The sequence below is a fragment of the Curtobacterium sp. BNK-1 genome (genome assembly GCF_048685235.1).
Lineage (GTDB): Bacteria > Pseudomonadota > Gammaproteobacteria > Enterobacterales > Enterobacteriaceae > Pantoea > Pantoea agglomerans.
Genome location: NZ_JBLQTJ010000001.1, coordinates 2,807,476 through 2,865,146, shown reverse-complemented (window position 1 = coordinate 2,865,146; position 57,671 = coordinate 2,807,476). Strand labels below are relative to the sequence as shown.

Below are 57,671 nucleotides of genomic sequence, written 5' to 3'. Positions count from 1 at the left end.
CAGAAAAAACCTCTACAGGCTTGTAGCTCAGGTGGTTAGAGCGCACCCCTGATAAGGGTGAGGTCGGTGGTTCAAGTCCACTCAGGCCTACCAAATTCGCACTCACGCTGCGTTATGTCTCCGGCTCGCATAGTTCACTATGCTTCGCGGAAACATGCCTTGCCTGAGCACGAATTACATTTCTCACGAAGTGTACTCGGTTGAGTGGTAGTAGTGGTCTCTGCAGTAACTGTATGGGGCTATAGCTCAGCTGGGAGAGCGCCTGCCTTGCACGCAGGAGGTCAGCGGTTCGATCCCGCTTAGCTCCACCATACCGTTTATCTGTTTTTTTCTGAAATACCTCAGAGCATACCGGCGACGGTGTGCTGCGACGTATTATGCTCTTTAACAATCCGGAACAAGCTGAAAATTGAAACGACGCAGCGCGTCATTCCTCCGTAATAAGGGATGACAATGCGATGCGTTCGAGTCTCTCAAATGCTTGCAATTCGCAGCGTTGTAAAACGCCTGTGGGTTGTGAGGTTAAGCGACTAAGCGTACACGGTGGATGCCCAGGCAGTCAGAGGCGATGAAGGACGTGCTAATCTGCGTAAAGCGACGGTAAGGTGATATGAACCGCTACAGCCGTCGATGTCCGAATGGGGAAACCCGGTGCACTCTGTGCATCATTGCAGCATGAATACATAGTGCTGCAAGGCGAACCGGGGGAACTGAAACATCTAAGTACCCCGAGGAAAAGAAATCAACCGAGATTCCCCCAGTAGCGGCGAGCGAACGGGGAGCAGCCCAGAGCCTGAATCAGTTTGTGTGTTAGTGGAAGCGTCTGGAAAGTCGCAGGGTACAGGGTGATACTCCCGTACACAAAAGCACACAAGCTGTGAGCTCGATGAGTAAGGCGGGACACGTGGTATCCTGTCTGAATATGGGGGGACCATCCTCCAAGGCTAAATACTCCTGACTGACCGATAGTGAACCAGTACCGTGAGGGAAAGGCGAAAAGAACCCCGGCGAGGGGAGTGAAACAGAACCTGAAACCGTGTACGTACAAGCAGTGGGAGCCTTCTTTATGGGGGTGACTGCGTACCTTTTGTATAATGGGTCAGCGACTTATATTCTGTAGCAAGGTTAACCGTATAGGGGAGCCGCAGGGAAACCGAGTCTTAACTGGGCGTTAAGTTGCAGGGTATAGACCCGAAACCCGGTGATCTAGCCATGGGCAGGTTGAAGGTTGGGTAACACTAACTGGAGGACCGAACCGACTAATGTTGAAAAATTAGCGGATGACCTGTGGCTGGGGGTGAAAGGCCAATCAAACCGGGAGATAGCTGGTTCTCCCCGAAAGCTATTTAGGTAGCGCCTCGTGAACTCATCTTCGGGGGTAGAGCACTGTTTCGGCTAGGGGGCCATCCCGGCTTACCAACCCGATGCAAACTGCGAATACCGAAGAATGTTATCACGGGAGACACACGGCGGGTGCTAACGTCCGTCGTGAAGAGGGAAACAACCCAGACCGCCAGCTAAGGTCCCAAAGTCATGGTTAAGTGGGAAACGATGTGGGAAGGCACAGACAGCCAGGATGTTGGCTTAGAAGCAGCCATCATTTAAAGAAAGCGTAATAGCTCACTGGTCGAGTCGGCCTGCGCGGAAGATGTAACGGGGCTAAACCATGCACCGAAGCTGCGGCAGCGACGCTTAGGCGTTGTTGGGTAGGGGAGCGTTCTGTAAGCCGTCGAAGGTGTGCTGTGAGGCATGCTGGAGGTATCAGAAGTGCGAATGCTGACATAAGTAACGATAAAGCGGGTGAAAAGCCCGCTCGCCGGAAGACCAAGGGTTCCTGTTCAACGTTAATCGGAGCAGGGTGAGTCGACCCCTAAGGCGAGGCCGAAAGGCGTAGTCGATGGGAAACAGGTTAATATTCCTGTACTCGGTGTTACTGCGAAGGGGGGACGGAGAAGGCTATATCGGCCGGGCGACGGTTGTCCCGGTTTAAGCGTGTAGGCGGAGGGTCCAGGTAAATCCGGTCCCTTATTAACGCTGAGGCGTGACGACGAGGCACTACGGTGCTGAAGTGATAAATGCCCAGCTTCCAGGAAAAGCCTCTAAGCATCAGGTAACACAGAATCGTACCCCAAACCGACACAGGTGGTCAGGTAGAGAATACCAAGGCGCTTGAGAGAACTCGGGTGAAGGAACTAGGCAAAATGGTGCCGTAACTTCGGGAGAAGGCACGCTGGCGCGTAGGTGGAGGGACCTGCTCCCCGAGCCGAAGCCAGTCGAAGATACCAGCTGGCTGCAACTGTTTATTAAAAACACAGCACTGTGCAAACACGAAAGTGGACGTATACGGTGTGACGCCTGCCCGGTGCCGGAAGGTTAATTGATGGGGTTATCCGCAAGGAGAAGCTCTTGATCGAAGCCCCGGTAAACGGCGGCCGTAACTATAACGGTCCTAAGGTAGCGAAATTCCTTGTCGGGTAAGTTCCGACCTGCACGAATGGCGTAATGATGGCCAGGCTGTCTCCACCCGAGACTCAGTGAAATTGAACTCGCTGTGAAGATGCAGTGTACCCGCGGCAAGACGGAAAGACCCCGTGAACCTTTACTACAGCTTGACACTGAACATTGAGCCTTGATGTGTAGGATAGGTGGGAGGCTTTGAAGCGCGGACGCCAGTCTGCGTGGAGCCAACCTTGAAATACCACCCTTTAATGTTTGATGTTCTAACGTAGGCCCGTAATCCGGGCTGCGGACAGTGTCTGGTGGGTAGTTTGACTGGGGCGGTCTCCTCCTAAAGAGTAACGGAGGAGCACGAAGGTCAGCTAATCACGGTCGGACATCGTGAGGTTAGTGCAATGGCATAAGCTGGCTTGACTGCGAGAGTGACGGCTCGAGCAGGTGCGAAAGCAGGTCATAGTGATCCGGTGGTTCTGAATGGAAGGGCCATCGCTCAACGGATAAAAGGTACTCCGGGGATAACAGGCTGATACCGCCCAAGAGTTCATATCGACGGCGGTGTTTGGCACCTCGATGTCGGCTCATCACATCCTGGGGCTGAAGTAGGTCCCAAGGGTACGGCTGTTCGCCGTTTAAAGTGGTACGCGAGCTGGGTTTAGAACGTCGTGAGACAGTTCGGTCCCTATCTGCCGTGGGCGCTGGAGAATTGAGGGGGGTTGCTCCTAGTACGAGAGGACCGGAGTGAACGCACCACTGGTGTTCGGGTTGTCATGCCAATGGCATTGCCCGGTAGCTAAGTGCGGAAAAGATAAGTGCTGAAAGCATCTAAGCACGAAACTTGCCCCGAGATGAGTTCTCCCTGACTCCTTGAGAGTCCTGAAGGGACGTTGAAGACTACGACGTTGATAGGCCGGGTGTGTAAGCGCAGCGATGCGTTGAGCTAACCGGTACTAATGACCCGTGAGGCTTAACCTTACAACGCCAGAGGCGTTTTTGAGAGACACGATTTTCAGCCTGTACCGGATAAAAATTAGCGGAAACGAAAGATTTTGCGGCGTGACGAGGCGCAGAGCGAGGACGTCAGCGGGAGCATACTGAAGTATGTGACCGGTGTGGCCGAGCGATGGCAACGCGGTCATGGCGTGAAAGATTCGTTTCGTGCACCAAGATTTGCCTGGCGGCTTTAGCGCGGTGGTCCCACCTGACCCCATGCCGAACTCAGAAGTGAAACGCCGTAGCGCCGATGGTAGTGTGGGGTCTCCCCATGCGAGAGTAGGGAACTGCCAGGCATTAAATAAGTGAAGAAGCCCCGCACGGAAGTGCGGGGCTTTTTTACGTCTGCACTTTGCCACGTTAAGCTGAATACATGATCTGCAGGCACGCGGTATGTCACTCTTAACTCCCCATTCTCCACTTCTGAATGACCAGCAACCCGCTGATTTTTCGATAATTAGCGACATGGCTCACAATAATAATCTCGGATTACGCCGCCTTTACCTTCAGTAGACTTAAATGCTTTACTCACTCCTTTAAACGCTGTTGATCAGCAAGGAACAGAGGTAAGGCATGGCACCCACAAATAATAAAACTCAGACGGATGATACAAGGAAACGCATCTGGGCTATCGTCGGCGCGTCATCGGGTAACCTGGTTGAGTGGTTCGACTTCTACGTTTACTCCTTCTTCTCACTCTATTTTGCCCACATTTTCTTTCCGCAGGGCGATACCACGACTCAGTTGTTACAGACAGCGGGCGTTTTTGCGGCAGGATTTTTAATGCGTCCGATTGGCGGCTGGCTGTTTGGCTATATCGGCGACAAACATGGCCGAAAAAATTCGATGCTGGTTTCGGTCTGCATGATGTGTTTTGGTTCGCTGGTGATCGCCTGCTTACCCGGTTACGCAACGATCGGCGTGGCTGCGCCCGTCATTCTGCTGCTGGCGCGTATGTTTCAGGGATTATCGGTGGGCGGAGAATATGGGACCAGCGCAACCTACATGAGCGAAGTGGCTCTGGAAGGACGTAAAGGATTCTACGCCTCATTCCAGTATGTCACGCTGATTGGTGGCCAGTTAGCGGCGGTACTCACCGTCGTGGTCCTGCAATTTCTGCTGACGGATGCAGAACTGCGAAGCTGGGGCTGGCGTATTCCGTTCTTCCTCGGCGCACTCCTCGCCGTTGTCGCATTATGGTTAAGACGCTCACTGGAGGAGACCTCAGATAAGACGAGCCGCGAACATCGCGATGCGGGTAGCGTAATCGGGTTACTGCGTAATCATACTCGTCCCTTCCTGATGGTGCTGGGTTTCACCGCAGGCGGCTCCCTGAGTTTTTACACCTTCACCACCTACATGCAGAAGTATCTGGTTAATACGTCAGGTATGGATCCTAAAACCGCCAGCGGCCTGATGACCGGTGCGCTGCTGGTCTTTATGCTGATTCAGCCGATTATCGGTGCCCTGTCAGATAAAATCGGTCGTCGCACCTCAATGATGATTTTTGGCGCGGGCGCGGCCATCTGTACGGTCCCCATTCTGACGCTGTTGCAAAACGTGCAAAGTCCCGGTGTGGCTTTCCTGTTAATCATGCTGGCGCTGCTGATTACCAGCTTCTACACCGCCATCAGTGGCATTCTTAAAGCAGAAATGTTTCCGCCACAGGTGCGCGCACTGGGTGTAGGGCTATCTTACGCAGTAGCGAATGCGATCTTTGGTGGGTCGGCAGAGTATGTTGCGTTGCTGATGAAGCAGCAGGGGATTGAGACGACTTTCTTCTGGTATGTTTCAGCGATGGGCGCGGTGGCATTTCTGGTGTCGCTGTTGCTGCACAAGCGCGGTAAGGGGATTAAGCTTTAACAGAGAAAGCTACTGACTCAGATTCCACAGGGCAATGCCGCTGGCAGCACCGGCGGCATCCGAGGCGAAATCTTTCCAGCTCCAGCCGCTGCCATTCGGGCGGCTGTCATACCACTCTTTTCCCGCCCCAGCGTTAATGAAAACAGTCTGGCTTTGCCGGTCAGAATGGTGCTGACGCTGCCCATATTCACTACCGGCAGCGGCCAGAACGGCAGAGGCGACAAAATGCTCCGCTTTATCTCGTCCGGTCCACTGATCTTCCGCCATATGGGCGCATCCACTACACAACAGCCCAGCAAGCAGCACACTTCGCATAGCAGATGCCTTATTGACCGTAGTGATTAAAGAATCCGGCTGATCAGGCGATCGATACGTATCCGGCGCAGACGACGAATCAGCTTGCGTACCTTGGCCGGGTAATCAGCAATACTCTCAAGCTCACGGAAATGCGTCACTACCGTCGTGTTCTGCCGGATTAACGTCAGTTCCTTCTCACGCTGAGCCGCTAACTCCTGATGAGGATCGTGGATCAGCACCGCATTTTCCAGATCGAGCCGCCAGGCACGTGGATTGAGGTTATTACCGGTAATCAGCTGCCATTCGTCATCAACCCACATTCCTTTAAGGTGATAACTGTTCTCGCCATCCTTCCATAGTCTCACGACCAGCTGATCGGTCGTAACGTAGTAGTGCAAACGACTCATAAAGCGACGCAGATTGATTTCATACAGGTAAGGCAGCGCACCGATGATTTTGAACGGCTGATCGGGCGCAATATAAAAGTCATTGGCTGTTTTATCGCCGACAATGATCTCAACCTGTTTTCCCTGACGCAGAAGATGAATGATATTACGTACCAGCAAGGCGGGCATGTTGAAGTAGGGGGTACAGATGATCAGCTTCTGTTCCGCACAGGGCATCAGGTGGAAAATGGTTTTATTGAGCAGGCTATGCTTACCCAGACCGACCAGCGGCGTGACCGTCAGTTCATCGTTGCCGGCATTCCCTTCAAACTGATAATTGAAACCGCGCAGGTCCTGACGGAACTGGCGTGTCTCATTTTTAATTTCAGGACTTGAGGGGCGCTCAGCAAAATCGAGTCGGTTTACCGCTTCCGCTGACTTCAGATTGAGCGTAATCCAGTCATACATAGTATTGGTCAGCTGGGAATTACGGATAACCTGATAACGGTCATAGCGATACTTATCATGCTGATGCAGGTAGACATCATTGATGCTGGCGCCGCTGTAGAGCAGCATATCATCAATAATGAACCCTTTAAGGTGGAGCACGCCCAGCGCTTCACGGGTATTGACCGGGATACCATAAACCGGGATGGCAATATCCGGATAACGTGTCGCCATTTCGCAATACCAGTCGGCATTGGTTACGCCTCGCGCTGCGCCAATTCGCCCACGCTGCGCACGGTGCCAGTCAACCAGAATCGAGATATCCAGCTCCGGCCGCGCCTGCTTCGCACTATAAAGCGCATCCATGACGGCACGTCCGGCGTCATCATTTTCCAGATAGAGCGCAACAATACAGATGCGAGTCTGCGCTGCCGCAATTTTCTCCAGCAACGTCTGGCGAAATTCGGCAGGTGAGTAAAGTGTCGACACATCCGCAACGGATTGTGACAGTTTCGGCAGCTGTGCGAGGTGTTGTTGGTGTTTGTTACGTTTAAATTTAGACAACATCGCAGTGCACTTCTTCTCTGTTCATTGCATGGCCTTTTGCCATCAAATCAGGGTTATAACCACAAATAATAACATCAACTTCGCCGATTCGAACGTTTTTTACCTTTCTCTACAAGGTTAGTTGATCTCATTCTGTAAAGACAATTTCAGGCTGACAATACCGTCATCCAGTTGAATATCAACATGAAAGTTGAGCTTTCGTGCCAGCGTAATCATGCCGCGGTTATGGGGCATGGTGATACCGTTCAATTGTTGCAAGCCGTGATGCCGGGTATAGCGGATCATCTTTTCCAGCAGACGACGGCCCATGCCTAAGCCTTTCAGGTCGGAACGGACCAGCACCGAAAACTCCGCATCGATGTTATCTGCATCAGAGATAGCGCGGGTGACGCCGATGATCTCGGGGCGTCCCTGATGCTGACGTACCGCCACAATCGCCATCTCGCGGTCATAATCGATCTGGGTCATGTTGGCGAGATCATCATGAGTAAACTCACTGATTTCACTGAAGTAGCGGTAGTAGAGATCTTCTTTGGTGACCTGACTGATGAAATCGCGCAGCAGGGGCTCATCCTCTGGCAGAATGGGCCGGAACAGGCAGAATTGCCCATCCTTTAACTCCACCTGCTCTTCCAGATGCTGAGGATAAGGACGTATTGCCAGCCGTGCTTCGTTATCGCCGTGGAACGGAGCCAGCGTCAGGGTGACATCCAGCAGGGTAAAATCATTGCCCGCCGCCAGCAGCGGATGAATATCCAGTCGCTGGATCTCCGGGCAATCCACCACCAGGTTAGAGACCTGCACCAGCAGCTGGCTTAAACCGGGGATATCCAGCGGATTCAGCGCGCTGCGGCTGCGGATCTTTCCGCTCTTGATCGCCTGAATCACCAGATAGCGTGCCAGCGTCATATTCAGCGGGGGAAGGGCAACGGCAGCCTGTTTATCGGCCTGCCATTCAACGCCGCCTTCCCCCAGCATAATGATCGGGCCAAACAGGGCATCCTGTTCGACCACGACCCGCAGCTCCTGTGCGCCTGCACGACTCGCCATGCTCTGAACCAGCAGCCCTTCGATACGTGCCTGCGGCAGCGTCTGTTTTACCCGATCAAAAATGGCCTCAGCGGCATGCTCCACTTCGCTGGCATTACGCAGGTAGAGCATCACGCCCTGCACCTCCGATTTATGCGCGATATCGGGTGAACGCAGTTTCAGCGCCACCGGATAGCCAATCTGATCGGCAATCGCCACTGCCGCCTTACTGTCGCTGGCGATCCAGGTCGGCAGCGTGGCCAGGCCGTAAGCCTGCAACACCGGCTGCACTTCGTGGGTATCCAGCGCGGTAACACCGCGCTCCAGCGCCTGTGACAGCAGCTGGTGTGCATGGGCGCTGTCCAGGTTCAGGGTGGCGGGCAGGGCAGGGGTTTCGCGCAGCTGCTTCTGGTTACGGCGGTACTCAACCTGATGCATAAAGGCGGTCACCGTTCCCTCTGGCGTGCGCCAGGTCGGTATCCCCGCCTGCGTAAAGGCTCGGCGCGCGGCTTGTGAAGAGAACTCGCCGCTCCAGTTGGTCAGCAGCGTCACCAGCTTACCGCGCGGGTGACGGGCGATGGTGTCGATCAGATGTCCGGCCGTTTCAGTCGCGGGCGCGACCGCGCTTGGCGCATGAATAATCATCAATGCATCAAGTTCATGGCTGTCGAGCAGGATCTCTGTGCAGGCGGCATAACGTTCTGCTGTGGCGTCATCTTTTAAATCCAGCGGGTTGCCGCGGCCTGCGCCAGCGGGCAACAGCGCCTCGAGCTGCTGAATCGTCTGCTCGCTGAGCTGCGCCAGTTTCCCGTTGCGGGCATAGAGCTCATCCAGCGCCAGCGCGGCGGGGGCGGCACCATTACTGATGATCATCAGCCTGTCGCCACGCAGCGGCCGCATATGACTCAGCGACTCAACGGCGGAGAAGAGCTCATGGGTATCCTGCACCCGCAGTAACCCGGCACGCTGAATGGCTGCATCCCAGGCGGCGTCCAGACCGCTGTGGGTGCCCAGCAGCGCCTGTGCTTCCCGGCTGCGACCACTCTTGATCACCAGAATCGGTTTATTACGGGAGGCGCTGCGTGAGGCAGAAACAAAACGACGCGCATCGCTGAGGTGCTCAAGATAGAGCAGGATAGCGCTGGTTTTACCGTCGCGAGCCAGGAAGTCGAGCAGATCATCGACATCGGTATCCAGACTGTCACCCAGCGCGATAAACCAGGAGAATCCGAGATTACGCTGCTGCGCCCAGTCGAGAATGGTGTTGGATACGGCGGCGGACTGGGAGATAAATGCGATACGGCCTTTCTCTATCGGCACTGGCGAGAAGCTGGCATTCAATCCCTGCCAGGGGGCCAGCAGGCCAAGACTGTTCGGTCCCAGCAGACGTATCTGCCACTGACTGGCGCAGGCTTTGAGTTCGGCAGACTGGCTGGCGGGTGCAGAGAGAATAATGCAGGCCTTGCAGCCTTTCTCCCCGAGCTGTTGCAGCAGTTCGAGGTTACGTTTTGAATGGGTGCAGATCACTGCCAGGTCTGGCGCGAAAGGTAAGCTGTCGATAGTGGGCCAGGCCAGTACGCCGCTGACCGCTTTATATTTCGGCGTCACCGGCAACACCGGGCCGCTAAAACCGCCCGCCAGCAGGTTACGCATCATAAAGTATCCGGCGCGCCCTGGCGTGACCGAGGCACCAATCACCGCAATTGATTTAGGTCGTAACAGCGCTTCCAGTCCGCGTTGGCTCATCTCGCTCTCCAGAGTTCGGGATTTGCGTGATTGTAAACGCTTTTTGCTGGCAGTGCTTCCGGGCAGATCGCAGGCTGCGCATTCCGATTTTAATCTCTGTCACCGCAGGGACGCTCCCGCCAGGAGGTGACTGGGCGATTAAACCTGTCCGGCGTGGTGCGGTTTCCCTGCCAGGTAGGCCGCGCGGAACTGATCAAAATGGTGAGATAACGCCTCAGCCGCCAGCCGATCGCCCGCCTGCGCCAGCAGCGCCGCGGCCACTTCAGCAGTGCAGTGCTGACCTGCGCCGTGGGCTTCACGCAGCGTATAGCGTGACGGGGTGCTGACATCCAGCGACATCACCGGCAGGGCGTCGAGCCAGGGGCTTTTACGGAACATTTTGCGGGCTTCGGTCCAGGTGCCGTCCAGCATAATAAACAGCGGCGGCTTGCCACTGACGGGCGGCGTTGTCAGCACTTCGCGACCGGGGTCGGCATAAGCGGCCGGGAAAACCACCAGCGGCTGATAATCGGGATTGCGCACCGCCGCCAGCAGCAGCGGATCCGGCTCGGTGCGTGACCAGCCAAAAGCCTGGGTATCCGGCAGAATATCGGCAATCAGCCGGCCGGTGTTGCTCGGCTTCATCGGCTCGGTATCGAACATCACCAGGCAGAAGCGGCTACGGGCGGACTGCGGTACGATCTGACTGCAGAGACAGTTGACTTCTGGCAGCAGGCAGCCCTGACAGCGGATGACCCGATTCCCGCGCGCGAGGAAAGGACGGGTGGATCGGGCCAGGCGTTGGGTGCGCAAGCGCAAAACAGCATTATCAGACATGAGTATTCAGGGCAGGAAAAACGTCAGTGTAATCGAAGCGCAGGCGAAAAGGAAAAGGCCAGCCAGGCTGGCCTCTGAAGATTAAAGTGACTCATCCAGCCATTCATTGAAAGGCGCTTTAGGCATCGCGCCATTCAGCATGTCGACCCGCTCGCCGTTCTTAAACAGCATGATGGTCGGGATGCTGCGAATGTTGAAACGGGCGCTCAGGGCCGGCTCCGCTTCGGTGTTCACTTTAATAAAGCGGACTTTACCGCTGCGTTCACTGGCGACATCTTTAAACACCGGCGCAAAATTGACACAGGGACCACACCAGGGCGCCCAGAAATCGATCACCACCGGCAGATCGTCCTGCAGATATTTGTCAAAGTTAGCGCTGGTGGCATTCACCACTTCGCCATCAAATAACGCATTTCCACAGCGACCACATTTCGCCACGTCGGCAAGGCGTTCTTCAGGAACGCGATTGGTTGCCTGACAGGAAGCGCATACCGTATTCATAGGAACCTCTGATGTTGAAAAGTGTCAGTCTGATAAATATTGTTCATTATGAAAGGGGACGGATTCCCTCTCAATCTGGATTGCTCTATAGGTTCAATAGTTGATAGCTAAGCGCCAGCACATCAGGTAATCTGCGCGCTCTCAATGCAGGAGGAAGACATGAACGACGAATTTAAAGGCAAGAGCGGTAAGGTTAAGGTGATGTACGTGCGTGGCGAGGACGATAAAAGCGCGCGCGCGCCTAATCCTCGTACAGGCAAAGGTGGTCACGCTGCTGCCCGTTCGGATGATAATCGTCGTTCGTCTGGCCCCCGTACTGAACGCAGTCAGGAAGGTGGTCGCTCCGCTGGCCGTCGCAGCGACGACACCGGTCGCAGCAGTTCACCGCGTCGTGATGAAGGCGGACGTGGCGCTCCACGCCGTTCAGACGATGGCGCAGGCCGCCGCAACGATCGTGGCGATGATAATCGCGGCGCCTATGGCAGCAGCGATTCCCCGTGGCGCACCGTGTCACGCGCGCCATCAGCAGATCGTCCGGCAACCGAAAGCGATAAGCCGGATCACGGCGGCATCAGCGGCAAGAGCTTCGTCGATCCCGAGCAGATCCGTCGTCAGCGTAACGAAGAGACGCGCGTCTATGGTGAGAACGCCTGTCAGGCGCTGTTCCAGAGCCGTCCTGAAGCGATTGTTCGCGCCTGGTTCGTGCAGGAAGTGACACCGCGTTTCCGCGAAGCGCTGCGCTGGCTGGCGGCTAACCGCAAAGCCTATCACGTCGTGGAAGATGCAGAGATTACCAAAGCGTCAGGCACTGAGCATCATGGTGGCGTCTGCTTCCTGATCAAAAAGCGCATGGGTATGGCGGTTTCTGAATGGCTGAGCCAGGCGAATACCAAAGATTGCGTGCTGGCACTGGAAGATGTCAGCAACCCGCATAACCTCGGCGCGATTATGCGCAGCTGCGCGCACTTTGGCGTAAAAGGTTTGCTGGTGAACGACGCCTCACTGCTGGAGTCCGGCGCAGCGGTACGTACCGCAGAAGGCGGTGCTGAGCATGTGCAGGCCATCAGCGGCGCAACCTTCAGTGAAGGTCTGGAAGCGTTCCGTAAAGCGGGTTACACCATCGTCACCACCTCCAGCCATCAGGGCACGCCGCTGGCGCAGGCTCAGCTGCCCGAGAAAATGGTGCTGGTGTTAGGGCAGGAGCGTGAAGGTCTCTCTGATACCGCGTTCAAACAGGGTGACATGAGCCTGTCGATTGGCGGCACCGGCAACGTAGAAAGCCTTAACGTCTCGGTCGCAACCGGCGTACTGCTCGCCGAATGGTGGCGTCAGAACGCATAAAAAAACGGGCCGAAAGGCCCGTTTTGCTTTGTCACATCAGTGCGCACCACCGCCACCGCCGCCTGCGCTAAACGGCGGACGGGCAAACCAGATCAGCACCAGCAGAATCAAAAAGACCCCCGCCGACGCCCAGAAAATTTCATTCGCTGAAATAATCAGTCCCTGGTTAGTAATCTGCTGCGCGATCCAGGCCGACGCCTGCTGCTGCGTCATCCCCATGCTCTCCAGCTGGCTATACATCTGCTGCGAATTGACGTTGTAAGGGGTAATCGACTCCGTCAGGTAGCTATGATGCATCGACTCGCGGTTACTCCACATAGTGGTGGTAATCGACGTTCCCACCGAGCCTGCAAAGGTACGCATAAAGTTCGACAGGCTGGAGGCTGCGGCCATGCGCTCCGGCGGCAATCCCGACAGCGTAATGGTGGTCAGCGGCATAAAGAAGCAGGCCACGGCAAAGCCCTGAATAAACTGCGGCCAGGCTGAGGCACCAAAGTCCATTCCCGGTTCAAACGTATACGCGCGCCAGTAGAAGCAGACGGCATACATAATGAAGCTGAACGTGACCAGCCGTCGCATGTCGAGCTTATGGGCAAAGCGTCCGATGATCGGCGACAGGATCACCGGCAAAATGCCCACCGGCGCAGACGCCAGACCGGCCCAGGTTGCGGTGTAGCCGTAGACCTCCTGCAGCAGCTGCGGCAACAGAACAATCGAGCCGAAGTAGAGCATATAAGCCAGACTGATCGACAGGCAGCCAATGGTGAAGTTGCGCGACTTAAACAGCGACAGGTCAATGATCGGGTGATCGTCAGTCAGCTCCCATACCAGCAGGACTGACAGCGCAATCACGGCCACTACCCCGAGCACGATGATCTCGGACGAGTTAAACCAGTCGAGCTCCTTTCCGCGATCCAGCATCACCTGCAAACAGCCGATCCCCACCACCAGCAGCACCAGCCCGACCATATCGATCCGCCGGATTTCGGTTTTGGTTTCCCGGCCACGCAGGGTTTGCAGCGTCAGTATCACCACCGCCACACCAATGGGCACGTTGATAAAGAAGATCCAGCCCCAGTGATAGTTATCGCTGATCCAGCCGCCCAGTATCGGACCACAGATCGGTGCGACGATCACCGTCATCGCCCACAGCGACAGCGCAACACTGCGCTTGGCGGGCGGATAGTTGTTGAGCAGCAGACTTTGCGACAGCGGGATCAAGGGACCCGCGACGATCCCCTGAATGACGCGGAAGAATATCAGCATCTCCAGGCTGTCTGACATGCCGCACGCCCAGGAGGCGATAGCAAAAAGAATGGTCGACCAGGTAAAGAGCTTCACTTCACCGATGCGTTTTGCCAGCCAGCCGGTCAGCGGGATCGAGATCGCATTAGCCACACCAAACGAGGTGATCACCCAGGTTCCCTGGGAGTTCGACGCCCCCAGATTACCGGCAATCGTGGGGATAGCCACGTTGGCGATGGTCGAGTCCAGAACCTGCATGAACGTCGCCAGCGATAGCGCAATGGTCATCAGGACCAGCGGCATTCCTTCAAGCGGTTTTTGTGCCATTACAGCCTCCGCGTCATCATCCGGCGTTGGCGCGGACGATATCGGTGATCAGCTGATTGACCGGCGCAAGGTCAATCGCCAGTGCGTTGCTGCTGTAAGCGGCTTGCTGACGGGCGCTGGTGGCCAGCGCGCTGCCCTCTTTGCTGGTGGTATCGATTTTAACCAGCGTTGAGAGGCCAATACGCAGCGGATGTCTGGCGATATCTTCCTGATTCAGTTCGATACGAACTGGCAGGCGCTGAACCACTTTGATCCAGTTACCGGTGGCATTCTGTGCCGGCAACAGTGAGAAGGCGCTGCCGGTGCCCATATCCAGTCCTGCAACTTTGCCCTGATAAACCACTTCGTCACCGTAGATGTCGGCAACCACGGTGACAGGCTGACCAATACGAACGCCAGCCAGCTGGGTCTCTTTAAAGTTGGCATCGACCCACAGATTCGTTGCAGGCACGACGGCGAGCAGCGGGGTGCTGGTGGAGATTTGCGAACCGACCTGCACGCTGCGACGGGAGACAAAACCATCCATCGGGCTACGGATTTCGGTGCGCTGCAGCGCCAGCCAGGCGTCACGCAGCTCAGCCGCGCTCTGTTGCACGGCAGGCTGATTTTCCAGTGAGGTGTTGAGGATCATCGCCTGATTCGCATTGTATTGCTGAATCGCCACGTCCAGTTGTGCTTTGGCCGTCGCGACGGCATCGCGGGCGTGCTGCAACTCTTCACGGCCAATCAGATTAGCCGCGCCTAACGGCTCACGGCGTTTCAGGTCGGCCTGTGCCTGCGCCAGAGCGGTCTGTTGCAATGTAATGCTGGCCTGATACTGTTTGCCATTAATCATCAGCTGATGCGTCTGACGCACGCTGGTGGCGAGTGCCGTCTGCGCTTTTTCAAACGCCTGCTCCGCATCCGTCTTATCCAGTGAAACCAGCACATCGCCTTTTTTGACGAAATCGGTATCTTCAAACCAGACTTTATTCACGCTACCGGAGACCTGTGCCATCACCTGCACCTGGTTACCCGCAACGTAGGCGTCATCCGTTTCCTGAAAATGGCGCAGGACCAGGAACCAGTAAACTCCCCAGGCAATACCAATCAGCACAAAGATCAACGCCAGCACGATGAGCACACTTTTGCGCTTCTTCTTTTTGTTGGCTGACGGTTGCGGGCTTTGTGCTTCTGCCGTTGCACTCATGTCTTTCTCCACGTTTTCCATTTAGTCGGGCGGCAGAAATTCCTTTTCGCCAGCGCCCGAGTCGAAAAAGCCAGCGACTGAGCGCTGGCCAGATAAAAAAGGAAATTAAAATAACGATTTCGACAGGTGATTGTGTCGCACTTATTGCTATTAGCGGGACAGTGAGGCGATCAGCTGATCTTCATCCATTTTATCAAGACGATTAAGTAGCTTACGGGTGATGCCTTCCAGCTGTGACTTCTCATCGACGGAGAGCGAAGACCAGAGGTATTGCAGGCTCTGATGCTGAGGTGGCAGCAACTGACGCAGGAACTCCATCCCTTTATCGGTCAGATGCAGGTGCAGGCAGCGACGGTCGTGATCGCTTTCGCGACGCTCAATCCAGCCGCGCTTTTCCAGCTCATCAGCAATGCGCGTGGCATTGGTGCGTGAAGAGCCAAGGGCAGAGCTGAGCTCAGAGGGCTGAATACTATGGTTTTCCTGTGCATCCAGCGTAATCAACGCCATGAACAGGGTTTCATTAATACCCTGTGCTTTCAGCATCTTATTGCGGTTGTCCAGCAGTTTACCCTGCATATGCATACAGAGACGCGTCAGAATAATTTCCTGTAACGGAAAATCCTTATGGCGATTGGCACGGATGTTTAGCATCTGCTCAATGGGAGTAAACGAACTTTCCATTAAAAAAAACCTCACTAATTGCAACTTGTATAATAACTATGGTGACAGGATAAGCGTAGTCACTTTTTGGCAGGTGATCGCTGACAGAATCACTATTCACCATCAAAGGTATTCCAGGCCATTCCCTGGCCCTGGGTCAAAAACCCGTACGTCCGGCGGCAGCCGCTGTGCCGGAACGTGATCAAAAAGGGGGCAAATTTAATAATATCGCGGGGAAAAATAACTGAAGTGAATAGGTTTGCTACTAACCATAACAAACCTAACCATTTGTGACCAGACGCAATGCGCTGTCCGGCCAGGCTTCAGTTGATTTTTTCCGGCTCAAAGCGCGATCCGGCTGCCCAAATCAGCAGATTAACCACAGTCAGCAGCGCGCCAGCGCCACAGACGCCATACCAGCCCCAAAGATGGTAAGCGGTCGCGGAGAGCAGTGAGCCGGCCGCGCCACCCATAAAGTAGCTGGTCATGTAACCGGCATTAAGACGGTTCCGCGCCTCCGGCATCTGCGCGTAGATCACGCTTTGATTGGTGATATGGACGGCCTGTACCGCCAGATCCAGCAGCAGGATGCCGACGATCAGCGGCGCAAGCTGCTCCGCGCCCCACGCAATGGCAGCCCACGACAGCAGCATAAGCAGCAGGCCCAGTTGGGTGGTCAGCTTCGCTTTACCCTTGTCAGCCAGCGCGCCCGCCTGACGTGCGGCCAGCGCACCCGCGGCACCGACCAGCCCCAGCAAGCCAATCTCGCCCTCTGAGAAGTGATAGGGCGCCCCGGCGAGCAGAAAGGCCATTGAGGTCCACAGCAGGCTGAAATTGGCAAAGGAGAGGCAGCCGGTCCAGGCGCGGGTGCGGAGCACCCGATTACCGGCATACAGGCGAAAGATGGAGGCCAGCAGTTGCGGATAGCTCATGGGCACGGACTGTTTTACGCGCGGCAGCGATCGCCACAGCGCCAGGGCCATCACCACCATCAGCAGGCTGGCAGTCCAGTAGACGGTACGCCAGCCGCCAAGCTGCGCCAGGCCGCCTGCCACGGTGCGCGCCAGCAGAATCCCCAGCAGCAAACCGCTCATTACCGTCCCCACTATTTTGCCGCGCCGCTCCGGCTCTGCCAGCGTGGCGGCCAGCGGCACCAGGATTTGTGCGGCGACCGAGAACAGGCCGGTCATCACCGTGCCCAGCAGTAAAAAGAGAAAGGAGTGCGAAAGGGCGATAATCACCATGCCCGCAGCAGCCAGCAGGATCATCGTAACAATCAGGCTGCGTCGTTCAAACCGATCGCCAAGCGGCACCAGCAGCAGCAGACCGCAGGCGTAGCCCAGCTGCGCCGTGGTGACAATAAATCCGGCGAGGCTGACAGAGAGATCAAACTGTTGGGCGATGGTATTCAGTAGTGGCTGAACGTAGTAATTACTGGCTACGCAGAGGCCGGTTGCTACTGACATCAGCATTACTAAAGCAGGCGTCAGACCCTGGCGAGTCGCATTCATAAACAGCATCGGTCGCTAATAATCATTTGAGGTTAATAGTAACTCAAAAAACTATTTCACACGCATGTTTATTAACAGGCCATACCAGTCGGGAAAGCAGCCATAAAAAAAAGGGCAGAAAAATTTCTGCCCTCAGATAACTGCCCGACTAAAAGCGTATGCTCACTGAGCCAGCACTTTTATCAACCGCCCTGGGGCGGAAATGTTTTCAGGTTATTGCGCGGCGGCCTGCGCCTCGCTGATCCATTTATCGAACTCAGCCTGATGCGCCTTAATCCAGCCATCCACATGACGGTTAATCGCCTCTTCTGAGTTTTGTCCGGCATGCATTGCTGAGTTTTCAGCATTGATATCGGTAATGGGTAGCTTCATGACCGCAAACAGACGGGCAGCCGCCGGGTTTTTCGCCGCCCAGGCTTTGTTGGCGACGATGTGCATGGTGTTAACCGGGAAACCGTAGTTCGCACCGTTTGGCAGCTTAGTATCCACATCCTTCTGTTCGCCAGGCAGCGAAGAGAACGGCACCTGCAGCCAGACCACATCGCGGCCCGGCTTCAGCACATCGCTCAGCCAGTAGGGCGTCCAGGTGTAATAAAGGATCGGTTTACCCTGTTTGTAGCGCGCCAGCGTATCCGCCACCATCGCCGAATAGTTACCCATATTGGCGGTCACGGTATCACTGAGACCGAAGGCGCTGTTCTGATGATTAATCACCGCTTCACAGCCCCAGCCTGGCGTACAGCCGGTCATATCCGCTTTGCCATCGCCGTTGGCGTCAAACAGGCTGGCGATCTTAGGATCTTTCAGCTGTTCGATATTGGTGATGTGATATTTCTCGGCGGTCTTCTTATCAATCAGATAACCCTGGGCGGCACCGGTAACGTAGGTGCCCTGACGATAGAGCTTCTGATCGCCACCGGCGGCTTTGTACATGTCGTCATGCAGCGGCTGCCAGTTCACCGCGGTAAAGGTGGCGTCGCCAGCGGCGATAGAGGTGTAGCCAACGTTGTAATCCACTTCACTTGGCTTGCTGACCTGATAGCCGAGTTTTTCCAGCGCGCGGCTGACAATCAGGGTCTGAAAAGTCTCTTCAGCGATAGTGCTCTGTATGGGTTGTACCGTAATACCTTTGCCCGGCAGATCGGCAGCGGAGACGTGTGAAACGGCCAGCGTGGTTACCACGGCGGCGAGCAGAGAGGCTCTGTTGCGCATAGTCATTCCTTATTTCAGATGTCGCGTCAGGATGGGCGGCGCGCAGGCACCGCCCGACAGATTATTTTTTACGCGAAGGAGAGAAGATCAGGCCCAGCGGGCCGGTGTGATACCAGTGACGATTACCGCGGCTGCGGCTATCGCGACCAAACGATTGGGTCAGACGGTCAAGGATAATGGCAAGGATCACAATCCCCACACCACCCACCGTAGCCAGCCCCATGTCGAGACGGCCAATACCGCGCAGCACCATCTGACCGAGTCCGCCCACGGCGATCATCGAGGCGATCACCACCATCGACAGCGCCAGCATCAGGGTCTGATTGACGCCCGCCATAATGGTGGGCATCGCCAGCGGCAACTGCACTTTGAATAGCAGCTGACGCGGACTGGCACCAAAGGATTCGCTCGCTTCGATCAGATCGGCGGGCACCTGCTTAATGCCGAGAATAGTCAGACGCACAATCGGTGGCAGGGCGAAGATAATCGTGACCACCACGCCTGGCACGTTGCCGATACCAAACAGCATCACAATCGGCACCAGATAGACAAAGGCGGGTGTCGTCTGCATCGCATCCAGCAAGGGGCGTACGATACGCGCTGCCCGTTCACTACGGGCCAGCCAGATCCCCAGCGGCAGGCCGATGAGAATGCAGAACATCAGCGCGGTAAGCACCAGCGCCAGCGTGACCATCGCCTGCGACCAGGCGCCAATTGCGCCAATCAAGATCAGCGATACCAGCGTGGCGATGCCCATGGCGGGCGTCGCGATCTGCCAGGCGATTAGCGCAAACACCAGAATCGCTACCGGCGCGGGCATTCCCAGCAACAGCTGCTGAAAGGCGCTGAGAATATAGTCAACCGGTACCCGGATACCCTGAAACAGCGGGCGGAAATGGTTGACCACCCAGTCGATGCCGGTAGTCACCCAGTGATCAAGCGGGATCCAGGTTTTGTGGAACGGATCCATGATATTGAAATGTTCCGGCGCGGGCGCAGGGGCGCTGTTGAGCCAGTCACTGCTGCTGGCTGCATCGGGTGTCGCGCTGCCATCGGGCGTGCCCCAGGCATCGGCACCGCCGCTGCTGGTGGGCGCAGCCTGACTGCTGGCGGCAGTGCCGCTATCCCACGGATTGGTGGTTTCCTGACTCATGGCTGGGCTCCTTCACGATCTAACGCGCGCAATAGCGTGCTTTTGGAAATGATACCGACATACTGATTCTCCTCGCCGACCACTGGCACCGCACAGGGCGCCTGAGCGACGTGCGAGAGCAGATCGCTCAGTGAGGTATCGGCGGGCACCGCGGCTGGCGAGTCGAGGAGGGCGCTATCGAGTCCCAGACCTGCTGCCAGCGCGGCTTTCAGCGAGTCGGTGGAGACCACGCCAAGAAACTTCTGTTTTTCCAGCACGTAACCGTAGTCGCGGTCTTCATCCTGCAGCAGCTTAATGGCGGAGCGCGGGCCGAAACCTGGCGCTTTGCGGATCAACGCTCCCGCGCTACGACGGGCGATATCTTTGGCGCTGAATACGTGACTGATATCGACGCCACGGAAAAAGGTGCGGACATAGTCATTGGCCGGGTTATTCAGGATCTCATCCGGCGTACCAACCTGTATCACTTCGCCGCCCTGCATAATGGCAATACGGTCGCCAATACGCATCGCTTCATCAAGATCGTGGGAAATAAAGACGATGGTGCGCTGATGCCTGGCTTGTAAATTAACCAGCTCATCCTGCATTTCAGTACGAATCAACGGATCCAGAGCGGAGAAGGCCTCATCCATTAATAAGATGTCGGGATTGATGGCCAGTGCACGGGCTAATCCGACGCGCTGCCGCATCCCTCCGGAAAGTTCATCCGGGTAAGCGTGCGCATAATTCTCCAGCCCGACCTGACGTAACGCTTCAAGTGCTTTTTCCTGGCGTTCAGCCAGTGCGACTCCCGCTAATTCCATACCAAATGCCGTATTATTTAATACATTCATGTGCGGCATCAAAGCAAATGACTGGAATACCATGCTGATTTTATTTCTGCGCACGTCACGCAGTTCGCTGGCTGATATTTTGGCAATATCGACACCGTCAATAATCACCTGGCCGCGCGTCGGCTCTATCAGACGATTGAGAAGGCGAACCATGGTCGATTTTCCTGAACCGGATAACCCCATGATGACGAATATCTCGCCTTCTTCAATGGCCAGACTGGCGTTCTTTACACCAAGAGAGAGCCCTGTCTTCTCAAGAATGACATCTTTGGTCGCACCCTTTTCAATATATTTAAAGGCGCGATCCGGATTGTCGCCAAATATCTTATAGAGATTTTTTACTTCGAGCTTAATAGCCATGCAGTCATTAAATCCTGGTTGAAATATCTAATATTATCCTGTCGTTCCCGCTGAAATTTAAGCAGGCCATACCGTAGCACACTGACGTTATCTGACAACCCTGAAGTGGAATATTGGCCGGCCGCGGGACATTCAGATGCCGATTATCTTCAGTGCTCACAAGGGATAAGCGTGGATTAATTTTTTGTGAAATCATTGGCGGGTTTTTGGCATTTCAGCCTATTTGCCGCGTGAAAGGGAGAAAAACAAGTGTCACCGACGTGAAATATTACGGAAATAATGAATTCCGATGCAGGGAAATAATCACGCCTGAAACGATCATATTGAGTGGAATAATCGGCCGTAAAAAAAGGAAATGCGGGATGGGTGAAAATCAATAAACGGTGAAATAGTCAGGCTGTGTTGCAGTGATAATTTTTTCTTATGATTAGTCGGGGTGGCGCGGCTGGCGCGGCACTGCCAGTGAAAACCGGATGCTGAAAAAACAGCACCCGGTAACCCTCAGAAATTCCAGTCTTCGTCTTCGGTTTCGACCGCTTTTCCCATCACATAAGAGGAGCCTGAACCGGAGAAGAAGTCGTGGTTTTCGTCGGCGTTGGGCGACAGAGCCGACAGAATGGCCGGATTCACCGCTGTCAGCTCCGCCGGGAACAGCGCCTCATAGCCCAGATTCATCAACGCTTTGTTGGCGTTGTAGTGCAGGAAGGTTTTCACCTCCTCTACCCAGCCAACATCGGCATAGAGCGCCTCGGTATAAGCCACTTCGTTCTCATACAGCGCCAGCAGCAGATCATAGGCGAACTGCTGCAGCTCTTCGCGGCGCAGATCGTCAGCGGCAGCCAGCGCCTGCTGATATTTGTAACCGATGTAGTAACCGTGCACCGCCTCATCGCGAATAATCAGGCGAATCAGGTCAGCGGTGTTGGTCAGCTTGCCACGGCTCGACCAGTACATCGGCAGCCAGAAGCCGGAATAGAACAAAAACGACTCCAGGAAAACGCTGGCGATCTTCTTCTTCAGCGGATCATCGGCCTGGTAGTGTTCCAGGATGATGCGCGCCTTGTTCTGCAGCGGCGCATTCTCTTCGCTCCACTGATAAGCGGCATCAACATCCTGGGTGTTACACAGGGTTGAGAAGATCGAACTGTAGGAGCGGGCATGCACCGCTTCCATAAAGCTGATATTCGACAGCACCGCCTCTTCGTGCGGGGTAATGGCATCTTCCATCAGCCCCGGCGCGCCGATCACGTTCTGGATAGTGTCGAGCAGCGTCAGGCCGGTGAACACCCGGATGGTCAGCTGCTGCTGTTGTTTATCCAGCGTCTGCCAGCCGGGCAGATCGTTGGAGAGAGGCACTTTCTCGGGCAGCCAGAAGTTGCTGGTGAGACGATTCCACACCTCAAGATCTTTGTCATCCTGAATGCGGTTCCAGTTAATTGCCTGAATCTGTTTTAATTTCATCGTTTTCATCACAGGGAGCATGAGACGCAACCCTGAACCTCCGTGCCCTGAAGCGCCATCTGGCGCAGTCGAATGTAATAGAGCGTTTTGATGCCTTTTTTCCACGCGTAAATCTGCGCTTTGTTGATGTCACGGGTTGAGACGTCATCGCGGAAGAACAGCGTCAGCGACAGGCCCTGATCGACATGCTGCGTCGCTTCTGCGTAGGTATCAATAATCGCTTCCGGCCCAATCTGATACGCATCCTGATAGAGATGGAGATTCTCATTGGTCATAAACGGCGCGGGATAGTAGACGCGGCCGGTTTTGCCCTCTTTGCGGATCTCGATAGGGGAGACAATCGGATGGATGCTGGAGGTGGCATGGTTGATGTAAGAGATTGAACCGGTTGGCGGGATCGCCTGCAGGTTCTGATTAAACAGCCCGTGCTGCATCACCGCGTCGCGCAGCGCCTGCCAGTCCGCCTGTGTCGGCAGCGTCAGTCCGGCGTCGGCAAACAGCGTCGCTACCCGTTCCGTGCGCGGCAGCCATTCGCGCTGCAGATACTTATCGAAGTATGCGCCGCTGGCGTACTGCGATTCCGCAAAGCCATCGAAGGTCTGCTGACGCTCCTGTGCCAGCTGATTAGAGGTGCGCAGCGCATAATAGGTGATGCAGTAGAAGTAGAGATTAGTGAAATCCAGCGCTTCCGGTGAACCGTAGGCGATGCCTTCCCGCGCCAGATAGCCGTGCAGGTTCATCTGACCCAGGCCAATGGCGTGCGAACGGCGATTGCCTTCGGCGACCGAGGGCACCGAGCCAATTTCGCTCATCATCGACACCGAGGTCAGAGCGCGGATCGCCACATCCACGGTACGCGACAGATCGCGTGAATCCATCGCGTGCGCAATGTTCAGTGAGCCGAGATTACAGGAGATATCTTTGCCGATCCGGCGATAGCTGAGATCGTCATTGTACTCGCTGGCGCTGTTCACCTGCAGGATCTCAGAGCAGAGGTTGCTCATGTTAATGCGACCGGCAATCGGATTACTGCGGTTCACGCTGTCCTCATACATGATGTAGGGATAGCCCGACTCAAACTGAATCTCGGCCAGCGTCTGGAAGAAGTCGCGTGGCTGAATATAGGTTTTACGGATGCGGTCGTCGGCCAGCATCTCGTCATATTTCTCGCTGATGCTGATATCGCCAAAGGCCTGACCGTAGATCCGTTCAACGTCGTAGGGCGAGAACAGCGCCATCGGTTTGTTCTCTTTTGCCAGCTGGAAGGTGATATCGGGGATCACCACGCCCAGCGACAGGGTTTTGATGCGGATCTTCTCATCGGCGTTTTCGCGCTTGGTATCAAGGAAGCGGAAAATATCGGGATGGTGCGCATTGAGCCACACCGCGCCAGCGCCCTGACGCGCGCCGAGCTGATTCGCATAAGAGAAGGCATCCTCCAGCATTTTCATCACCGGGATAACGCCCGACGACTGATTTTCAATACGTTTGATTGGCGCACCGGACTCACGCAGGTTCGACAGCAAAAAGGCGACGCCGCCGCCGCGCTTTGAGAGCTGCAGTGCCGAATTCACGGCGCGACCAATTGACTCCATATTGTCTTCGATGCGCAGCAGGAAGCAGGAGACCAGCTCACCGCGTTGCTGTTTGCCGCAGTTCAGGAAGGTTGGCGTGGCGGGCTGGAAACGGCCGCTGAGGATCTCCTCCAGCAGGGCCCGCGCAAGCTTTTCATCGCCCTGAGCCAGCGTCAGCGCCACCATGCAGGCGCGCTGTTCGAAGGTTTCCAGATAGCGTTTGCCGTCGAAGGTCTTCAGGGTGTAGCTGGTGTAGTACTTCCAGGCACCGAGAAAGGTTTTGAACTCAAATCCCCAGTTCTCCGCCACCTCATGCAGCGCAAGCAGGAACGAAAAATCGTACTGGTTCAGCACTTCCGCTTCGTAATAGCTCTCTGCTACCAGATAGCGTAAACGCTCAGCGCAGCTATTGAAGGGGACGGTATTGGGTTGCACATGCTGCAGATAAAACTGACGTGTCGCTTCGCGATCCTTGTCGAACTGGATGCGGCCCTCGGCGTCGTAGAGATTGAGCATGGCATTAAGGGCGTGATAATCGAGCGTCACGCCGTTGAGGGTGTCTGTTGTTGCCAAAATTGGGTTACTCCCGCTTTAACTTTCGCGATATCGTCAGGCGTTCCCATCAGCTCGAAGCGGTAGAGGCAGGGAACCTGACATTTTTTTGCAATGATGCTGCCCGCCAGGCAGTAACCGGCACCGAAGTTACGGTTGCCTGCTGCGATTACGCCACGAATACCGCGTCGGTTCGCCTCATCATTAAGAAACTGAATCACCTGACCGGGCACCGCACCGCGACTGCTGCCACCGCCATAGCTGGGCACCACCAGAATATAGGGCTGGTCGATATGCAGTTGTTGCCGGGCATCAAGCGGGATGCGCCGGGCGGGCAGGCCGAGGCGCGTCACAAACCGGTGGGTGTTTTCCGACTGGCTGGAAAAATAGACCAGCGGGAACATGTGTTTATCCTCCGACAGCAGAAAGCGTGCGCAGCGTGGCGATTTTGTCCGGGCGGAAACCGCTCCAGTGATCGTTATCTGCCATCACAACCGGTACCTGGCGGTAACCCAGTGATTTCAGGTTGTCGATCGCCTCGGGCTGGCTGTCGAGATTGATAAGCTGATAGGCGAGACCCTGACGGTCCATCGCATTTTTGGTTGCCGTGCACTGGACACAGTTATCTTTAGTGTAAATAATAATGCGCATGATTCGTATTTCCCTCTATATGCGGTTCTGATGCCCGAAAACAAAGCAGACGCGGCAAGTTGCGGGCCTCATTCTGCCGGACATCTGGTGTCGTGCTGATGAGATAAATACTAGATGTAGTGGTTTTGTGGGTCAAGCCCACCAGATATAGGGTTTTATGATTTGCATTTGCGCAACAGCGGCAAAGCCAGCAGGGATGCGCCCTGCAGCCTGGAAAAATCTTTTGTAAATGTCATCGGCCAGAAAAAGGGCATAAAAAAGCCCCGCACAGGGCAGGGCTCAGGAGATTTTTTAGAGTTGAGCTTAGCGGCGTGAAGCCAGCAGCACACCCACTACGATACCGAAAGCGGCACCGATACCAACACCGTGCCATGGCTTGTCATGGACATAGGTGTCAACCTGTGCACTGGCATCACGGGCAACCTGTGAGACACGGTTACTGCCGCCGTTCAGTCTGGAGCGGGTCTGTTTCAGCAGCTTTTCTGCCTGACTGCGTGCAGAATCCACTTCGTCTTTGGCGTCACTGCCGTAAGATTTCAGCAGCGCTTCCAGTGAATCGGCCAGTTCGTTAACATCCTGATTAATATCAATGTCATCGTTTTTTACAGTGCGATTAAACATTTTTTAGCTCCCTTTGATTTAAAAACGTAATACTAGTGTAGACGACCTTGAGATAAACGAGACGCGGGAGTGTTCTTTAGGGAAAATTCCGAATGCCCACTCTGTCATGCTGTTGTAAGGTTGCGAAGCTTTTGAAAGAGGAGAGGATCGAGCATGTATTTACGACCAGATGAGGTAGCGCGCGTACTGGAAAAAGCGGGTTTCGAAGTCGATGAAATTACCCCACGGGCCTATGGTTATCGCCGTGGAGAGAACTATGTTTATGTGAATCGCGAAGCGCGCATGGGGCGCATGGCACTCGTCATTCACCCGACACTGAAAGAGAAGAGCCAGCCGTTCGCTGAACCTGCTTCAGAAATGAAGACCTGCGATCACTACACCCAATTCCCTCTCTACCTGGCGGGTGATTCACAGGAACACTACGGCATCCCGCACGGATTTAGTTCCCGCATGGCGCTGGAACGTTATATTCAGAGCGTTTTCGGCTAACGCATCAGGCCCCGCCGCGACGGGGCACTGAACTGCCTTTACCTCCTCCCTGTTTCCCTGCCGTTGCAATTACCGGCTGTGACGCGTATAAAACTGTCCATTATAGATGTTTAGACGTCCATACGGATAAAAGTGATGAGCGAACAGCCAACTCCCTCGCAGGAACAATTTAAACGCACCATGAAAGTGCGCCATCTGGTGATGTTATCGCTGGGCGGCGTAATCGGCACCGGCCTGTTTTTTAACACCGGCTACATCATTTCAACCACCGGGGCGGCGGGGACGCTGCTCGCCTATCTGATTGGCGCGCTGGTGGTCTGGCTGGTGATGGTCTGTCTGGGCGAACTCTCCGTGGCGATGCCGGAAACCGGCGCGTTCCACGTCTATGCCGCACGCTATCTCAGCCCGGCAACCGGCTACACCGTGGCCTGGCTCTACTGGCTCACCTGGACCGTCGCCCTTGGCTCCAGCCTGACGGCGGCGGGCTTCTGTATGCAGTACTGGTTCCCGCAGATCCCGGTGTGGATCTGGTGCCTGGTCTTCTGCTGCGCCATCTATCTGCTGAACGTCATCTCAACCCGCTTCTTCGCCGAAGGGGAGTTCTGGTTCTCGCTGATTAAGGTGGTAACGATCGTCGCCTTTATCGTGCTCGGGGGTGCGGCGATGTTTGGGTTTATCCCGATGAAGGATGGCACGCCCGCACCGGGCCTGAGCAATCTGACGGCGCACGGCTGGCTGCCCAACGGCGTACTGCCGATTCTGATGACCATGGTGGCAGTCAACTTCGCCTTTTCCGGCACCGAGCTGATCGGTATTGCGGCCGGTGAAACCCAGCAGCCGGAGAAAGTGCTGCCGCTGGCGATCCGTACTACCGTGGCCCGGCTGATTATCTTCTTCATCGGCACGGTATTTGTGCTGGCGGCGCTGATTCCTATGGATCAGGCGGGTATCGTGAAAAGCCCGTTCGTGCTGGTCTTCGAAAAGATCGGCATCCCGTGGGCGGCTGACATTATTAACTTTGTGATTCTGACCGCTATCCTGTCTGCGGCCAACTCCGGACTCTATGCCTCCGGGCGGATGCTCTGGTCGCTGGCCAATGAAAATACGCTGCCGCGCGCCTTTGCCCGGGTGAACAAGCGCGGCGTGCCGATGCTGGCGATCACCGTCAGCATGGTGGGTGGTCTGCTGGCACTGGTCTCCAGCGTGGTCGCGCCCGACACGGTGTTTGTGGCGCTGTCGGCCATCTCCGGCTTTGCGGTGGTAGCCGTCTGGCTCAGCATCTGCGCTTCGCATTTTGTTTTCCGTCGTCGTCATCTTCAGCAGGGCAAATCGCTGGCCGATCTGGCCTACCGTGCGCCGCTCTATCCGCTGACGCCGGTGCTGGGTTTCCTGCTCTGCCTGCTGGCCTGTGTCGGTCTGGCGTTTGATCCGACTCAGCGTATCGCGCTGTGGTGTGGCATCCCGTTTGTGCTGTTCTGCTATGCCGCTTACCATCTGACCCACAAATCATCCCCGAAGCCTGAGGAGGCCAATGATGTCGTATAACCCTGTCGCGCAGGCTTTAACGGAGTCGCCACTGCTGATTCTGGATGGTGCCCTGGCCACCGAGCTGGAAGCCCGCGGCTGTCATCTGGCCGATGCGTTATGGTCAGCTAAGGTGCTGATGGAAAATCCTGAGCTGATCTATCAGGTGCACTACGACTATTTTGTCGCTGGCGCGCGCTGTGCCATTACCGCCAGCTACCAGGCCACGCCGCAGGGCTTTGCCACACGTGGCCTTGATGAGGCGGAGTCACTGGCGTTGATCGCTCAGAGCGTCGAGCTGGCGCGACGCGCCCGTCACGATTATCTGGCGGTCCGGCCCGACGCAAAAACGCTGCTGGTAGCGGGATCGGTCGGTCCCTATGGCGCCTTCCTGGCGGATGGTTCGGAATATCGCGGCGACTATGCGTTGCCGGAAGCGGAGATGATGGCGTTTCATCGCCCACGCGTACAGGCGCTGCTGGCGGCGGGTGCCGATCTGCTGGCCTGCGAAACCCTGCCTTCGTTTGCCGAAGCGCAGGCGCTGGTGAAGCTACTGGCTGAATTTCCTGAAGGCCGCGCCTGGTTCTCGTTTACCCTGCGTGACGCCGGACACATCAGCGACGGCACGCCGCTGTCAGACGTCGTGAGCTGGCTGAATCAGCAGCCACAGGTGGTAGCGGTGGGAATCAACTGTGTGGCACTTGAGAGCGTGACGCCTGCGCTGCAGCAGTTGCAGAAGCTGACCGACAAGCCGCTGGTGGTCTATCCCAACTCTGGCGAGCAGTATGATGCCAGCAGCAAAACCTGGCACTCAGCGCCATCAGGCTGCACGTTGCATGACAAACTGGCAGAGTGGCAGCAGGCGGGCGCGAAGCTGATTGGCGGCTGCTGTCGCACCTCACCCAACGACATCGCGGCTATCGCCCGCGCTTGTCAACCGCAATAAGCTGGCTGAATCGGGCGATGATAGCCCGATTGAGGCGGAGAGGGCGGTCTACACTCTGATCACTGATCACTCTGTGGACCCCTTCATGAAACAGCGAATTCTGGCCCTGGCCGCCGCGCTGCTGCTTAGCGGCTGTGCCACCATTGTCGGCAATGAAACCCAACTGGTGCGCATCGACTCCTTGCCGCAGGGCGCGCGCTTTACCGTGCAGGATGAGCGTGGCTATGCGGTTGCGCAGGGTTTCACGCCGCAGACCGTTGAACTGGAAAAATCTACCGGCCGCTACTTCGGCAAAAAGCACTATCTGCTGATGCTGGAAAGCCCGGGCTACGTGCCGGTCACGGTGCCTATCGAGGCTCGCGCTAACCTGTGGTATCTGCTGGGCAATATCCCGCTGGGTGGATTCCCCGGCTGGCTGCTGGTCGATCCCTTCTATGGCGGCATGTACGACCTTAAGCCTGAACACCCGCGTCCCTTTATGAACCCGGTTGGCGCGCGCGGCTGATTACTGCGCGGTCGGCTTCACCATTCCGCCTGGCGTTTTATGGCGTTCCAGATACTGATGCTGGAAAATGCACATGCGGATGGTGTTGCGGTACTCCCCGTTGATGAAAAACTCATGTTTAAGCACGCCTTCGATCTCAAAGCCGAGCTTGGTGTAGATGTGGATCGCTTTTTCGTTCTCCTGATCGACAATCAGGTAGAGCTTGTAGAGATTCAGCACCGAAAAGCCGTAATCCATCGCCAGTTTTGCCGCCTGGGTTGCCAGTCCTTTGCCCTGATGGGCCGGATCGATAATGATCTGAAACTCGGCTCGGCGGTGCACATGGTTGATTTCCACCAGTTCCACTAATCCCGCTTTCTGCCCGCTGTGCTCCACCACAAAGCGACGTTCGGTCTGATCGTGAATGTGCTTGTTGTAGAGATCGGACAGCTCCACAAACGCCTCATACGGCTCCTCAAACCAGTAACGCATCACGCTGGCGTTGTTATCCAGCTGATGGACAAAGTGCAGATCTTCCCGTTCCAGCGGACGCAGTTTTACCGTCATTGCCTTTTCCTCTCATGAAATAATGGTCGCGAGTATACCGCATCAGCCAGCCGCTGCGTTTTGCGCTGTCGCATTCGCGTGCCTGCTTCAGTCTGTAAAGGTTTACAGCGTTGCGTGGCAATCAAATGTCTCAGAGGAAGAGAACAGCGCGCCGTTCTGGCAATAGAGAGGATGAGACTGAAGGTGGAAGAAGGGGATGTTACAGAAAGGCGAGGCGGATGCAGCAGCGCCGGACGGCAGGTGAACGCCGTCCGGCCTGATTTCAGGCAGAGATCTGTTCGATGATGCGACCCTGCGACATGTGCACGGCGCGATCGCACATGTGATCGATCACGTCGGGATCGTGGCTCACCAGCACCATGGTCAGGCCATCCTGCTGTTTCAGATCGTTGAGCAGATTGAGGATCTCCGCCTGCACTGACATATCCAGCGCCGACGTCGGCTCATCCAGCAGCAGGATCTTCGGCTGCAGCAGCAGGGCGCGCACGATGGCGACGCGCTGACGCTGACCGCCGGAGAGCTGATGCGGATAGCGATCCGCCAGGGCGGGATCGAGTCCGACATGACGGAAGCCCTGATCGATACGATCGTTGATATTGTCGCGTTTCAGCAGCTTCAGCGGCTCCGCCAGCGTGCGACGCAGCCGGTGACGCGGATGCAGCGAGGCATAGGGATCCTGAAACACCATCTGCACTTCCTGACGCAGCGCGCCGGTGAAAGCTTTACCCGGCTGAACTTCGTGACCGGCAAGCTGCATCTGACCCTGCCAGTGTGGGTTCAGACCTGCCAGCACCCACAGCAGCGACGACTTGCCGCAGCCTGACGGACCCACCAGACCAAAACACTCGCCAGCGTTAACCTCCAGGTTAACCTCATGCACCACGGTGCGCAGCTCGTAACCCTGTTTGTGGGCGACGCTTAGATTCTGCAGCTTAATCATCATTCGCCTCCAGCGCAGCGCGGTCCAGCACCGGTAAAGTCTGTCCGTGGGTCGCTTTACCCGGACGGCAGGCCCACAGCGTTCGGGTGTAGGGATGGGTAGCGTGCGGCAGATCGGCGGCGGGCAGCGTATCCAGCAACCGGCCTTTATACATCACCATCACCCGCTCGCAATGTTCTGAAACCTGCTGCAAATCATGGCTGATCAGCAGCAGGCCCATGTTGCGCGCCTCCACCAGACCGCGGATCAGCGCCAGCACCTGATCGCGCATGGCATGATCCAGCGCGGAGGTCGGTTCATCGGCGATCAGGAAGTCCGGATCGGTAATCAGGGCGATCGCCAGCATCACGCGCTGGCCCATGCCGCCAGAGAGCTGATGCGGATACTGCTGCATCAGACGACGCGGATCGGGCAGGCCGACCGCATCCAGCATTTCACACACTTTCTCTTTGCGCTCGGCACGGCTCAGGCGGCGATGCAGGATCAGCGGCTCTTCCACCTGCCAGCCAATGGTGCGCGTCGGGTTAAGGGCATACTTCGGGTCCTGCATCACCATCGCCACGCGGTTACCACGCAGCTGGTTCCAGTGACGCTCGCTTAGCGTCAGCGCATTTTCACCGGCCACCTGGAGCTGGCTGGCCTGCAGATGCAGCGCGGGCGAGAGTAAGCCCATCAGGCTGCGGGCGGTCAGTGACTTGCCGGAACCGGACTCACCGACCAGCGCCACGCGCTCGCGACCCACGGAAAAACTGATGTTGTCGACCAGCAGCGCATCGTCGCTGCGAATGGTCAGCCCCTCGGCATGGAGCAGATTATTTTGCATGACGGGTATCCAGTCGGTCGCGCAGGCCATCGCCTGTCAGGTTAAAGGCCAGGCTGGCAAACAGAATCGCCGCGCCCGGTGCAGCAGCAACCCACCACTGATCAAAAATGACTTTACTGCCTTCGGCCACCATCGAACCCCATTCCGCCGTCGGCGGCTGAACGCCCATACCGAGGAAACCGAGTCCGGCCGCAGCCAGGATAATCCCGCCCAGGCTCAGGGCGGCGCGGACTACCGCCGTCGGCATGCAGAGCGGCAGGATATGACCGAACATCAGGCGAAAGCCCGTAATCCCCTGCATCCGCGCGGCGGCAAGGTAGTCGCTGCGGCGCAGTGCCAGGGTTTCAGCGCGTGCCTGACGGGCAAACGGCGGCCAGCTGGTCAGTGCCAGTGCCAGCGCGCCGTTCATCAGGCCAGGGCCGAGAATCGCCACCAGCGCCAGCGCGATTACCAGGTTGGGCAGTGACAGAAAGATATCGGTAATGCGCATCAGCAGGCGTTCGGTCCAGCCGCCCAAGTAACCGGCGGTGATGCCGATCAGCAGCCCGGCCGGAATAGTCAGCACCAGAATCAGCGACACCAGCAGCAGGGTCGGACGCGCACCGTAAATCACGCGCGACAGCAGATCGCGGCCAAAGCCGTCGGTGCCGAACCAGTGCTGTGCCGACGGCGCCAGCAGACGGCTCGACATGGTCTGCACGTTCGGATCGAACGGCGCAATCAGCGGCGCCAGCAGTGCCATCAGGATAAGAATCGCCACCAGCGTCAGCCCAACGGTTAACGAGGTAACGCGTTGACGGCGACGGCGTGGTCGCAGCGTTTCGAGTTCAGAGAGTTGTTGCGTCATCGGGTTCTCGGATCGGTTAACCAGGTTAAAACATCCGCCAGGGTGTTAATCAGGATAAAGCAGCTGCCGATTAACAGGGTTGAGCCCAGAATCGCCGGCACATCGCCGGAGAACAGCGCATTGGTCATATAGCGACCCACACCTGGCCAGGCGAAGACGGTTTCAGTCAGCACCGAGCCTTCCAGCAGCGTAGCGTAGGAGAGGGCGATCACCGTGACCAGCGTGCCCAGCACGTTGGGGAAGATATGGCGCAGCAGGATGCGCACCCGACCCGCGCCTTTAGCACGCGCCAGCACCACATACTCTTTGCTGCTCTCTTCCAGCAGCGCAGCACGCAGCAGGCGGGTAATGCCCGCCATCGCCAGCAGGCCGAGGATCACCACCGGCAGCCAGAGGTGCGCAATTGCATTGCGGAACATCTCTGGTTCACCCGACAGCCAGCTGTCGATCAGCACAAAGCCCGTCTTCGGCTCCAGGGTGTAGACCCAGATATCATCCAGCCGTCCCGGTCCGGCGGACCAGTGCAGCACCGCATAGAAGAGCAGCAGGCCCAGCAGGCCGAGCCAGAACACCGGCACCGAGTAGCCCAGCAGCGAGACAAAGCGGGCGAGATTATCGATCCAGCTGCCCGGTTTCCAGGCAGCCAGCAGCGCCAGCGTCACGCCGAACACCACTGCGAAGATCATCGCGCAGGTCGCCAGCTCGATGGTGGCGGGGAAGGTGGTCATCAGGTCACCGCTCACCGACTGATTAGTGAGGCGGGAGACACCCAGATCGCCCTGCGCCAGATGTTCGACGTAGCGCCAGAACTGCATCAGCACCGGCTGGTCGAGACCCAGGTCATGACGCACCTGCTCATAGGTCGCTTCACTGGCGTGATCGCCGGCGATCTGCTGCACCGGATCGATCGGCGAGAGATGCGACAGCATAAAGGTGAAGGCGAGCAGGCCAAGCAGCGTGACCAGCAGCGACAGTACGCTACCGATCAGGCGCCCGCCACGCTGCCAAAAAAGCCGGGCGAACCCGGCTGAAGGAACAGACTGTGCCATTACTTAGTGACCTGCGAGTAATACACCATGTCAGGGTTAATGCCCTGCACATAGCCTTTCAGGTTGTCGCGCAGGGCGATCAGGTTCTTCGCCTGCATCCCAATCACATACGGTGAGTTCTTCATTACTTCACGCTGCATCGCTTCATACAGCGCCACGCGTTTCTTCGGATCGCTCTCGGCGGTCGCCGCAATCACCTGCTTGTTCAGCTCAGGAATGTGCCAGTCTGAACGGAAGGCGATGGTTTTGCTGCCATCTTCCGGGTTGTAAGCAAACGAGGCGGCATTGGTGTTGGGATCGAAGTAGTCGGAGCCCCAGGCGTTCAGCGTCGCTTCATATTTATGCGCTTTCACGTTGGTCGACACTTCGGAGCTCAGACCCGGCACCACTTCCACTTTCACGCCCGCTTTGGCGAAGCTGCCCTGCAGCGCCTGTGCGATATCCAGATAAGGCGGCTGGTTGCTGGTGGAGAGCTTGAAGGTGACGTTGTTCAGGCCCGCTTTCTTCAGAATCGCTTTGGCTTTTTCCGGATCGTAGCTGTATGGCGTGTCGTTGATCGCGCCCAGGAAGCCCTTAGGCAGGAAGCTCTGATGCACGTCGAACTGGCCTTTCAGCAGCTCACTGGCGATGCCTTTGTAATCCCACAGGTAGCGTGCTGCTTCCCAGAAGGCCGGGTTCTTCATCGTCTCGTTCGCGCCGATGTTGAACTGGATGTAGTAGAGCGACGCCATTGGAATCGCTTCCGTCTTCACGCCCGGTTTGCCGTTCAGCGCAGCAATCTGATCGGCACCCAGGTTACGGGCGATATCGGCATCACCCTGTTCCAGCAGCAGACGACGCGCCGCCGGTTCAGGCACGTTCTTGATCAGGATGTTCTTCATTTTTGGCGCGCCCGCTGGTGAGGTCGGGTTAGCGCTGAGCAGTACCACCTGATGCATCACCACTTTGCGGATCTGATACGGGCCGCTGCCCGCCGAGTGGGTAGCCAGCCAGGCGTTACCGAAATCGCCGTTCTTCTGATTCGCCATCGCGGTTTTTTCATCAATGATCGATGAAACCGGGGCAGAGAGCAGGCTCAGGACGTAGGTCGGGCTGACGTTGGCGGTCCAGCTGATCTGCACATGATTGTCGTCGACTTTTTTCAGGAAGCCATCGACGTTATCTTTGGTCCAGCCCAGCTGCGTCAGGATGAAAGAGGGATCGAGGTTCAGTTTCACCACGCGGCCCAGTGAGAAGATCACATCTTCCGGACGCAGCGGGTTGCCGGTAGAGAATTTCGCATCTTTGCGCAGTTCAAAGGTCAGGCTGCGGTTGTCGCTGCCTGGCTGCCACGAAGTGGCCAGCGTAGGTTTCAGATCCACCGGATTCTGCGGGTCAGACTGTACCAGGCGCTGATAGATGTTCGTAAAAGCCTGAACGCTGGTCAGTTCAAACCCTTTGGCCGGATCGAAGCTGTCTGCGTCGTCAGTTGATTGTGCAATCACCAGCGTATCTTTTGGTGTTGCGGCCTGGGCTGTGAAGGCGGCAGCCAGCGTCAGCGCCAGCAGTGATGGAATTATAGTTTTCATGAAATTTCCTTGCCTCTAAAAAGTTACGCGAGTTTACGAAAGGGCCGATGCGAAGAATAGTCGAATATGGGCTAATCATATGCCAAAAGGTTATAAGCATTACCTGGAGGTTATAAGAAGATCGCCACGCTGTTACCGAAGCGGCAACCTGAGCAGAAACAAATCCTCAACGAAACCGTTATTCAATACGTTATTGCTTTACCGACGCCGGCCTCTCTTTATAATGGCGGCAGATAACTTCAGGAGAATTCAGTTGGACAGTCACCCGAGATTAACCTTTATTCTGGCAAGCTGAGTTTCCTCTGCTGCTTGCCAACCGGCGAGCAGCGATCCCCGCTTTAATTAACGATCGCGCTCCTTATTTTTAATCCTGCTATCACCAGGAGTGCGCGTTATGCTGCTGTTTATATTCGCTCTTTTTCCTCCGCCCCGTCTGGCGTAGCCCAGGCTGCGCCCAATCGCTGATATCAGACTTTTAAAACGCCGCGTATAACCGGCGTCAGGTAACCCTGTGCGCGTCATTATTTTGTGTGCAGGCGGAATAACCTGACAGTTTCTGAAAGTCACCCCATTAAATAACCCGGCCACGCCAGGTTTTATCCATGCACGTTATTTCCCGTGCAGGACAACTATTGCTTTAAATCAGGGAGATGTCGAAATGAGCGACATGAAACTGGAACAGGTTGCGATCACTTCATCCGGCAACCGTAATGATAAAAAAAGTAAAAAAATGTTTGCTGTGGCGCAGCAGGCAGACCAGCACATTGATATGACGCTGGCGAACCTGCGCAGTCAGCGTCAGGGTCTGACTGAGGCTGAGGCGGCGAAACGACTGGCTTTGTATGGCCGTAATGAAGTGGCGCATGAGAAAGCGCCACCCGCGCTGATTCAGCTGCTGATGGCGTTTAATAACCCGTTTATCTACGTATTACTGGTCCTGGCGCTGGTGAGCCTGTTTACCGACTATATTCTGCCGCTGCGCGCCGGTCAGGAGACCGATCTCTCCGGCGTCATCATCATCTTCACCATGGTGATGCTGAGCGGGCTGCTGCGCTTCTGGCAGGAGTTTCGCACCAACCGTGCGGCGCAGGCACTAAAGTCACTGGTGCGCAGCCAGGTCACCGTGCTGCGCCGTGAGCCGGGCAGCGAAACCGCACAGCGCCAGGATGTGGATATGAGTGAACTGGTGCCAGGCGATATCATTCTGCTCAGCACCGGTGATCAGGTGCCTGCCGATGTCCGCCTGCTGAGTTCACGTAATCTGTTTATCAGTGAAGCAGTACTGACCGGCGAGTCGCTGCCGGTTGAGAAGCAGAGCAGCGATGCGGGTATCGATGCCGAAGGTCAGACCGCCCAGGAGCGGCTGGCATCACCGAATATCTGCCTGATGGGCACCAGCGTGGCCAGCGGCACAGCCAGCGCAGTCGTGGTAGCGACGGGCGGCGAAACCTGGTTCGGCTCCCTGGCCTCATCGCTGACCGGAAGCCGTCCGCAGACCGCCTTTGACCGCGGGGTGAACAGCGTCAGCAAGCTGCTGATCCGCTTTATGCTGGTGATGGTTCCGGTGGTGCTGCTGATTAACGGCTTCACCAAAGGCGACTGGATGGATGCCACGCTGTTTGCACTGGCCGTCGCGGTCGGACTGACCCCGGAAATGCTGCCGATGATTGTCAGCGCCAACCTGGCTAAGGGCGCGATTGCGATGTCACGCCGCAAAGTGATCGTTAAAAAGCTCAACGCCATTCAGAACCTCGGCGCGATGGATGTGCTCTGCACTGATAAAACCGGCACGCTGACCCAGGACACCATCCTGCTGGCGCATCATCTGGATGCGCGGGGCAACGAAGATGCACAGGTGCTGCTGCTGGCATGGATCAACAGCGGCAGCCAGAGTGGCGCGAAAAACCTGATGGATCGCGCCTTACTCTGCGCGGGCGACAAGGTCATTTCACAGTCTCAGCGCAGCCAGTTCCAGCTGATCGATGAGCTGCCGTTTGATTTTACCCGCCGTCGGGTGTCGGTGCTGGTGGAGGATCTGACTCAGCATCGTTCACAACTGATCTGTAAAGGCGCAGTGGAAGAGATGCTGGCAGTGAGCATTGCCGTGCGGCAGGGTGACACGGTGGTCGCACTGGATGCAGCACAGCGCGCGGCGCTGCTGGCGCAGACCGAACACTATCATCAGCAGGGCTATCGCGTGCTGCTGGTGGCAACCCGTGATGGCGAGCTAGACGCGCCGCTCAGCGACAGTGATGAGCGCGATCTGATTATCCAGGGAATGCTGACCTTCCGCGATCCACCTAAAGCCAGCGCGGGCAAAGCGATTAAAGCCCTGCGCGACAGCGGTGTGACGGTGAAAGTGCTGACCGGTGACAATCCGCTGGTGACGCTGCGGGTCTGTGCCGATGTCGGGCTGACCGATCCGGCGATGCTGACCGGCGATCAGATTGAGGCGATGAACGATGATGAGCTGGCGCAGGAAGCCGAGCGCTGCACCCTGTTTGCTCAGCTGACGCCGCTGCAGAAATCCCGTCTGGTGCGGCTGATGCAGCAGAACGGTCACACCGTCGGGTTCCTGGGCGATGGCATTAACGATGCGCCTGCGCTGCGGGCAGCCGACACCGGGATTTCCGTGGACAGCGCGGCGGATGTGGCGAAAGCCTCATCGGACATCATCCTGCTGGAGAAAGATTTACAGGTGCTGAATGAGGGTGTACTCAAAGGACGCGAGACCTTTGGCAACATCATCAAGTATCTCAACATGACCGCCAGCTCCAACTTCGGCAACGTTTTCTCGCTGCTGGTGGCCAGTGCCTTTATTCCGTTTCTGCCGATGCTGTCGATTCATCTGCTGATTCAGAACCTGATGTATGACGTTTCCCAGCTGGCGCTGCCGTGGGACAAGGTTGACCGTGAGTTTCTGAATAAGCCGCGTAAATGGGATGCCGGCAACATCAAGCGTTTCATGCTGTGGATGGGCCCGACCTCGTCAATTTTTGACGTCACCACCTTTGCGCTGATGTGGTTTGTTTTCGGCGCTAACCATGCAGGCGTGCAGTCGCTGTTCCAGTCCGGCTGGTTTATTGAGGGGCTGCTGTCACAGACGCTGGTAGTGCATATGCTGCGTACCCGGAAGATTCCGTTTATCCAGAGTCGCGCCACCTTACCGGTGATGCTGACTACGCTGGCGGTGATGGCGCTGGGCATCCTGATCCCGTTCTCACCGCTGGGTGCGATGGTCGGTCTGGTGCCACTGCCATGGCAATATTTCCCGTGGCTGGTGCTGACGCTGTTCAGCTACTGCCTGGTGGCGCAGGGCATGAAACGATTCTATATCCGTCGCTTTGGTCAGTGGTTCTAGGGAGGAGAAGATGAAAAAAGGCAGGCTCGATAAGGTCTTTGTCGGCGTGATGATCATCGGCTTAACTCTGATTGCGCTGACGGTCATCGTGCGGTGATGGCGTTGTGATAGTGCGGTAAGTGAGAGGCAGCGAGGCGACTCGCTGCCTTTTTTTATTGATGCAGTTACTCTTCGTCGCGCTCACGGCTGGCGCGCTGGCGCTCGTAATATTCATCTTCTGCGGTGATGATCTCATCCATCAGAGAATCCATATCGACTACGCGCTCCTCTTCCACAAACTTCCCGGTAAGCGGTGTTTCCGGGGTGAGTTTACCATCTTCATAGAGCAGCCAGATCTCTTTGGCGTAGCGCGTCTTCAACAGCTGCGGAGCGAACTGACCGTAGTAGGAGGTGATGTTGTCCACGTCACGTTCGAACATCGACTCGGCATGGTTATTGGCCGCCGCATCGACCGCCTGTGGCAGGTCGATAATCACCGGCCCCTGGTCATCCAGCAGCACGTTGAACTCGGATAAGTCACCGTGAACGATACCGGCACAGAGCATACGAACGATGTTGCGGATCATGGTGTGGAAATCCGTCACCGCCTGCTCTTCAGACAGAGAGACATCGCTGAGACGTGGCGCGACCGAGCCATTGGCATCGGTCACCAGCTCCATCAGTAACACACCGTCGATGCAGAGATAAGGCTGTGGCACGCGAACACCGGCGTTCGCCAGGCGGAACAGGGCATCTACCTCAGCGGTCTGCCAGGACTCTTCCTGCTGCTTACGGCCGAACTTTGTGCCTTTCTGCATGGCGCGGGCGTTACGGCTGTTACGGGTTTTACGACCTTCCTGATACTGCACGGCCTGCTTGAAGCTACGCTGGGTCGCTTCTTTATAGACTTTGGCGCACTGCACCTTGCCGCCGCATAGCACGGTATAGACGTCTGCTTCTTTGCCGCTTTTCAGCCGCTGCAGGACATCGTCAATCAGGCCGTCATCGACCAGGGGCTGGATTCTGTTTGGGATTTTCATGCGGCTTTATACCTTATTTCACCCGCTTTTCGTATCACTTTGCGATGATGGAAAACATTGGCAATGACTGAACAAAGTTTCTAATTCTACCCTGGAAAGTCGCTTTGTGGGGATGAACCTTGATGAGCTGCGCTTTTGACCTTTGTTTTATCATAAACAATGGATTAGAGGGGAGTGCAGTGCGGTTTTATCCGCCAGAGGAGCGCTTTGTTATGTATCAGCCCTGTGGGCGGGGATTTCGTGTCAGAAAAATGTGCCTGAATAGCAGGCTGGCAGGAGGCTGAAGGCCGAAATCCTGCCAACAGAATTTCGGCCCGCCTGCGGGATTACTTCAGACCATTAAGCACTTTAACCGTGCTTTCAATGTCGATCTCATCTTCAGAGAAGATCAGTGTCGTACCCTGGAAGGTGGTGACCGCCAGCTTTTTCAGCGAGCGCATCTCATTGGCGTTCGGGTCAGTTTTCGGCCGGATATTATTCAGCAACAGGCCCACTGACAACACCGCGTTCTCTTTATCGACACCGGCATCGACCGGCACTTCTTCGTTGTAGACCAGATAAGACTTAATCGAGGTGATCTTCAGCCGCTCGCCTGCGATATAGATGTGTTTGCTTGTCGGCGCGACCTTCACCGCATAGGCGGATAAGCCCTTGTTGTTGGTGGTGGGTTCAAACGTCACCGCCGCATCTTTCTTGATCAGATCAGGATTGGCGACCTTAATCACATGAAAATAGCGGTTATCACCGTTTTCATCTTTGATAAAGCCAAAACCTTTATCTTCAAACCAGGTTGTGATCGTTCCGTTCATCGCCATTTTTGCCTGCTTAATCTACTCAGTTTTTTACAGCGCGCAGTGTAAAACACAATGCCTGCGCAGACTATATAAGTCTGGATGATAATTTTCAGGTGCGCCAGAGGGTGAGCGGCGGAAGGGGGCTTTGTGGCGGATGAAGGCGAGTGTGATGGAGTGTGTGTAGCGGCAGATAAAAACGAAGATGGGTCGGCAGGAAGGGAACGGATATCAGCCACGTGATACACGTGGCTGTCAGCACTGGGCGTTATTGTGGGGATACCGGCGCTGTGTCGAATCAGGTTGTTGAGTCAGGCAGATTAACCGGCGAACTGCGCAAAGCTCGACTGCCGGTGAGCGTCTGTTACTCGTTGCCCCAGCGGTTCAGGAACTCGGCAATCTCATCAATACGCTGCTCATCGATACCCGCTTCACGCGCCATATCCTGCTGCGACTCTTCACTGATCTCTTCGTTGTTCATCAGACGGGTGATCAGCAGCTGGAAGTAATGCGCCAGTGGGGTACGTTCAGTTTCGCTCACCGGCTTAGCGGACTCCGTCGCGTACTCATCTGCGACATCATAGTATTTGAGAGAGATTTCGTTATTCATAAATTGTCCGCAGAGTTGAGTTTGAGTTTAAGCGTTGGCAGGGCGTTGTGGCCCGGCGTAGAGGGGTATTATTTCGTGTTTGGGTTGGGGCTGTAAAGGGGGAGTGGGGAGGCGGAAGTATAGTAATGACGTTGCAGAAAATGTTGATATACATGCCTGAAGCGCATTCGCACGGAAGGCCGCAGGGCTGCACAGACACAAAAAGCCCGCAGCATGTTTATCTCGCGGGCTCTGAGGAGTTCGACAAAGTTCTGGTAACCCTCCATCGAACAGCGATGCTCGTTTATAAGGGATTGCCATGGTCACTATGCTTGTTGATGCTTTCGAGTATTCTCAGAAGCAACCCTTTACCATCTTCCGGTGCAAAGGCGTTAATATACCTGTCTCTGAACTCTGATTTTATCATTTCATCGTCATATGTCAGAAAGTTCATCACTTCTTTTTTTAGATCTTCACGATCCTGGAGTGTTAATTCAGCTGTGTAAATATCAATAGCTTCATCAATGGTGTCAGCACCTGTAATAAAGTCAAAGTCCTGATTTAATGTCCCTTCAATCAGAATATCTATATTAGTAGTGAGTAGCATAATTTACACCTCCGGGAATGCAGTCAGAATATAGTAAGGCTTGCCGTTGTACAATTCATATTTAAGAACAACTTTGACTTTCGTTGCCGGAGTCAGTTTTTGACTACCCCTGAACAGGGAGTAACCAATGGCTTTCCCGGTGTCATATTTGATATTTAAATTATGTCCTGGTCTGTTTGCCGCCCAAATCTTTATCCACTCTTTATTTACTTTTATGGCATCGGATACTGACTTTTCGGCCAGATCTATATTGGTGAAAGAGCTAATGGCATTTGGCGGGCGAGCCATATTTTCTGTGCTTTTTAACCGGGCTGCTAATTCATGCTGTGTTTTACCAATATGCTTTAAAATTGCATGGCCTCCGGGCGTGTTACCAGTTACTGATTCATGTTGAATAAGTTTGATGCGTCCTGTCCGAATGGCTGCAACTCTAACTGCTCCAGCCCCCAGAGAAAGAGCAACAGGTACAGCAACATCGAAGGTCAAACCCACCAATCAGTTCACGAATGGGCGCGCACGCAACATCATCTTTCATCGTATCTTTTGATGCTTTCAAGGAAATAGAGCAAAAAACTGCTGGCGTAATCAGGTGAAATATCTTGCCAGCGCTGAGAAAACTCTTCCTTTATCTCTTCTTCTGACAGCTTGAGAAAGTCAGTAATTTCTTTACGTAAATCACATCTTTCTTCTGGAGAAGCTTCGTCAACGACTACATCAATGGCACCATCCATCGTATCAGCGCCAGTGATAACGTCGAAGTCCTGATTCAGTGTTCCAACAATGCATAAATCTAAGTTTGGAGCAAGAGGTGCGCGGCTCATGATCAACTCACTTATCTGGAAAAGAAGTGATTATATAATAAGGTTTGTTATTGTAAGTCTGATACTTCAGCGCAACTCTGATTTTAGTTGCTTTATACGCAGTGTTGCTCCCTTTCTGAACAACATAACCAACGGTTTTATCCACATCGTAACTTATCGTCATGTTATGTCGTGGTTTACTTGCAGCCCATAGTTTTATCCATTCACGATTATTATGAAGTGCCTTTGATATGGCTGCTTCGGCAATCTCCAGCGACGAGAACGAACCAGATAGATCCAATACCCCATTGGATTGGATAATTCTTTCATGAAGTTCCTGGGGTGATTTTCCAATATGCTTTAAAAGCGTATGCCCGCCCGGTTTTAATCCAGAGACAGAATTAACTATACAATCTAATTTTAAGGTTAACCATAAAATATGGTATAGAAAATTATCTATCTGAATGTTTTATTAACATGATCAAATTATTTGAGCTTTGATCAGTAGTGCAATAATGGAAAGTGAAAAGCAACAGAAAAACCCTAATAAAAATGTATAATATAATGGTTTTAAGTTGTTTATTTTTTTTAGATTTTGACCTTCATGTGCAAATCTATAAGCATTGTCGTTCCTGTTTAAAAAGAAAATTTTTTTATTTTTTTTTAATCGCATAAAAAAATAGGTCATTAGAGGTGAACCTATATACCCCATATTGCAGTGCAACAAGTAAGGAGTGGGCAGTGTATGCTGTTGTTGGAAGTCTGAGATCAATTCCTTGTAGCGAGACCTGTTCATTAGATACAAAAAAACACTTACCACTAAGCAAACCAACGGAAGCATGATTAAAACCATTATGGCCGATTTCATTCTTCAAATTCCCATGTATTCATAGATTGTATCCATTGCAGATTCACTAGCTTTGGCTCCAGCATATCCCGCAGCTATTGAGCCAACAGCAGCACAGACTACCGCACCGGTTCCTGCCGTGGCGATCCCTATTGCTGCGCATATACCTACGCCTGCTAAAGAACCGGCTGCACCAGCTCCAACACCCGTTAAGGTCGAAGCCCCAAACTTACCATACTCTTTGAATGCGGTTCTTTTACATTCGCTCTCACGTCCTTTAACGCAGGCATTGACTACGTCATTGGTGGTTCCAGCAAAGGCAAACCCCATTCCTATGTAACCACCTGATTTCAAGAACTTTGCCGCTTTCGCTGCATTGCCTACATAACTTGAATAACCTGGGATCCCTGCCAGTCCCACTGTAGACCATTCATGTACTATGGAGCGGCTGGATAAATTTAGTGCTCTTCGCATGTCTTCGTAAGGTTTTAACTTAACTGCATAACGTATCAATGATTTAAGTAGTGGTTTGTTCACAAGTTCTTTTAGCTGATTAAAGAGTTGGTTACGCTCTGCGTAGAATTGCTGACTAATCAGTGTTCCCTGAGTACGGAACTGGTTTTGGTAACTGACTTCTATTTTTTTGAGGGTATTCTCGATCTCTGAAAAGTATCTCTCACCAACGTCACCAATAGTGCCAAAGACTTTATCTCCCGCAGTAGTCAGTGCAGCGATCAAACCGTAATGCTGCTGCATGAAACTCGCTTCGTCAGGAGTTACTCCAACAAACGCCATATTGGTTTTCTGTTTGGCCTGCCTTAATGTGCTCAACATTTGCGTAGTTTGTGAAGAAGCAGGGTCAGCCACTATAACTATCTGACCCGGACTCAACCAGGGAGTGTCGGCATTGGTCTGCATAAAGAGACGTGCTGCTTCAGAGTTACTGTCATTGAAAAGCATTCTTGCCTGGAATCCGAGGTTGCCAGGTTGTTGAACTACACAGTAAGCGGGGGCCAGATTGCGCGGCATGTGATTTCCTCCACTGAAACAGTTGCTTAGTTAAAAAATTTAAGCCTGTTTCTTCCATAGATACTTTAATCAATCATGCAGGATATTCTAAATACTTCTAATGATTTAGGCAAACTATTGGTTTACATGACAAATCTATATGACATTAAAAAGCGCTAACACTTCATTGTTAGCTATATGGGGAGAGGGGGAATAAAAGCATTAAAAGCCCGCAAGGCTTTCAACTTGCGGGCTCTCAGGACTTCGATGATGGTTCTGGTAACCATCAACCAAGAATTTGGTGGGTGGCGGAATCTGAATAAATCTCTTAATGCCATGAAATTGTTTATTTTTATCTAATTCATATTTCATGGGTATACCTAAACGTATACCAATGTCAAAAAACGATAGTGGATTACGTTTCGTATTTGGTCTCATTACCCCATCAAAGAAATCGCTGTTTTGATGTATTCCTGTTGAGGTTTGAATCGCGACATATGCCGAATACAGACTACCGGTATGCTTCGATCTTTGAATCTGGCGAGAAAGGCGAAAGTGGTGTAATAACCCTTTGGGTGAGAATATTTGAGCGTATTTTTGTCGCCAAAATGTTTCAGTAAAAGGCTTGCTGCGGACAGGGAAGACAGACCGTTGCTGTGAGCAATAATCATATCTGGATTGCTCAAAGGGAGCGTCACATCCTCAAAAAAGCCCATCGAATTTTTTATCAGACCCTCAAGCGTTTGATTAATTTTGAGGGCCTCATTTTTTAGTGAAGCAGCGTTTACAGAGCACATCATTAGAGCGTTTGTATAAATGACATCTTGCCAGTTATAACCCAACTCAGCTGGAATCTGTTGTAACCGTTTCGCCAAATGAGTGATTCCCCATTCACCTTCGGTTCCTTTCTGAATATTTGATATGTAAGGCGACTCAAAATCCTTAATGATGGATAGAGAGTTAGTCATGTGTGCATCCACTGACGAGCCATTGAACCCCATCATAATGAGGCGCTTTCGGGCAGGCGGCGAAGCCAGAAGTTCAAACGCACTGTCGTAAGGTCTTCCTGGTAAGTCACTCAGTCCAAAATTTGCGAGTCCGTCCAGAATAAAATTTTTGGTAGTGTCCACTGATATTCCTAATGTTAAAAAATCATATTTCCCATATTACCGAAAAAAACTTTTTTTTGGATTTATCCTTCACACTGTTCACCTTTTGTTTTTGTATAATAAAAACAATAAGATATTGGGTGGAGGGCAGGTGAAGGGTGAAGGATATCATTCATCACCGGTGAAGTTCAGGCGTAAAAAAACCGGCTTTCGCCGGTTCAGGTCAGTCAGGTCGCTGTGGGATCGTCGCATTTGGGCAGCCAATCGCTGCTGCTTTCTTTCGTCAGGTCAAGGTTGGTTTGCATGCCTAGCTTCGTGCGTCGCTTCCGGTTGTGATGCCCGTACTCCCGCATGATGCTCTCAAGCGACAAACCAAACATCTTGATATTAATCGGACTCTTATAGCCGTTGGCCTCCATGTAGGCCAGATATGTCTGGTAGAGGTAGCGCTTAGGCTGGAGTTGCCTAATGAATCGCCACGAGTAATCCAGACACTTCCGAGTCGTGGATAGGGGGCACTACAGCTTCCAAGGCAAGATCATGGGTGCCTTTTGTGCCTAACCTGCTAATTGCTAGGGCCAGGAGCGCACATTGCTTTCAGCTTAGCACCATAGTTTTAGGGGATCAGATCATACATACTTCAGCTGAACATTAGGTTTATACAGCAGGTGTTTCTGATGCCAATATTGGCTCCATGCCTTCATTTAGTTTATTCAGGACGTTGCGCGATTATTTTATAACCAAACGTTTCAAATTTTGTAATCAGTCGTTGTATAGAGCCGATACTCCATTGGTTGGTAATCAGCACCGTCTCACCGGAGGCGAGCTCAACAGACGCCTCATGAAAACGCTTTCGCCGTGACTGAGTTACGTCGGGTTCCGATTTTATAAGACTGCGATGAATATCCTTTCCAAAGATCGATACAACAGAAGTTATATTCTCAGGCTCATTCTCCGATATCCAGTCGCTCATTAGCTCAAAAGCCAGGTTACGCTTATTATATATAGCGCCTTTAAAGACAAATTTAGAGTAATCTTTCTCCGATTTTTCATTTGCCTTCATGGCTTCTATTTCTTTGCGCTTTTGTCGGACAAGGAAATCTTTTGCCTCTGGCAACGGGATTATTTGTTCGAAATTCACCAGCAGCTTGTTTAGATGAAGATATGGACTTAGCCTGAAACAGCTGATATTAAGGCCATTGTTGTTAAGCCACAGGACTGTGTTCGTGATCTCTTTAGAGAAATCAGCTGATATTAATACAATCCGTACTTGGGTATTAAAGTCAGCGATTTCGTTTTCTTCTCTCTCACAGAAATTGAGGATTTCATTCTCTGCATTTTTCTCGACATCTTCTTTCTCGAGATATTTTTGGTAGCACTCAGCAGCTTCATGAAAAGTCATTTGCGAAACCATAGCAGCATACCTTACTGCCTGAAGCTCCATATGGGCGCCCTGTTCATCACGTTTGAGCTCAACAACGACCAGATTGAAATTTTTATCGATGCAGAGCAAATCGATCCTGCGCTGACTGTCCTCCCAGTTATTAAACTCTTCCTGAATGACCATGCAGTCAGGAACAAAATGGCTGATCTTTCTGGCTAAGGCCGACTGGATATCTCTGCGTTCAAGAATTGATTCGCGCACAAACGTCGTTTTCGAAACTGCCCGAAATTCCTGCTCTTCTAAGGTGAACAACCCCATACATTCTCCATGTAAGAAATATAAAACTTAAAGAAATAAGCCCTGCGCCATCTTCAAAGCATCATTTGAAAACGTATCCGGGCAAGGCACGTTATAGTCCTCCGTGCCCCATCCAGTAATGCTACGTCAGTAAAATCACAAAGCAAATTGATGAGCGTTGAGCCGGTGCCACACTGTTATTCATCCGATGCCTATTAAACCCTGACGAAAAATAGGCCGGGGTTTCCTCAGGCCCACAGGGGTCAGCGGTGCTCACGCTCAAAGTTATCCAGTAACGTCATCCGCTTTGCCAGATCCGAAAGCAACTCAGATTTAGGTGTTTCCTGCGAGGCATGGCAGGAAAAGAAACCCAAAATTCTTCCGTTAGCTTCTTCCTCATACTCTTCCTCACTCCCCTCGACGTTGAGCATCGCGATCGCCCTTTCACGCATCGGCTCATTTTCAAGATCGCAGGCGTAAGTGATCACTTCAAACCACTCATCCACCGTTCCGTTCAGATACAGAACCACATCCGATGGTGACAGCCAGTGGGAACATTTAAAGCGCAACACCGGAAAGCCGTACCAGTTAGTCAGACGGACTTTAATCTCATAGCCCTGATCGCTGAAGTGCTCAGTGAGATAACGCTGACATTCTCCGGACAACGTTTTAATGACAGTTTTCTTGAGCTCTTCCATTTCTGCAATGCGCTGGAGATTCGTCAGAACAAATGCTTCGGTTTCAGATGTAACAGCAGGGTGGCTCACAAGTAACTCCAGATGCAGGACATACTCGCGCAGTATGACCAGCCATTTATTTAATGATGAAGCCATGTAGGCTTCCCCGATCCGCGATGACAAGGCACCGGTAAGCTGACGATAACTTACCCCAACCCATCCTTCAGGCGCAGAACCGTTGGGTGATAACACTACGCAAAGGGGCGTTTTGCCCTGATACGCCTCCTGTTGCAGGCACGTGAGGTAATCGTCGAAGGGGTTATTCTGCAGATGCCAGACCTTGTTTTCGATGACCATCACCCATTCATCACCCTCAAGCAGAATATCGATCCGGTTCCCTTTTTCAGTGCTGACCTCACGCTGAGGAGGTGCGGACAATTCGGTGTTGAACGTGTCTGCCATCCCCAGGCAGCTGAACAGCGCCTCTGCCGCCAGCAGCCCCAGCCCATGACCACCGTCAGGATCGAGAAAGAAGGCCAGTACATCGCTAACCGGATTTTCATAGTGCCCGCGGGCACCTGATGAAAAAATATTCGCTTCCGTTTTACGTGGCTGTGGAAGACTTTTCATCTGATTCAGAAACGCTTCCAGCGCTAAAACGTCCATTCGTTCTCCCGGGACTTAATCGTTCACGTGCTTGTATTCCGCGTCAATCGCTTCCGCATCCGCACGCCAGCGGGCAAAGAGTGACTGCTGTTCTTGAATCGCATGCATCGCGCTTTCGAGGCTTGTCATTTCATCCTGCATCAGTGCGAAACCGGTAAAATATTCACGTGCGAATTCACTTCCTCCCAGCGTGCTTATCAACCCCTCGCGTTGTAGATTAAAATTCGAAATCATGGAGTCGATCATTTTTTTGAACTCCGCCTCGCGCTTTGCCTGGTTGTAGGTATCCCACAGTTCCAGCGCCACGCCGGCAAACACCAGTGCGCCGTTAAGTCCTTTCGCAAATTTAATGGCCCCCCAGGGCTTAAACTTCAGCAGTTTTCCCAGCTCTAGCCCGGCTATTTTGCCTACGGACACCACCCCATCACGTGCAGCAATCACGGTTGCGCTGTTAATGAAGTTGCTCTTAACGACATAATTCAGCCCCTGCTTGCCCATGGCCGCCATATTGCCGTTGTAGTGATTGATTTCCGCACTGTAGCCCAGATGCATCTTCTGGATGGCATTGTTCACGGACTGCACGCGGCGGGAGAACTCGTTTTCAAGACGGGTATCAATGATGATGCCTTTCTCACCAATTTCATTCTCGAAAAACTCCATGTAGGTTTCGAGACTGAGGCCTCTGGCGCGAAGTATCAGATCTTTAAAGTAGTCGCTTACAAAGTTATTGAGACTGATGCGCGCTTCCGCGATATCGCGCTGCATGGTTAGCAGCTCTTTGCTGAGCCGGACATGAATGGATGAGAGGTCTTCAACTTCTTGTCGGATACGCTCATCATTCGCGATGGCTTCCGGCAGCTTCCGAGTCAGGATATCCCTGATAACACTCTTTTTCGTTTCTTCACTCAGCACCAGTGCTCCCCCGCTTTGTTCTATCTTGTCGCTCGTCGCGTCCTGCAGTTCACTGATATGAGACAGCGAACGAAATTTTTCCGGGTTACCTAGCCAGTATTCTGTCCCCATATCAAAAGGGTTGGCCGCAACGGCGACAATATTTAATGCATCATGCTCCGGCTGGGTCAGCACGATCATGTCGTTCAAACGCGCGCGTACGTTCTGGCGCTTCACCTGTACGTTAGCGACGTAATCCTCCTCATCCTCCACGTCCGCGACTTCATCGAAGCGGCTGAGAACGAACACCGTACGGTCAAGCAGGTTCAGGGTGCGGAACAGCCATTCGAGGTCGGCCTTATGGCTCTCTTTAATCGGGTTGGTGGAGTTCATGACATAGAGGATCAAATGCGCCTCACTGATATACTTTTTTGTCATGTCCTTGTATTTTTCGACAGCCTTGGTGTCTTCGTTGAACTGCTCTTTGAAGCCAAACAACCCGGGCGTGTCAATCAGGACAAAGTCTGATCCCACGTCGTACACTTTGACTTCGTTGGAGGATTCCTGATGGCTGATATTCATGCTGGCTTTATCGAGGCGTCCCATCCAAGCGGCAGCTATTGAGGTTTTCCCTTCGGAGAATCCCCCGATCAGCGCGATTTTTAATTTCCCCTTCGCGGCATTCTTTTTGGCCGACTCAATTTTATTGATCAGCTGCACATCGACCGGGACACCGACCTTTTCTCCCTGCTCAAGAAAGGCGGTAAGTTCATCCAGAATGTGAACATTGCGGGACTGCTGCGCTTTAAAAACATCCAGCGTTTTTTCCATTATTTCGCTCCAGAAAAATCAATCTCAGTGGATAAAAGGCGTAATCCGGCCGCGGCCTGGATTAGGATCTCATTGATGCCCGAAACCTGTTTCACAGGTTCCTCCAGCATGTTTTTAATCTCAGCGATTTTCTCCTGCAGCTCCGGGAAGGCTTTCTGAATGCCTTCGACAATGGTGCCATTCATGTGGGCTGCCACGTTGCTGAGATTTTTGTCAGCGGACTGCTTCTGCTGCGACATTTTGTAACTGGAGCTGATCATGCTGCGCAGGGCCTTGTAGGCAGCAAATGCCAGGTTTGCCAGCGCCGGACCGAGAACAAGCCACCCGGCGGGGTTCCAGAAAAGCAGCGCGCCGCCCGCGAGTGTCGCCAAAAGTCCCGTGACGTTGATGCCGTTATCGATATCAATCGTGAGGGGAATATTGCTGCTGAATTTATGCGTCTGAAGGCGTGAGAAGGTATTGAGGATCCCGCGAGCGTGCTGCTGAAATTGCGCGATAATGTCACTAGTCTCTGACTGAAAGCGCTCAAGTTCGGCTTTCAGTATCTTTGGAAGGGATTTTTCAAGCGAACCGTGCTCCATGCTGATCGCGGCCTCCAGCTCACTTTTAAAGCGATCGTTACTGATATCACCATCAATCACTTTATAGATACGCTCCCGCGCCTGACTGCGGAACCGGCTAACGCTCTCCTCCGCGCGGTCAATCAGACGCTGGCGCAGTGATTTCAGTGCGTGATCAAGCTGCTTGTGTGCACTGTTTTTGTCCTCATTAAGCTGCCGGACAAGTTTTGCGTAGGTGTCCGCCTGCAGCGCGCTCACCTGCGCGGCAATATCATCCAGCACAACGCGAGTTTTCTGTGTGTTTGAGCGGGTAATTTTTGCCTTGCTGTCGGCGACAAGCTGTTGTGTCAGAACGCGCGCAAGCTCTGAAACGCCCGTTTTTTCAAGCAGGTCTTCCGGGGTGAAGGTTTTCAAAAATTTTTCGCGACTCTTCGCATTGGGCCCGCCGGGGACCAGATGTTCGGCCAGACTGAGAAACGCAGGCATGGCGCTGACAACCAGCGTATTACGATAGTTGTCACCCAACTGCTCGCGCATTTTATCGTTCAGATCCTGAATGCTGTGCGCTTCATCCTCGTTAACCAGGGATCTTCCAAGACCCATAGCATTCGTTACACGCTTATTGAACAACGTCCAGACTTCAGTCTGCGCATTGAGATGTGACCTGATTTTCTCAAGTGTACCGGGATTGTCTTCATCGCCTTTCTGCGGCGCCGTGGCTTTACTGGTGACGTAAAAAACGGCGTGCGCTTTCTCGACTGCGCGCTGTATCTGCTCGCGCACCTTGCTCTCCTTACCTTCAATACCGGGTACGTCCAGCAGGGCAAAGCGTTGACCGCACGACTCAAAAGGATAGAGAGTGGCGTCTAGGGTGAAATCGGACATACCGGTGCCGATTATTTCACCGTCCGCCAGCGCGTTCATTTCGGCAAACTTTTCATCAATCTGAGAACGCATTATCAGCATCGTCTGGCGTTGTGCATCACAGTCCGCTTGCTGCACGGCAAGCGATTGTGTCTCCTGACGAATTTCTGCCTCTAATGCCTGCTGCTGTTTCTTCACCTGTAGCTGCTGCTTTTGCTCTGGTGATGATATCCACAGAGCCAGCAGCCGGCGTATCGCGGACCAGCGCTTCTTCTGATCCTCAATCAACGCACTCAGCTGCGACAACTCTTTCCCGAGTTCAGCTTCGCGATCTAAATATCGCCCTTGCACCTCCGCCAGAGTCTGACTGAGAGAGATTGCCAATGCTTCGTTTTCTTTTAAAGCCCGGTCAGCATTTTCAAGCGCCTCAGGTGAGAGATCGTGTTGCTGCTGAAACTGACGAAAAGCTGCCTGCCTGGCGAGTTTTGTTTCCTCTTTAAGCAGGATGCGCAGCGCCTCGATGACCGTTGATTTCCCCGCATTTGTTTCCCCGTAAAAGGCGATGGTGAACGTCTCCCACTCGGCATTAGAACGCAGGCTGTCAATTGCCTCGTCCAGCCGCGTCTGGAAACACTCAAGTTGAAGGCGGGCATTGCTATTGGCTTTCTGTAGGGAAGGGTCGTTTACAGGCCGGGTCAGGTTGTCGAGAATTCGTTCTACTTCCTGCGAGATTTTTTTATAGACCTGTGCGGAGGTCTCACTGGCAACAGACATGCAGCATCCTTTTTAAATTAATCCGTCTGGCGCGGCTGGAACATACGGCGTGGGCGGTTACCGCTCAGGTATACCTTTTGACCACTGGCCTCCGCGCCTTCCGGCGCCCACCGTTGTTAACTGGATCAGGCGCACCGATTATGTACACAGCACTCATCCATCGTTGGATCGGCAGAATGAGCAATACCTTTAATGAAATGCATGCAAAAAAGTGATTCAATCAGGCAGGATAGATAATCCAACGCGCCCATGAGTCATCGTCTGAGATAACTAGTCAAGGGAGTTACTCACGGTAAATCCGTCAACAAAGTCAGTTTCAAATAGAGGCGGTAAAAGGTGTTAAATCATAGAATATGAAGTGGCCTGCTCCCTGTTAACAAATCCGCGGCTTCATTAGCTAATTCTCCATCTGCTATAGAATTACTGCGAACGGTCGCTGTTCGCTCATAGCTGGCCTGACTCGCGCGTCCGCTTCGTGCCAACAGCGGACATTGCTGGCACATGGTATGTTAGTTTAAGGGGGCAGGTCATGCCCTGTATTCCGCCGTGGTACAATAGTTGCGCAATTCATATAAGGAGGCATTACATCGTGAAAATTGTTTTCGAGGTTAATGGAAAGAAAGTCCCGCTAAAATCTTTAAAATACATAAGCAAAAAAGATCAACTCGAAGTAATGAAAAACTGGTTCTTTGAAAACTTTGAAGATCCGGCAAATGCTTGTCCGTATGAAAGTAGAGAAGGTGGCTATGCTTACATATATGGCGGGCCGTATGATGCTAGCGAAGAACTACAAGCCATCTTCGATCAATATGTCAAGGCTGAGTATATCGAGGAATTAGTAGATGACTTACAAACACAATGTTTTGACTGGTCTGGAAACTCAAGTAATGTAGATGATTGGTACAATGATGATATCTACGATGCTGTAACTTCTTCCGATAATCCGCATTTAAAATTCATTGACAACATCGAAAAAATAAAAAAACTTGCAAAAGATAAAACTGAACAACAGCAAAAAGACCACTTACTTAGTTTGCTCTACACGAATGTTATTACAGCTTTGGAAACGCTTTATGTTGAACTATTCATTAACTCTATAGAGAAAGATGATGTTTACATAGCAAATTGTATAGAAAAAGGTAAGACTGAATTTAAAGTAAGCAAAGAGATTGCTGCGTTGCCTTTCAAGGGTGAACCCATCGAGAAAATTAGGGGAGAGCTAATCAGGTCAATCAAGGAACACTTGATCAGTGCAAGCTGGCATAGCACTAAAAAGGTAATCGACCGCTATGAAGCTACATTCGATATAAAAGTACAAAAAGACTGTCCGATAGAGGCTATTGAATTGGCAACCCTCAATCGAAATCACTTAGTGCATCGTAGTGGAAAGGATAAAGAAGGAAACCTCGTAGTGATTACGGACCAGACTCTTGAAACGCTGATTGATAATGCGTCGAACCTGGCAATTGCGCTCTACAACAGTTTAAATGTAGCAACGAATAAAACTACCATGTTACAACCAGATGACAAACCGTTCATTCATGAATTTTAATAGTGCAGGTCATACATGGATATTCGAACACGAAAGAAAAATTTTTTAGAGTCGTTAGATTCAACTGAAGTGATACGCAAAGCAGTAAGTCTCGCTATAGATTGCATGATTGATAATCATAATAGTAATGAGGATATCCCCTTAGTTATTACCAGCTATGATGACTTCTGTAGGCGCCAGGTACTAGATTATATAAAGGAATTTTGCGAAGCTGCGTTCCCCGACACGGGTAAATATTACTTTAATCCTAACATACTTCACATTAACGGCAGGACTAGTGAACAAGCCTGTATTAACTTAATTAAACTCTTAAGAAGTACAAAAGGCATACTATTCTGGTCAGATGCCCCATCGTGGTTCGCTAGTCTCCCCGACGGATTATTCCATGTTGTTAACATTGGTCATAAAACCGTTACTCGCGGCCTTAATAAAAAAAACTCTAAGCCGACAATAATCAATAAAGAGTATAGCGTAGATACACTACTATCAGAGCTATTTTTGAATGGCGCGCACATGGAGCAAACCAACACAAACAACGTTTCTGAGGCAGACATGAAGTTCTATGATGAATGCCATGCTGGATTAATCAGACCAATACCCGCTCCAGTAGGCGCGTCATATGATGAAGAGATCACAATTAATTCTCCAGATTGGCAGAAACTCGCGTGTGTAGCTTTACGCCGCTATCAGTCAAAGGAATGTCATGACGGAATGCAATGGGATACAACCGATCATGGTTGGATTGATGTAATCGCGCATCCGTTCATCGAAGAAATACAATCAATGGATAATAGTGGTTATCGACAATGTTTAGTTGGGCTAGTCACAATAAAAAATTCAAATGCAAATTCCCCATACCTATCTACCGTTTGGATACATCCATTTTATCGCAGGGGAGGGTTATTAAGTAAGTTATGGCCAAAATTACAAGAGCAATATGGAAGTAACTTCGAAATTGAGCAACCTAATGAAAATATGAAAGCATTTTTGAAAAGTGTGAAACACGCAGATTACTAATTTATGAATCAGCCTGTGGAGTTAGGGTTGGTGTGATCAAGTGGGGTAACAGCCTCAACGTGATGCTATGCAGATTTATAATATGCTAAACATCTCAAAAGAACCCCATTCGTTACCTTGACCTGCTCCCTGATAATTCACACAGAAGGCTGTTAGCAATGTCCGTTGATCGCTCACAGCGGACATGACAGCCCGCAGGGCGGTTCAATAAGTGTGTTGCATCCATCGGTTGAACTCATAGCCAAAAACGGGCAAAGTATACGCTAAAGTAAAAACAGGAGTTAATACCTGTGAGCGGCTAAACACCCATCGAGTAACAAGAGGGATTTAGAATTATAAGAAATTATCTTTATACTGAGTAAGGAGTCATTTAATATGTTTAGGAGATTAAATTTTGAAGTAAGCAATATATATTATATGACTAAGCAGCTTATGTTAATGGAACTAAAAAATTAATACTTCAATGAGTTAATCGGTGGGTCACACAAATATATCTCTCCTAGACTTCAGAAAGAGAAGGCTAATGATTTTAAAAAATGGATTTTTGAATAATTAGAGAAGTCGTGGGAGTTAACTAATACATCAAGATGTATTTGAAACGAATAACATATAAACTAACAATCAAAGGTAGATGGAAAATGTTAGACTTAGAATATGCTGTAACTGAACCTTTTTTAAATTACCATTTGTTCCATGAGGGTTTGAATACGAAGGTTAAAGTTTTAACCTCATCACTTAATCATGTGATTGAATATTTATTGACGCCCGGCAATGAAAATAAGATGAATGAACTTATTAAGAAAACTGATAAGTCCTGGCAATTCCCTCCGAGTTTTTCACTTCCAAGCCCTCCAGTCGATGAATCAAAATTAAAAAAGAAAACGTCATCAAAAAGACAAGATAAGGAAGATGATAGCACTGAACTGCATTATCAATTAAAAAAAGAATCAGCGCAAAAGATGCTGTATTGGTATGTAAGTGAAATGGCTATATTTGGCAGTTTTTCGGCATTGGATGATTGTATTGTTGATATTGATTCTTGGTTTTCAAGTTGGGCAATGTTTAATAAAACTCAAGATAAAAAATCGGATTCAACCAGTAGTAATAAAATCATAAGATTATATGATTCGCACGGATGGGATATGAAAAAAATAAACACATATCTTCCGATTCATGAGTATTTTTCAGCAGTTAGAAATTCAATAGCTCACAGGCAATCCAAAGCATCCCATAAGTTATCAGAAATATCAAAATCCCAAGAATTAAAAGAGTCAGTGGAAATAAACTTCCCAAGAGGCAAACCATTAAGTGAATTCGAATATAATGAGAATATATTCATTTCTCCAAAAACGTCGCTGCTATGCTCTCACATAATAAGATTAATTTTCGAAGACATTAATAAATACATCATAAAAAGAATGGGTATTGAAGGTATTATCTACATGTCATGCAAACTTGCATTTGAACCATCATCGTATAATGAAAGCAAAGTTGTTAACTTAGCAAAAAATAGATTAAACGAAATCGTTAGTGGTCGATATCATGTTGTTATAAAAGGTGAGGATGAAGCCGTTAAGGTTGCTGAGTCACTAGGCATTTGGCGTGATTGCGCTAAATTTCATGCGAACAATATGAGGAAATTAGATCCTAAATTCTAACCTTATCACGTCACGAAATAATTTATGTTTGGCCTATGCCGCGCAGATTAACACAGGGCGATGTTAAAAGCCGCCCTTTGTAGTCATAATAGTCTAGTACTTCCGTTTTTCGCTCATAGCGGACATTGGGCTGGCGTTGTTCACTTTGTGCCAGAAGCGGACGCTGCAGGTTTCTGTCCGTGTTAATCAACAGGGAGTAGGTCACCATAATAGACCCCATGTCTTTCTATTCTGCTATTTGCCGTAAGAGGCAAACGCTGTAAATGGCACTCAGCATCGATTATTGAGCGATATTTAAATAGCCAATTGTATAAGTCTATGCTTTTTAGGCTAGTAAATGATGTGAAAAATAATCATTTAAATATAAGGAAATTTTGGGATTATCGTTACCTAACAAACGGAAGTACATAATCAAAATACTCTGATCGAGCAGTCCGAAAAACTTTCCAGTGCATAGCATTAGCAGGTTCATCACGCTTGTTAGTGTGAGTTAAAATAAGGCGTCTCTTTGCTCGCGAAACACCGACAAAAAACGCGCAGCGATTTTCTTCTTCTTTACCAAAGAAAGTCTCATTTTCTACAGCCATGATGATAACCGAATCAAACTCTAATCCTTTACTTTTGTGAATGGTCAAAATGCGTACAGCCTGATCATCAGCAAATCGTTTCAATGCGAGGGGTAAATCAGATTCGATCTCAAGTAAGTATTTGATACGTGCTCTGGCATCGCGAATAACCTGTTTCAAACGTTCATGGGACTCATAATCAGGAGATAATGCAACAAGCGTCTGTAAACCTATGTGCTTTAAGAGAGTTCTTCCAAATTTCCACCATTCAGAAAATGGTGTGTCCGTTTTTTTTGCACCAGAAACTTCCTTACGATGCTTTCTTATAAGTTGATCAAGACCTTTTCGTACGCTGGTCTGAATTTCTTCATCAGCAAAGGGAACCAGCTGATTCATCAGGCGAATCCAGGCTTTAGGTTCCCGCTGTCCATAAAGACAGGACAGGTAGTCAACGATTAAACGAGCCACGGGTTCAACAGTGATGTCCTGCATTTGCTGCTCATTACGATAAGGAATTCCACGCTGCTCTAATTCTTTGAAGAGGTGATCAGCATACAAATCTGGTTGCTTTGAAACCAGGACTGCAATTTCAGCTGGAGGTAGCTGCTCTTTATTTATCCATCCATCAATTAGGTCAGCCAGATAGATAGCTTCAGTTTGACTGTTTTCAAATTCCCAGGCAAAAACCTCCCCTTCCTCTCCTTCCAGTTGATCATCACGCATTACGGAGTCAGGATCTAACTTACGAATAATTTCGTTCTGAACACGCTGCAATGT

The 57,671-nt window shown here is 52.6% G+C and carries 49 protein-coding genes, 2 tRNA genes and 2 rRNA genes (1 of these 53 running past the window's edge); 15 read left to right on the top strand and 38 right to left on the bottom strand.

The window, feature by feature from the left end; all coding sequences use genetic code 11:
* Positions 1 to 16: 16 nt before the first annotated feature.
* The 5 genes from ACMGGP_RS13470 (at position 17) to ACMGGP_RS13450 (ending at position 5,310) form a co-directional block, all read left to right on the top strand.
* A tRNA-Ile gene (locus tag ACMGGP_RS13470) sits at positions 17 to 93 on the top strand.
* A 142-nt stretch (positions 94 to 235) separates the two neighbouring features.
* A tRNA-Ala gene (locus tag ACMGGP_RS13465) sits at positions 236 to 311 on the top strand.
* Between the two features lie 209 nt (positions 312 to 520).
* Positions 521 to 3,429, top strand: a 23S ribosomal RNA gene (locus ACMGGP_RS13460).
* Between the two features lie 198 nt (positions 3,430 to 3,627).
* A 5S ribosomal RNA gene (rrf, locus tag ACMGGP_RS13455) occupies positions 3,628 to 3,743 on the top strand.
* 277 nt (positions 3,744 to 4,020) lie between these two features.
* Positions 4,021 to 5,310, top strand: a complete 1,290-nt coding sequence (locus ACMGGP_RS13450; protein WP_346461799.1) for an MFS family transporter — start codon at positions 4,021 to 4,023, stop codon at positions 5,308 to 5,310.
* A 9-nt stretch (positions 5,311 to 5,319) separates the two neighbouring features.
* Here ACMGGP_RS13450 and ACMGGP_RS13445 read toward each other — a convergent pair whose 3' ends face one another.
* From ACMGGP_RS13445 to trxC, 5 genes are all read right to left on the bottom strand, one after another.
* Positions 5,320 to 5,625 carry a YfiM family lipoprotein gene (locus ACMGGP_RS13445; RefSeq protein WP_346554542.1) on the bottom strand — a complete coding sequence of 102 codons (306 nt, stop codon included), beginning with the start codon at positions 5,623 to 5,625 and terminating at the stop codon, positions 5,320 to 5,322.
* A gap of 26 nt (positions 5,626 to 5,651) precedes the next feature.
* Entirely contained in the window at positions 5,652 to 7,007 is a 1,356-nt protein-coding gene (pssA, locus tag ACMGGP_RS13440) for a CDP-diacylglycerol--serine O-phosphatidyltransferase (protein WP_031594660.1), read from the bottom strand.
* Between the two features lie 117 nt (positions 7,008 to 7,124).
* Entirely contained in the window at positions 7,125 to 9,782 is a 2,658-nt protein-coding gene (locus ACMGGP_RS13435; RefSeq protein WP_124890284.1) for a bifunctional acetate--CoA ligase family protein/GNAT family N-acetyltransferase, read from the bottom strand.
* Positions 9,783 to 9,920: 138 nt separating this feature from the next.
* Complete coding sequence (locus ACMGGP_RS13430) at positions 9,921 to 10,598, bottom strand: tRNA-uridine aminocarboxypropyltransferase (protein ID WP_022624064.1); 678 nt, start codon at positions 10,596 to 10,598, stop codon at positions 9,921 to 9,923.
* An 81-nt stretch (positions 10,599 to 10,679) separates the two neighbouring features.
* A complete protein-coding gene (gene trxC / locus ACMGGP_RS13425; RefSeq protein WP_010257800.1) occupies positions 10,680 to 11,099 on the bottom strand; it encodes a thioredoxin TrxC in 420 nt (139 codons plus the stop codon).
* A gap of 159 nt (positions 11,100 to 11,258) precedes the next feature.
* On the opposite strand from trxC, the gene ACMGGP_RS13420 reads away from it, so the two are divergent.
* Positions 11,259 to 12,440: a tRNA/rRNA methyltransferase gene (locus ACMGGP_RS13420; protein WP_010672152.1), complete on the top strand. Its 1,182-nt coding sequence runs from the start codon at positions 11,259 to 11,261 to the stop codon at positions 12,438 to 12,440.
* A gap of 36 nt (positions 12,441 to 12,476) precedes the next feature.
* Here the strand turns inward: ACMGGP_RS13420 and emrB are convergent, their stop codons facing one another.
* The 12 genes from emrB to ACMGGP_RS13360 form a co-directional block, all read right to left on the bottom strand.
* Positions 12,477 to 14,012 (bottom strand): multidrug efflux MFS transporter permease subunit EmrB, encoded by a 1,536-nt coding sequence (gene emrB / locus ACMGGP_RS13415; RefSeq protein ID WP_010257793.1) that lies wholly within the window; start codon positions 14,010 to 14,012, stop codon positions 12,477 to 12,479.
* A gap of 16 nt (positions 14,013 to 14,028) precedes the next feature.
* The gene (gene emrA, locus ACMGGP_RS13410; protein WP_010257791.1) at positions 14,029 to 15,201 is read right to left on the bottom strand and encodes a multidrug efflux MFS transporter periplasmic adaptor subunit EmrA; all 1,173 of its coding nucleotides are present in this window, start codon (positions 15,199 to 15,201) and stop codon (positions 14,029 to 14,031) included.
* Positions 15,202 to 15,351: 150 nt separating this feature from the next.
* Positions 15,352 to 15,882: a transcriptional repressor MprA gene (gene mprA / locus ACMGGP_RS13405; protein ID WP_003850381.1), complete on the bottom strand. Its 531-nt coding sequence runs from the start codon at positions 15,880 to 15,882 to the stop codon at positions 15,352 to 15,354.
* A 302-nt stretch (positions 15,883 to 16,184) separates the two neighbouring features.
* Positions 16,185 to 17,372 carry an MFS transporter gene (locus tag ACMGGP_RS13400; protein ID WP_010672153.1) on the bottom strand — a complete coding sequence of 396 codons (1,188 nt, stop codon included), beginning with the start codon at positions 17,370 to 17,372 and terminating at the stop codon, positions 16,185 to 16,187.
* A 213-nt stretch (positions 17,373 to 17,585) separates the two neighbouring features.
* Positions 17,586 to 18,584 carry a glycine betaine/L-proline ABC transporter substrate-binding protein ProX gene (gene proX, locus ACMGGP_RS13395; RefSeq protein ID WP_010257785.1) on the bottom strand — a complete coding sequence of 333 codons (999 nt, stop codon included), beginning with the start codon at positions 18,582 to 18,584 and terminating at the stop codon, positions 17,586 to 17,588.
* A gap of 61 nt (positions 18,585 to 18,645) precedes the next feature.
* Positions 18,646 to 19,737 carry a glycine betaine/L-proline ABC transporter permease ProW gene (gene proW / locus ACMGGP_RS13390; protein ID WP_010257782.1) on the bottom strand — a complete coding sequence of 364 codons (1,092 nt, stop codon included), beginning with the start codon at positions 19,735 to 19,737 and terminating at the stop codon, positions 18,646 to 18,648.
* Positions 19,734 to 20,930 carry a glycine betaine/L-proline ABC transporter ATP-binding protein ProV gene (proV, locus tag ACMGGP_RS13385; RefSeq protein WP_010672155.1) on the bottom strand — a complete coding sequence of 399 codons (1,197 nt, stop codon included), beginning with the start codon at positions 20,928 to 20,930 and terminating at the stop codon, positions 19,734 to 19,736. Before proV ends, proW begins: the two co-directional genes overlap by 4 nt.
* Before the next feature lie 501 nt (positions 20,931 to 21,431).
* Complete coding sequence (gene nrdF / locus ACMGGP_RS13380; protein ID WP_284503992.1) at positions 21,432 to 22,400, bottom strand: class 1b ribonucleoside-diphosphate reductase subunit beta; 969 nt, start codon at positions 22,398 to 22,400, stop codon at positions 21,432 to 21,434.
* On the bottom strand, positions 22,400 to 24,538 hold the full coding sequence (gene nrdE, locus ACMGGP_RS13375) for a class 1b ribonucleoside-diphosphate reductase subunit alpha (RefSeq protein ID WP_498798534.1): 2,139 nt from the start codon (positions 24,536 to 24,538) through the stop codon (positions 22,400 to 22,402). The genes nrdF and nrdE overlap by 1 nt, the downstream gene beginning before the upstream one ends.
* Positions 24,508 to 24,921, bottom strand: coding sequence for a class Ib ribonucleoside-diphosphate reductase assembly flavoprotein NrdI (gene nrdI, locus ACMGGP_RS13370; protein ID WP_033778606.1), 414 nt, complete (start codon positions 24,919 to 24,921; stop codon positions 24,508 to 24,510). The genes nrdE and nrdI overlap by 31 nt, the downstream gene beginning before the upstream one ends.
* Before the next feature lie 4 nt (positions 24,922 to 24,925).
* Positions 24,926 to 25,168 carry a glutaredoxin-like protein NrdH gene (gene nrdH / locus ACMGGP_RS13365; protein ID WP_010257769.1) on the bottom strand — a complete coding sequence of 81 codons (243 nt, stop codon included), beginning with the start codon at positions 25,166 to 25,168 and terminating at the stop codon, positions 24,926 to 24,928.
* A 303-nt stretch (positions 25,169 to 25,471) separates the two neighbouring features.
* Positions 25,472 to 25,789 carry a DUF883 family protein gene (locus ACMGGP_RS13360; protein WP_010257764.1) on the bottom strand — a complete coding sequence of 106 codons (318 nt, stop codon included), beginning with the start codon at positions 25,787 to 25,789 and terminating at the stop codon, positions 25,472 to 25,474.
* A gap of 153 nt (positions 25,790 to 25,942) precedes the next feature.
* On the opposite strand from ACMGGP_RS13360, the gene ACMGGP_RS13355 reads away from it, so the two are divergent.
* From ACMGGP_RS13355 to ACMGGP_RS13340, 4 genes are all read left to right on the top strand, one after another.
* Positions 25,943 to 26,278: a DUF2002 family protein gene (locus ACMGGP_RS13355; protein WP_003850360.1), complete on the top strand. Its 336-nt coding sequence runs from the start codon at positions 25,943 to 25,945 to the stop codon at positions 26,276 to 26,278.
* 135 nt (positions 26,279 to 26,413) lie between these two features.
* Positions 26,414 to 27,823, top strand: coding sequence for an S-methylmethionine permease (gene mmuP, locus ACMGGP_RS13350; protein ID WP_033758676.1), 1,410 nt, complete (start codon positions 26,414 to 26,416; stop codon positions 27,821 to 27,823).
* Entirely contained in the window at positions 27,810 to 28,748 is a 939-nt protein-coding gene (gene mmuM, locus ACMGGP_RS13345; RefSeq protein ID WP_498798533.1) for a homocysteine S-methyltransferase, read from the top strand. Before mmuP ends, mmuM begins: the two co-directional genes overlap by 14 nt.
* A gap of 85 nt (positions 28,749 to 28,833) precedes the next feature.
* A complete protein-coding gene (locus tag ACMGGP_RS13340; protein ID WP_010257757.1) occupies positions 28,834 to 29,253 on the top strand; it encodes a hypothetical protein in 420 nt (139 codons plus the stop codon).
* Here the strand turns inward: ACMGGP_RS13340 and speG are convergent, their stop codons facing one another.
* The 6 genes from speG to ACMGGP_RS13310 form a co-directional block, all read right to left on the bottom strand.
* Positions 29,254 to 29,799: a spermidine N1-acetyltransferase gene (gene speG, locus ACMGGP_RS13335; protein WP_003850356.1), complete on the bottom strand. Its 546-nt coding sequence runs from the start codon at positions 29,797 to 29,799 to the stop codon at positions 29,254 to 29,256.
* A gap of 262 nt (positions 29,800 to 30,061) precedes the next feature.
* Entirely contained in the window at positions 30,062 to 30,742 is a 681-nt protein-coding gene (locus ACMGGP_RS13330; protein ID WP_250489370.1) for an ABC transporter ATP-binding protein, read from the bottom strand.
* The gene (locus ACMGGP_RS13325) at positions 30,732 to 31,562 is read right to left on the bottom strand and encodes an ABC transporter ATP-binding protein (protein ID WP_031594057.1); all 831 of its coding nucleotides are present in this window, start codon (positions 31,560 to 31,562) and stop codon (positions 30,732 to 30,734) included. The genes ACMGGP_RS13330 and ACMGGP_RS13325 overlap by 11 nt, the downstream gene beginning before the upstream one ends.
* The gene (locus tag ACMGGP_RS13320) at positions 31,552 to 32,409 is read right to left on the bottom strand and encodes an ABC transporter permease (RefSeq protein ID WP_424998447.1); all 858 of its coding nucleotides are present in this window, start codon (positions 32,407 to 32,409) and stop codon (positions 31,552 to 31,554) included. Before ACMGGP_RS13320 ends, ACMGGP_RS13325 begins: the two co-directional genes overlap by 11 nt.
* Complete coding sequence (locus tag ACMGGP_RS13315; RefSeq protein ID WP_010257745.1) at positions 32,406 to 33,458, bottom strand: ABC transporter permease; 1,053 nt, start codon at positions 33,456 to 33,458, stop codon at positions 32,406 to 32,408. Before ACMGGP_RS13315 ends, ACMGGP_RS13320 begins: the two co-directional genes overlap by 4 nt.
* Positions 33,458 to 35,026 (bottom strand): ABC transporter substrate-binding protein, encoded by a 1,569-nt coding sequence (locus tag ACMGGP_RS13310; RefSeq protein WP_022624076.1) that lies wholly within the window; start codon positions 35,024 to 35,026, stop codon positions 33,458 to 33,460. The genes ACMGGP_RS13315 and ACMGGP_RS13310 overlap by 1 nt, the downstream gene beginning before the upstream one ends.
* Before the next feature lie 658 nt (positions 35,027 to 35,684).
* On the opposite strand from ACMGGP_RS13310, the gene mgtA reads away from it, so the two are divergent.
* Together mgtA and mgtU are read left to right on the top strand one after the other, a co-directional pair.
* The gene (mgtA, locus tag ACMGGP_RS13305; RefSeq protein ID WP_498798532.1) at positions 35,685 to 38,387 is read left to right on the top strand and encodes a magnesium-translocating P-type ATPase; all 2,703 of its coding nucleotides are present in this window, start codon (positions 35,685 to 35,687) and stop codon (positions 38,385 to 38,387) included.
* Positions 38,388 to 38,397: 10 nt separating this feature from the next.
* Positions 38,398 to 38,484, top strand: a complete 87-nt coding sequence (gene mgtU / locus ACMGGP_RS13300) for a magnesium transporter protection protein MgtU (protein ID WP_369334668.1) — start codon at positions 38,398 to 38,400, stop codon at positions 38,482 to 38,484.
* Between the two features lie 67 nt (positions 38,485 to 38,551).
* Here mgtU and ACMGGP_RS13295 read toward each other — a convergent pair whose 3' ends face one another.
* The 14 genes from ACMGGP_RS13295 to ACMGGP_RS13230 form a co-directional block, all read right to left on the bottom strand.
* Positions 38,552 to 39,406, bottom strand: a complete 855-nt coding sequence (locus ACMGGP_RS13295; RefSeq protein WP_010257738.1) for a PA4780 family RIO1-like protein kinase — start codon at positions 39,404 to 39,406, stop codon at positions 38,552 to 38,554.
* A 326-nt stretch (positions 39,407 to 39,732) separates the two neighbouring features.
* Complete coding sequence (locus tag ACMGGP_RS13290; RefSeq protein ID WP_498798531.1) at positions 39,733 to 40,221, bottom strand: cold-shock protein; 489 nt, start codon at positions 40,219 to 40,221, stop codon at positions 39,733 to 39,735.
* Between the two features lie 340 nt (positions 40,222 to 40,561).
* Entirely contained in the window at positions 40,562 to 40,807 is a 246-nt protein-coding gene (locus tag ACMGGP_RS13285; RefSeq protein WP_089415022.1) for a YmjA family protein, read from the bottom strand.
* Between the two features lie 283 nt (positions 40,808 to 41,090).
* Positions 41,091 to 41,393 (bottom strand): contact-dependent growth inhibition system immunity protein, encoded by a 303-nt coding sequence (locus tag ACMGGP_RS13280; RefSeq protein ID WP_010672164.1) that lies wholly within the window; start codon positions 41,391 to 41,393, stop codon positions 41,091 to 41,093.
* Positions 41,394 to 41,396: 3 nt separating this feature from the next.
* Positions 41,397 to 41,885, bottom strand: a complete 489-nt coding sequence (locus tag ACMGGP_RS13275) for an RNase A-like domain-containing protein (protein WP_498798530.1) — start codon at positions 41,883 to 41,885, stop codon at positions 41,397 to 41,399.
* A 32-nt stretch (positions 41,886 to 41,917) separates the two neighbouring features.
* Positions 41,918 to 42,214, bottom strand: coding sequence for a contact-dependent growth inhibition system immunity protein (locus ACMGGP_RS13270; RefSeq protein WP_031292167.1), 297 nt, complete (start codon positions 42,212 to 42,214; stop codon positions 41,918 to 41,920).
* Between the two features lie 7 nt (positions 42,215 to 42,221).
* Complete coding sequence (locus ACMGGP_RS13265; protein WP_498798720.1) at positions 42,222 to 42,602, bottom strand: RNase A-like domain-containing protein; 381 nt, start codon at positions 42,600 to 42,602, stop codon at positions 42,222 to 42,224.
* 462 nt (positions 42,603 to 43,064) lie between these two features.
* On the bottom strand, positions 43,065 to 44,069 hold the full coding sequence (locus ACMGGP_RS13260; RefSeq protein WP_498798529.1) for a hypothetical protein: 1,005 nt from the start codon (positions 44,067 to 44,069) through the stop codon (positions 43,065 to 43,067).
* Positions 44,070 to 44,485: 416 nt separating this feature from the next.
* The gene (locus ACMGGP_RS13255) at positions 44,486 to 45,178 is read right to left on the bottom strand and encodes a hypothetical protein (protein WP_498798528.1); all 693 of its coding nucleotides are present in this window, start codon (positions 45,176 to 45,178) and stop codon (positions 44,486 to 44,488) included.
* A 206-nt stretch (positions 45,179 to 45,384) separates the two neighbouring features.
* Positions 45,385 to 45,627 carry a winged helix-turn-helix domain-containing protein gene (locus tag ACMGGP_RS13250; RefSeq protein WP_498798719.1) on the bottom strand — a complete coding sequence of 81 codons (243 nt, stop codon included), beginning with the start codon at positions 45,625 to 45,627 and terminating at the stop codon, positions 45,385 to 45,387.
* 239 nt (positions 45,628 to 45,866) lie between these two features.
* Complete coding sequence (locus ACMGGP_RS13245) at positions 45,867 to 46,859, bottom strand: hypothetical protein (protein WP_498798527.1); 993 nt, start codon at positions 46,857 to 46,859, stop codon at positions 45,867 to 45,869.
* A gap of 242 nt (positions 46,860 to 47,101) precedes the next feature.
* Positions 47,102 to 48,181: a PDDEXK-like family protein gene (locus ACMGGP_RS13240; RefSeq protein ID WP_498798526.1), complete on the bottom strand. Its 1,080-nt coding sequence runs from the start codon at positions 48,179 to 48,181 to the stop codon at positions 47,102 to 47,104.
* Between the two features lie 15 nt (positions 48,182 to 48,196).
* Complete coding sequence (locus ACMGGP_RS13235) at positions 48,197 to 49,903, bottom strand: LeoA/HP0731 family dynamin-like GTPase (protein WP_498798525.1); 1,707 nt, start codon at positions 49,901 to 49,903, stop codon at positions 48,197 to 48,199.
* On the bottom strand, positions 49,903 to 52,101 hold the full coding sequence (locus tag ACMGGP_RS13230; protein WP_498798524.1) for a hypothetical protein: 2,199 nt from the start codon (positions 52,099 to 52,101) through the stop codon (positions 49,903 to 49,905). The genes ACMGGP_RS13235 and ACMGGP_RS13230 overlap by 1 nt, the downstream gene beginning before the upstream one ends.
* A gap of 589 nt (positions 52,102 to 52,690) precedes the next feature.
* Between ACMGGP_RS13230 and ACMGGP_RS13225 the strand changes: the two genes are divergently transcribed.
* The 3 genes from ACMGGP_RS13225 (at position 52,691) to ACMGGP_RS13215 (ending at position 56,328) form a co-directional block, all read left to right on the top strand.
* Positions 52,691 to 53,653: a hypothetical protein gene (locus tag ACMGGP_RS13225; protein ID WP_498798523.1), complete on the top strand. Its 963-nt coding sequence runs from the start codon at positions 52,691 to 52,693 to the stop codon at positions 53,651 to 53,653.
* A 15-nt stretch (positions 53,654 to 53,668) separates the two neighbouring features.
* Positions 53,669 to 54,670, top strand: a complete 1,002-nt coding sequence (locus ACMGGP_RS13220; protein ID WP_498798522.1) for a hypothetical protein — start codon at positions 53,669 to 53,671, stop codon at positions 54,668 to 54,670.
* Between the two features lie 638 nt (positions 54,671 to 55,308).
* On the top strand, positions 55,309 to 56,328 hold the full coding sequence (locus ACMGGP_RS13215) for a hypothetical protein (RefSeq protein WP_498798521.1): 1,020 nt from the start codon (positions 55,309 to 55,311) through the stop codon (positions 56,326 to 56,328).
* Between the two features lie 386 nt (positions 56,329 to 56,714).
* Here the strand turns inward: ACMGGP_RS13215 and ACMGGP_RS13210 are convergent, their stop codons facing one another.
* Positions 56,715 to 57,671: the 3' portion of a UvrD-helicase domain-containing protein gene (locus tag ACMGGP_RS13210; RefSeq protein WP_498798520.1), read on the bottom strand. It continues 708 nt past the right edge of the window; 957 of the gene's 1,665 nt are visible here — the last part of the coding sequence; the start codon falls outside the window, past its right edge; its stop codon occupies positions 56,715 to 56,717.

Coding starts and splice junctions, on each gene's coding strand:
- proV (WP_010672155.1), bottom strand. CDS start 20,930: ATGGCTATTAAGCTCGAAGTAAAAAATCTCTATAAGATATTTGGCGAC.
- nrdH (WP_010257769.1), bottom strand. CDS start 25,168: ATGCGCATTATTATTTACACTAAAGATAACTGTGTCCAGTGCACGGCA.
- ACMGGP_RS13290 (WP_498798531.1), bottom strand. CDS start 40,221: ATGGCGATGAACGGAACGATCACAACCTGGTTTGAAGATAAAGGTTTT.
- ACMGGP_RS13270 (WP_031292167.1), bottom strand. CDS start 42,214: ATGAGCCGCGCACCTCTTGCTCCAAACTTAGATTTATGCATTGTTGGA.
- ACMGGP_RS13230 (WP_498798524.1), bottom strand. CDS start 52,101: ATGTCTGTTGCCAGTGAGACCTCCGCACAGGTCTATAAAAAAATCTCG.
- pssA (WP_031594660.1), bottom strand. CDS start 7,007: ATGTTGTCTAAATTTAAACGTAACAAACACCAACAACACCTCGCACAG.
- mgtA (WP_498798532.1), top strand. CDS start 35,685: ATGAGCGACATGAAACTGGAACAGGTTGCGATCACTTCATCCGGCAAC.
- ACMGGP_RS13240 (WP_498798526.1), bottom strand. CDS start 48,181: ATGGACGTTTTAGCGCTGGAAGCGTTTCTGAATCAGATGAAAAGTCTT.
- ACMGGP_RS13355 (WP_003850360.1), top strand. CDS start 25,943: ATGTATTTACGACCAGATGAGGTAGCGCGCGTACTGGAAAAAGCGGGT.
- trxC (WP_010257800.1), bottom strand. CDS start 11,099: ATGAATACGGTATGCGCTTCCTGTCAGGCAACCAATCGCGTTCCTGAA.
- ACMGGP_RS13340 (WP_010257757.1), top strand. CDS start 28,834: ATGAAACAGCGAATTCTGGCCCTGGCCGCCGCGCTGCTGCTTAGCGGC.
- proW (WP_010257782.1), bottom strand. CDS start 19,737: ATGAGTCAGGAAACCACCAATCCGTGGGATAGCGGCACTGCCGCCAGC.
- ACMGGP_RS13435 (WP_124890284.1), bottom strand. CDS start 9,782: ATGAGCCAACGCGGACTGGAAGCGCTGTTACGACCTAAATCAATTGCG.
- ACMGGP_RS13285 (WP_089415022.1), bottom strand. CDS start 40,807: ATGAATAACGAAATCTCTCTCAAATACTATGATGTCGCAGATGAGTAC.
- ACMGGP_RS13420 (WP_010672152.1), top strand. CDS start 11,259: ATGAACGACGAATTTAAAGGCAAGAGCGGTAAGGTTAAGGTGATGTAC.
- ACMGGP_RS13450 (WP_346461799.1), top strand. CDS start 4,021: ATGGCACCCACAAATAATAAAACTCAGACGGATGATACAAGGAAACGC.
- proX (WP_010257785.1), bottom strand. CDS start 18,584: ATGCGCAACAGAGCCTCTCTGCTCGCCGCCGTGGTAACCACGCTGGCC.
- mmuP (WP_033758676.1), top strand. CDS start 26,414: ATGAGCGAACAGCCAACTCCCTCGCAGGAACAATTTAAACGCACCATG.
- speG (WP_003850356.1), bottom strand. CDS start 29,799: ATGACGGTAAAACTGCGTCCGCTGGAACGGGAAGATCTGCACTTTGTC.
- mprA (WP_003850381.1), bottom strand. CDS start 15,882: ATGGAAAGTTCGTTTACTCCCATTGAGCAGATGCTAAACATCCGTGCC.
- ACMGGP_RS13315 (WP_010257745.1), bottom strand. CDS start 33,458: ATGGCACAGTCTGTTCCTTCAGCCGGGTTCGCCCGGCTTTTTTGGCAG.
- ACMGGP_RS13430 (WP_022624064.1), bottom strand. CDS start 10,598: ATGTCTGATAATGCTGTTTTGCGCTTGCGCACCCAACGCCTGGCCCGA.
- ACMGGP_RS13280 (WP_010672164.1), bottom strand. CDS start 41,393: ATGCTACTCACTACTAATATAGATATTCTGATTGAAGGGACATTAAAT.
- ACMGGP_RS13320 (WP_424998447.1), bottom strand. CDS start 32,409: ATGACGCAACAACTCTCTGAACTCGAAACGCTGCGACCACGCCGTCGC.
- ACMGGP_RS13260 (WP_498798529.1), bottom strand. CDS start 44,069: ATGCCGCGCAATCTGGCCCCCGCTTACTGTGTAGTTCAACAACCTGGC.
- ACMGGP_RS13325 (WP_031594057.1), bottom strand. CDS start 31,562: ATGCAAAATAATCTGCTCCATGCCGAGGGGCTGACCATTCGCAGCGAC.
- ACMGGP_RS13245 (WP_498798527.1), bottom strand. CDS start 46,859: ATGGGGTTGTTCACCTTAGAAGAGCAGGAATTTCGGGCAGTTTCGAAA.
- nrdF (WP_284503992.1), bottom strand. CDS start 22,400: ATGAAAACGATGAAATTAAAACAGATTCAGGCAATTAACTGGAACCGC.
- ACMGGP_RS13445 (WP_346554542.1), bottom strand. CDS start 5,625: ATGCGAAGTGTGCTGCTTGCTGGGCTGTTGTGTAGTGGATGCGCCCAT.
- emrB (WP_010257793.1), bottom strand. CDS start 14,012: ATGGCACAAAAACCGCTTGAAGGAATGCCGCTGGTCCTGATGACCATT.
- emrA (WP_010257791.1), bottom strand. CDS start 15,201: ATGAGTGCAACGGCAGAAGCACAAAGCCCGCAACCGTCAGCCAACAAA.
- mgtU (WP_369334668.1), top strand. CDS start 38,398: ATGAAAAAAGGCAGGCTCGATAAGGTCTTTGTCGGCGTGATGATCATC.
- ACMGGP_RS13360 (WP_010257764.1), bottom strand. CDS start 25,789: ATGTTTAATCGCACTGTAAAAAACGATGACATTGATATTAATCAGGAT.
- ACMGGP_RS13220 (WP_498798522.1), top strand. CDS start 53,669: ATGGATATTCGAACACGAAAGAAAAATTTTTTAGAGTCGTTAGATTCA.
- ACMGGP_RS13235 (WP_498798525.1), bottom strand. CDS start 49,903: ATGGAAAAAACGCTGGATGTTTTTAAAGCGCAGCAGTCCCGCAATGTT.
- ACMGGP_RS13215 (WP_498798521.1), top strand. CDS start 55,309: ATGTTAGACTTAGAATATGCTGTAACTGAACCTTTTTTAAATTACCAT.
- ACMGGP_RS13295 (WP_010257738.1), bottom strand. CDS start 39,406: ATGAAAATCCCAAACAGAATCCAGCCCCTGGTCGATGACGGCCTGATT.
- ACMGGP_RS13400 (WP_010672153.1), bottom strand. CDS start 17,372: ATGAATGCGACTCGCCAGGGTCTGACGCCTGCTTTAGTAATGCTGATG.
- nrdI (WP_033778606.1), bottom strand. CDS start 24,921: ATGTTCCCGCTGGTCTATTTTTCCAGCCAGTCGGAAAACACCCACCGG.
- mmuM (WP_498798533.1), top strand. CDS start 27,810: ATGATGTCGTATAACCCTGTCGCGCAGGCTTTAACGGAGTCGCCACTG.
- ACMGGP_RS13310 (WP_022624076.1), bottom strand. CDS start 35,026: ATGAAAACTATAATTCCATCACTGCTGGCGCTGACGCTGGCTGCCGCC.
- ACMGGP_RS13330 (WP_250489370.1), bottom strand. CDS start 30,742: ATGATGATTAAGCTGCAGAATCTAAGCGTCGCCCACAAACAGGGTTAC.